The 56490-nt window shown below is 67.2% G+C and carries 50 protein-coding genes, 1 pseudogene and 4 riboswitches (2 of these 55 only partly in view); of the genes and pseudogenes, 35 read left to right on the top strand and 16 right to left on the bottom strand.

The window, feature by feature from the left end; genetic code table 11:
• The 9 genes from AC2JAJ_RS03845 to AC2JAJ_RS03805 all read left to right on the top strand — a co-directional run.
• On the top strand, positions 1-1852 hold the 3' portion of the coding sequence (locus AC2JAJ_RS03845) for an elongation factor G-like protein EF-G2 (RefSeq protein WP_486414208.1). 320 nt of this gene lie to the left of the window's left edge; the window shows 1852 of its 2172 coding nt (coding positions 321-2172); its start codon lies beyond the left edge, outside the window; its stop codon occupies positions 1850-1852.
• Between the two features lie 40 nt (positions 1853-1892).
• Positions 1893-3146, top strand: coding sequence for an MFS transporter (locus AC2JAJ_RS03840; RefSeq protein WP_486414209.1), 1254 nt, complete (start codon positions 1893-1895; stop codon positions 3144-3146).
• A 161-nt stretch (positions 3147-3307) separates the two neighbouring features.
• Positions 3308-5047: a ribulokinase gene (gene araB / locus AC2JAJ_RS03835; protein WP_486414210.1), complete on the top strand. Its 1740-nt coding sequence runs from the start codon at positions 3308-3310 to the stop codon at positions 5045-5047.
• Entirely contained in the window at positions 5044-5736 is a 693-nt protein-coding gene (locus tag AC2JAJ_RS03830; protein WP_486414211.1) for an L-ribulose-5-phosphate 4-epimerase, read from the top strand. The genes araB and AC2JAJ_RS03830 overlap by 4 nt, the downstream gene beginning before the upstream one ends.
• 38 nt (positions 5737-5774) lie before the next feature.
• Positions 5775-7295, top strand: coding sequence for an L-arabinose isomerase (gene araA / locus AC2JAJ_RS03825; RefSeq protein ID WP_486414212.1), 1521 nt, complete (start codon positions 5775-5777; stop codon positions 7293-7295).
• 60 nt (positions 7296-7355) lie between these two features.
• Positions 7356-8369, top strand: a complete 1014-nt coding sequence (locus AC2JAJ_RS03820) for a LacI family DNA-binding transcriptional regulator (RefSeq protein WP_473693906.1) — start codon at positions 7356-7358, stop codon at positions 8367-8369.
• 73 nt (positions 8370-8442) lie between these two features.
• Complete coding sequence (locus AC2JAJ_RS03815) at positions 8443-8646, top strand: hypothetical protein (protein WP_473693904.1); 204 nt, start codon at positions 8443-8445, stop codon at positions 8644-8646.
• 88 nt (positions 8647-8734) lie between these two features.
• Positions 8735-9037 carry a DUF4193 domain-containing protein gene (locus tag AC2JAJ_RS03810; RefSeq protein WP_221387165.1) on the top strand — a complete coding sequence of 101 codons (303 nt, stop codon included), beginning with the start codon at positions 8735-8737 and terminating at the stop codon, positions 9035-9037.
• Between the two features lie 175 nt (positions 9038-9212).
• Complete coding sequence (locus AC2JAJ_RS03805; RefSeq protein WP_486414213.1) at positions 9213-9761, top strand: AMIN-like domain-containing (lipo)protein; 549 nt, start codon at positions 9213-9215, stop codon at positions 9759-9761.
• Positions 9762-9832: 71 nt separating this feature from the next.
• On the opposite strand, the gene AC2JAJ_RS03800 is transcribed toward AC2JAJ_RS03805, so the two are convergent.
• Positions 9833-11389, bottom strand: a complete 1557-nt coding sequence (locus tag AC2JAJ_RS03800) for an APC family permease (RefSeq protein ID WP_221387163.1) — start codon at positions 11387-11389, stop codon at positions 9833-9835.
• Positions 11390-11598: 209 nt separating this feature from the next.
• Here AC2JAJ_RS03800 and AC2JAJ_RS03795 point away from each other — a divergent pair, with 209 nt between their 5' ends.
• Positions 11599-12078, top strand: a complete 480-nt coding sequence (locus tag AC2JAJ_RS03795; RefSeq protein WP_221387162.1) for a Dps family protein — start codon at positions 11599-11601, stop codon at positions 12076-12078.
• A gap of 70 nt (positions 12079-12148) precedes the next feature.
• On the opposite strand, the gene AC2JAJ_RS03790 is transcribed toward AC2JAJ_RS03795, so the two are convergent.
• On the bottom strand, positions 12149-13708 hold the full coding sequence (locus tag AC2JAJ_RS03790; RefSeq protein WP_486414214.1) for an MFS transporter: 1560 nt from the start codon (positions 13706-13708) through the stop codon (positions 12149-12151).
• Positions 13709-13784: 76 nt separating this feature from the next.
• On the opposite strand from AC2JAJ_RS03790, the gene AC2JAJ_RS03785 reads away from it, so the two are divergent.
• From AC2JAJ_RS03785 to AC2JAJ_RS03770, 4 genes are all read left to right on the top strand, one after another.
• Complete coding sequence (locus tag AC2JAJ_RS03785; RefSeq protein WP_221387161.1) at positions 13785-14321, top strand: TetR/AcrR family transcriptional regulator; 537 nt, start codon at positions 13785-13787, stop codon at positions 14319-14321.
• Between the two features lie 93 nt (positions 14322-14414).
• Positions 14415-14512, top strand: a riboswitch (glycine riboswitch).
• Positions 14513-14542: 30 nt separating this feature from the next.
• A riboswitch (glycine riboswitch) is annotated at positions 14543-14650 on the top strand.
• Positions 14651-14703: 53 nt separating this feature from the next.
• Positions 14704-17553 carry an aminomethyl-transferring glycine dehydrogenase gene (gcvP, locus tag AC2JAJ_RS03780; protein ID WP_486414215.1) on the top strand — a complete coding sequence of 950 codons (2850 nt, stop codon included), beginning with the start codon at positions 14704-14706 and terminating at the stop codon, positions 17551-17553.
• A gap of 11 nt (positions 17554-17564) precedes the next feature.
• Positions 17565-18713, top strand: a complete 1149-nt coding sequence (gene gcvT, locus AC2JAJ_RS03775) for a glycine cleavage system aminomethyltransferase GcvT (protein ID WP_221387159.1) — start codon at positions 17565-17567, stop codon at positions 18711-18713.
• A 93-nt stretch (positions 18714-18806) separates the two neighbouring features.
• Positions 18807-20258, top strand: coding sequence for an L-serine ammonia-lyase (locus tag AC2JAJ_RS03770; protein WP_486414216.1), 1452 nt, complete (start codon positions 18807-18809; stop codon positions 20256-20258).
• A 43-nt stretch (positions 20259-20301) separates the two neighbouring features.
• Here AC2JAJ_RS03770 and AC2JAJ_RS03765 read toward each other — a convergent pair whose 3' ends face one another.
• The gene (locus AC2JAJ_RS03765) at positions 20302-20844 is read right to left on the bottom strand and encodes a TspO/MBR family protein (RefSeq protein ID WP_486414217.1); all 543 of its coding nucleotides are present in this window, start codon (positions 20842-20844) and stop codon (positions 20302-20304) included.
• A gap of 122 nt (positions 20845-20966) precedes the next feature.
• Between AC2JAJ_RS03765 and AC2JAJ_RS03760 the strand changes: the two genes are divergently transcribed.
• The 3 genes from AC2JAJ_RS03760 to AC2JAJ_RS03750 all read left to right on the top strand — a co-directional run bounded on the left by AC2JAJ_RS03760 (position 20967) and on the right by AC2JAJ_RS03750 (position 25069).
• Positions 20967-22100: a lipid II:glycine glycyltransferase FemX gene (locus tag AC2JAJ_RS03760; protein ID WP_486414218.1), complete on the top strand. Its 1134-nt coding sequence runs from the start codon at positions 20967-20969 to the stop codon at positions 22098-22100.
• A 130-nt stretch (positions 22101-22230) separates the two neighbouring features.
• Positions 22231-23547: a peptidoglycan bridge formation glycyltransferase FemA/FemB family protein gene (locus AC2JAJ_RS03755; protein WP_486414219.1), complete on the top strand. Its 1317-nt coding sequence runs from the start codon at positions 22231-22233 to the stop codon at positions 23545-23547.
• Between the two features lie 34 nt (positions 23548-23581).
• Positions 23582-25069, top strand: a complete 1488-nt coding sequence (locus AC2JAJ_RS03750) for a threonine/serine exporter family protein (RefSeq protein ID WP_221387154.1) — start codon at positions 23582-23584, stop codon at positions 25067-25069.
• 21 nt (positions 25070-25090) lie between these two features.
• Here AC2JAJ_RS03750 and AC2JAJ_RS03745 read toward each other — a convergent pair whose 3' ends face one another.
• The gene (locus tag AC2JAJ_RS03745; protein ID WP_486414220.1) at positions 25091-25930 is read right to left on the bottom strand and encodes a siderophore-interacting protein; all 840 of its coding nucleotides are present in this window, start codon (positions 25928-25930) and stop codon (positions 25091-25093) included.
• 14 nt (positions 25931-25944) lie between these two features.
• Complete coding sequence (locus AC2JAJ_RS03740; protein WP_473693882.1) at positions 25945-26715, bottom strand: uracil-DNA glycosylase; 771 nt, start codon at positions 26713-26715, stop codon at positions 25945-25947.
• Positions 26716-26843: 128 nt separating this feature from the next.
• Between AC2JAJ_RS03740 and AC2JAJ_RS03735 the strand changes: the two genes are divergently transcribed.
• From AC2JAJ_RS03735 to groL, 5 genes are all read left to right on the top strand, one after another.
• Positions 26844-27173 (top strand): DUF3263 domain-containing protein, encoded by a 330-nt coding sequence (locus AC2JAJ_RS03735; RefSeq protein ID WP_486414221.1) that lies wholly within the window; start codon positions 26844-26846, stop codon positions 27171-27173.
• A gap of 44 nt (positions 27174-27217) precedes the next feature.
• Positions 27218-27853: a LytR C-terminal domain-containing protein gene (locus AC2JAJ_RS03730; protein WP_486414222.1), complete on the top strand. Its 636-nt coding sequence runs from the start codon at positions 27218-27220 to the stop codon at positions 27851-27853.
• 157 nt (positions 27854-28010) lie between these two features.
• Positions 28011-28217, top strand: a complete 207-nt coding sequence (locus AC2JAJ_RS03725; protein WP_221387149.1) for a cold-shock protein — start codon at positions 28011-28013, stop codon at positions 28215-28217.
• Positions 28214-29518, top strand: coding sequence for an ABC transporter substrate-binding protein (locus AC2JAJ_RS03720; RefSeq protein WP_486414223.1), 1305 nt, complete (start codon positions 28214-28216; stop codon positions 29516-29518). The genes AC2JAJ_RS03725 and AC2JAJ_RS03720 overlap by 4 nt, the downstream gene beginning before the upstream one ends.
• Positions 29519-29805: 287 nt before the next feature.
• The gene (gene groL, locus AC2JAJ_RS03715) at positions 29806-31440 is read left to right on the top strand and encodes a chaperonin GroEL (protein WP_221387147.1); all 1635 of its coding nucleotides are present in this window, start codon (positions 29806-29808) and stop codon (positions 31438-31440) included.
• 100 nt (positions 31441-31540) lie between these two features.
• Here groL and AC2JAJ_RS03710 read toward each other — a convergent pair whose 3' ends face one another.
• Positions 31541-32851, bottom strand: coding sequence for an ABC transporter substrate-binding protein (locus AC2JAJ_RS03710; RefSeq protein WP_221387146.1), 1311 nt, complete (start codon positions 32849-32851; stop codon positions 31541-31543).
• A gap of 226 nt (positions 32852-33077) precedes the next feature.
• Here AC2JAJ_RS03710 and AC2JAJ_RS03705 point away from each other — a divergent pair, with 226 nt between their 5' ends.
• Positions 33078-34076 carry an RNase H family protein gene (locus tag AC2JAJ_RS03705; RefSeq protein ID WP_486414224.1) on the top strand — a complete coding sequence of 333 codons (999 nt, stop codon included), beginning with the start codon at positions 33078-33080 and terminating at the stop codon, positions 34074-34076.
• A gap of 8 nt (positions 34077-34084) precedes the next feature.
• Here the strand turns inward: AC2JAJ_RS03705 and AC2JAJ_RS03700 are convergent, their stop codons facing one another.
• The 7 genes from AC2JAJ_RS03700 to AC2JAJ_RS03670 all read right to left on the bottom strand — a co-directional run bounded on the left by AC2JAJ_RS03700 (position 34085) and on the right by AC2JAJ_RS03670 (position 41663).
• Positions 34085-34372 carry a WXG100 family type VII secretion target gene (locus AC2JAJ_RS03700; protein ID WP_221387144.1) on the bottom strand — a complete coding sequence of 96 codons (288 nt, stop codon included), beginning with the start codon at positions 34370-34372 and terminating at the stop codon, positions 34085-34087.
• Positions 34373-34475: 103 nt separating this feature from the next.
• Positions 34476-35990, bottom strand: coding sequence for a sensor histidine kinase (locus AC2JAJ_RS03695; protein ID WP_486414225.1), 1515 nt, complete (start codon positions 35988-35990; stop codon positions 34476-34478).
• Between the two features lie 2 nt (positions 35991-35992).
• Complete coding sequence (locus AC2JAJ_RS03690; RefSeq protein ID WP_221387142.1) at positions 35993-36706, bottom strand: response regulator transcription factor; 714 nt, start codon at positions 36704-36706, stop codon at positions 35993-35995.
• Between the two features lie 62 nt (positions 36707-36768).
• Positions 36769-37269, bottom strand: coding sequence for a DUF427 domain-containing protein (locus AC2JAJ_RS03685; RefSeq protein ID WP_486414226.1), 501 nt, complete (start codon positions 37267-37269; stop codon positions 36769-36771).
• A gap of 21 nt (positions 37270-37290) precedes the next feature.
• Positions 37291-38934, bottom strand: a complete 1644-nt coding sequence (locus AC2JAJ_RS03680; protein WP_486414227.1) for a DNA repair helicase XPB — start codon at positions 38932-38934, stop codon at positions 37291-37293.
• Positions 38935-38947: 13 nt separating this feature from the next.
• Positions 38948-41419 carry a helicase-associated domain-containing protein gene (locus AC2JAJ_RS03675; RefSeq protein ID WP_501053364.1) on the bottom strand — a complete coding sequence of 824 codons (2472 nt, stop codon included), beginning with the start codon at positions 41417-41419 and terminating at the stop codon, positions 38948-38950.
• A 10-nt stretch (positions 41420-41429) separates the two neighbouring features.
• The gene (locus AC2JAJ_RS03670; RefSeq protein ID WP_221387138.1) at positions 41430-41663 is read right to left on the bottom strand and encodes a hypothetical protein; all 234 of its coding nucleotides are present in this window, start codon (positions 41661-41663) and stop codon (positions 41430-41432) included.
• Between the two features lie 248 nt (positions 41664-41911).
• Between AC2JAJ_RS03670 and AC2JAJ_RS03665 the strand changes: the two genes are divergently transcribed.
• Both AC2JAJ_RS03665 and AC2JAJ_RS03660 read left to right on the top strand, forming a co-directional pair.
• The gene (locus AC2JAJ_RS03665) at positions 41912-42295 is read left to right on the top strand and encodes a cold-shock protein (RefSeq protein ID WP_018762148.1); all 384 of its coding nucleotides are present in this window, start codon (positions 41912-41914) and stop codon (positions 42293-42295) included.
• 6 nt (positions 42296-42301) lie between these two features.
• The gene (locus AC2JAJ_RS03660; RefSeq protein ID WP_486414229.1) at positions 42302-42868 is read left to right on the top strand and encodes a DUF3027 domain-containing protein; all 567 of its coding nucleotides are present in this window, start codon (positions 42302-42304) and stop codon (positions 42866-42868) included.
• A 77-nt stretch (positions 42869-42945) separates the two neighbouring features.
• Here AC2JAJ_RS03660 and serC read toward each other — a convergent pair whose 3' ends face one another.
• Complete coding sequence (serC, locus tag AC2JAJ_RS03655; protein WP_486414230.1) at positions 42946-44076, bottom strand: phosphoserine transaminase; 1131 nt, start codon at positions 44074-44076, stop codon at positions 42946-42948.
• A gap of 275 nt (positions 44077-44351) precedes the next feature.
• On the opposite strand from serC, the gene AC2JAJ_RS03650 reads away from it, so the two are divergent.
• The 10 genes from AC2JAJ_RS03650 (at position 44352) to AC2JAJ_RS03605 (ending at position 55521) form a co-directional block, all read left to right on the top strand.
• The gene (locus AC2JAJ_RS03650) at positions 44352-45047 is read left to right on the top strand and encodes an iron-dependent transcriptional repressor DtxR (protein WP_221387135.1); all 696 of its coding nucleotides are present in this window, start codon (positions 44352-44354) and stop codon (positions 45045-45047) included.
• A gap of 149 nt (positions 45048-45196) precedes the next feature.
• A riboswitch (cyclic di-AMP (ydaO/yuaA leader) is annotated at positions 45197-45407 on the top strand.
• A 10-nt stretch (positions 45408-45417) separates the two neighbouring features.
• Entirely contained in the window at positions 45418-46239 is an 822-nt protein-coding gene (locus AC2JAJ_RS03645; RefSeq protein WP_221387200.1) for a M23 family metallopeptidase, read from the top strand.
• A 128-nt stretch (positions 46240-46367) separates the two neighbouring features.
• A riboswitch (cyclic di-AMP (ydaO/yuaA leader) is annotated at positions 46368-46546 on the top strand.
• A gap of 70 nt (positions 46547-46616) precedes the next feature.
• Positions 46617-47282 carry a C40 family peptidase gene (locus AC2JAJ_RS03640; RefSeq protein WP_221387199.1) on the top strand — a complete coding sequence of 222 codons (666 nt, stop codon included), beginning with the start codon at positions 46617-46619 and terminating at the stop codon, positions 47280-47282.
• A gap of 162 nt (positions 47283-47444) precedes the next feature.
• Positions 47445-48203 carry an NlpC/P60 family protein gene (locus AC2JAJ_RS03635; RefSeq protein WP_473693856.1) on the top strand — a complete coding sequence of 253 codons (759 nt, stop codon included), beginning with the start codon at positions 47445-47447 and terminating at the stop codon, positions 48201-48203.
• A gap of 270 nt (positions 48204-48473) precedes the next feature.
• Positions 48474-48974: an HNH endonuclease gene (locus tag AC2JAJ_RS03630; protein WP_221387133.1), complete on the top strand. Its 501-nt coding sequence runs from the start codon at positions 48474-48476 to the stop codon at positions 48972-48974.
• A 121-nt stretch (positions 48975-49095) separates the two neighbouring features.
• Complete coding sequence (mobA, locus tag AC2JAJ_RS03625; protein ID WP_486414231.1) at positions 49096-49770, top strand: molybdenum cofactor guanylyltransferase; 675 nt, start codon at positions 49096-49098, stop codon at positions 49768-49770.
• Positions 49767-50060 (top strand): DUF6457 domain-containing protein, encoded by a 294-nt coding sequence (locus AC2JAJ_RS03620; RefSeq protein ID WP_221387131.1) that lies wholly within the window; start codon positions 49767-49769, stop codon positions 50058-50060. The genes mobA and AC2JAJ_RS03620 overlap by 4 nt, the downstream gene beginning before the upstream one ends.
• Complete coding sequence (locus AC2JAJ_RS03615) at positions 50057-51445, top strand: molybdopterin molybdotransferase MoeA (protein WP_473693850.1); 1389 nt, start codon at positions 50057-50059, stop codon at positions 51443-51445. The genes AC2JAJ_RS03620 and AC2JAJ_RS03615 overlap by 4 nt, the downstream gene beginning before the upstream one ends.
• A gap of 49 nt (positions 51446-51494) precedes the next feature.
• Positions 51495-52373, top strand: a complete 879-nt coding sequence (gene fdhD, locus AC2JAJ_RS03610; protein WP_486414232.1) for a formate dehydrogenase accessory sulfurtransferase FdhD — start codon at positions 51495-51497, stop codon at positions 52371-52373.
• 115 nt (positions 52374-52488) lie between these two features.
• Positions 52489-55521, top strand: a complete 3033-nt coding sequence (locus AC2JAJ_RS03605) for a glycoside hydrolase family 38 N-terminal domain-containing protein (RefSeq protein WP_501053363.1) — start codon at positions 52489-52491, stop codon at positions 55519-55521.
• 198 nt (positions 55522-55719) lie between these two features.
• Here the strand turns inward: AC2JAJ_RS03605 and AC2JAJ_RS03600 are convergent, their stop codons facing one another.
• Positions 55720-56457, bottom strand: coding sequence for a hypothetical protein (locus tag AC2JAJ_RS03600; RefSeq protein WP_473693844.1), 738 nt, complete (start codon positions 56455-56457; stop codon positions 55720-55722).
• A pseudogene (locus tag AC2JAJ_RS03595) lies at positions 56454-56490 on the bottom strand (hypothetical protein) (it continues 702 nt past the right edge of the window). The gene AC2JAJ_RS03600 and the pseudogene AC2JAJ_RS03595 overlap by 4 nt, the downstream one beginning before the upstream one ends.

The following is a 56490-nucleotide window of genomic DNA, read 5'->3' as shown; positions in this document are numbered from 1 at the left end:
CCTGGACACACCCGGCTACCCCGACTTCATCGGCGAGCTCCGCGCAGGGCTGCGTGCCTCGGACGCGGCCCTCTTCGTTGTCTCGGCCGTCGACGGAATCGACGCCACCACCACCGCGCTGTGGGGCGAGTGCGAGCACATGAGGCTGCCGCGCGCCGTCGTGATCACGCGGATGGACCACCCGCGGGCAGATTACGACGGCGCCCTTGCCGCCTGCCAGAGGGCGTTCGGCGACGGCGTGCTGCCGCTGTGTGTTCCGGTGCGGACAGGCGGGGAAGCCACCGGCCTGCATGCCCTGCTGTCCGGGGAAGTGACCGACTACGCCCAGGGGGACGCGACGCCCGGCGTCCGCCCAGCCGGTTCCGCCGAACTGGCGGACGCCGCGGCTTCCCGGGGCGCGCTCATCGAGGGGATCATCGCCGAAAGCGAAGACGAAACACTGATGGACCGCTATCTCGAAGGCGAGGACCTCGACACCGGCGCCCTGGGCACTGACCTGGAGACCGCCGTCGCCCGCGGGTCCTTCTTCCCCGTGCTACCGACCTCTGCGGTGACCGGCCTGGGAACGGCCGAACTGCTGGACCTGCTGGTGCGGGCATTCCCGGCGCCCGGGGAACGGAACCTGCCCGACACCACGGACCTTTCCGGTGCCCCCGCTGGAGCCCTGGCCGGAGACCCGGCAGGCCCGCTCGCAGCCGAGGTGGTGCGAACCTCCAACGATCCCTTCCTGGGCCGCATTTGCTTGGTGCGGGTCTTCTCCGGAACCCTCCGCGAGGATACGCCGGTCCATGTAGGCGGCCACGGACTTGCCGACCGCGGGCACCAGGACCACGACACCGACGAACGGGTGACCCATATCTATTCCCCGCTGGGCGCCAACCTGCGCCCGGTGCCCTACTGCGTGGCGGGAGACATGTGCGCGCTCGCGAAGCTCGGCAGCGCCGAGACTGGGGACACCATCTCGGACCGGGACCGGCCGCTGCTGCTGGCCACCTGGGAGATGCCCGAGCCGCTGCTTCCGGTTGCTGTCGAGGCGGACTCACGCACCGACGAGGACGCCCTGGCCCGCAGCCTGGGAAGGATCGCGGCCGGGGACCCCACCCTGCGCGTGGAGCGGAACGCCGAAACGCACCAGCTGGTGCTGTGGTGCATGGGGGAAGCGCATGCGGAAGTGGTGCTGGACCGGCTGCGCGAACAGGGCGTGAAACTGCACACGGTGGATGTAGTGACGCCGCTGCGGGAAACCTTCGCCGCCCCCGCCACCGGCCACGGCCGCCACATCAAGCAGTCCGGTGGCCACGGTCAGTACGCCGTGTGCGACATCGAAGTGGAACCGCTGGAACGCGGAGGCGGCTTCGAGTTCGTGGACAAGACCGTTGGCGGCGTCATTCCCGGTACCTACATCCCGTCCATCGAGAAGGGCGTCCGGGCGCAGATGGAAAAGGGGGTCGCCGCGGGCTTCCCCGTGGTTGACCTGCGGGTGACGGTGGTGGGCGGCAAGGCCCACAGCGTGGATTCCTCGGACGCGGCCTTCCAGGCGGCCGGGGCGCTGGCCCTCCGCGAGGCGGCGGCCGCCGGCCGGATCCAGCTCCTGGAACCGGTATCCACCGTCAGCATCACCGTCGCCGACGAGCACGTGGGACCCGTGATGAGTGACTTGTCCGGTCGCCGCGGCCGCCTCACCGGCACCACGTCCTCAGGTGAAGGCCTCACCGAGATCAGCGCGGAGGTCCCGGACCAGGAGCTCCTGCGGTACCCCGTGGAGCTGCGTGCGATCACCGCCGGAACGGGCAGGTTCCGCCGGCGGTACCTGCGCCACGACCCGGTTCCGCCGAACTTCAGCCCCTCCTGACCGGCCAGTGCCGGAAGGGAACAACTGAACGCCTGCTTCCATGAACGCCGCAGCACGCAAGATCCAGAACATCTACCTGACGCTGACGCTGGGAAACACCCTCGCAACGTCCTTCATTTGGGGCATCAACACGCTCTTCCTGCTGGACGCCGGGCTCAGCAACCTCGAAGCCTTCGCGGCCAACGCCTTCTTCACGGCCGGGATGGTGCTTTTCGAGGTGCCCACCGGCGTGGTGGCGGACGGATGGGGGCGCCGGGTTTCCTTCCTGCTGGGAACCGTGACACTGGCCGTTTCCACGTACCTCTATTACCTGCTCTGGCAGTTGTCCGCGCCGTTCTGGTGGTGGGCCGTTGTGTCAGTATTGCTGGGCCTTGGCTTCACGTTCTTCTCGGGGGCGGTGGAAGCCTGGCTCGTGGACGCCCTGCACTTCTCCGGTTACGAGGGGGCGCTCGAGGCGGTGCTGGGCCGCGGCCAGATGGTCTCCGGCATCGCCATGCTGGCCGGCTCGGTGGCGGGCGGGGTGATTGCCCAGGCCACCAACCTGGGGGTGCCGTTCCTCCTGCGGGTGGGTGTGCTGGTGGCCATGTTCGCCGTCGCCTTCCTGCTCATGCACGACGTCGGCTTCACGCCTGAGCGGTCGGCACACCCGCTGCAGGCCACCCGGGAAGTCCTGCGGGCGTCGATGGAGGGCGGGCTGAAGAACCCGCCGGTGAGGTTCATGATGCTGGCCGCCCCGTTCACCGAAGGCGTGGGTTTCTATGTCTTTTACGCCCTGCAGCCCTACCTGCTGCAGCTTTTCGGCGATCCGAGGGCTTACGCCATCGCAGGCCTGGCAGCTGCGATCGTCGCGGGTGCGGACATCCTGGGCGGCCTGCTGGCGCCGGTGGTGCGGAACCTGGTCCGGCGGCGGACCACAGTGCTGATCGCCTCCAACGTAATCAGTTCACTGGTGCTGGTGGGCCTGCTGGTCACCAATGTCTTCTGGCTGGCACTGGTGCTGCTGGTGGTGTGGGCAGTGGTGGCCTCCGCCGGGACACCCGTGCGCCAGGCCTACCTGAACGACATGATCGCGTCCAAGCAACGGGCAACCGTCCTCAGCTTTGCCTCGCTCATGGGCTCCAGCGGGGGAGTGGTGGTCCAGCCCCTTCTTGGCCGCGCAGCGGACCTTTACGGGTACCCGGCCTCGCTGGCCATGAGCGGAGTGGTGCAACTGCTGGCGGCCCCCTTCATCCTGCTCAGCCGGCGGCGGCGTTCGCCGGCGGATGCCGCAAGCGGCGTGGCTGCCGCGCCCTGACAAGCGCTCAGTCCTTCTGCGGTGCCCTCATCCCCGGGGGGCTGTTGACATTCCGCTTTGTTAGCGTTCACAATAAGTGCAGCACCTGCTCAGCGTGCGGAGAAGAACTGATCCTACGAAAACCGGTAATGAGGCCTGTGCCTCCCGGATGGAGGCAACCCATGCCAGCTGCACCCCTCGATACAATCCTTGACCCGCAAAAGGACGCCTATGTCATCGGAGTGGACTACGGGACCCTTTCGGGGCGCGCCGTCGTAGTGCGGGTGCGCGACGGCCAGGAGCTCGGCAGCGCCGTCCACGAATACCCGCACGCCGTGGTCACGGACCGGCTTCCGGAGGACACTGCAGGCGCGGGATCCAACGGACAAGCCGTGCGGCTTCCCGGTGAGTGGGCGCTTCAGGTGCCCAACGACTACCGTGAAGTGCTGCGCAATGCCGTACCTGCCGCGGTGGCGGACGCCGGGATCGACCCGGCCGCCGTCGTCGGGATTGCCACGGACTTCACCGCCTGCACCATGGTGCCGGTCAAGGCCGATGGCACGCCACTGAACGAACTGCCCGGCTACGGGAACCGGCCACACGCCTATGTGAAACTCTGGCGGCACCACGCGGCGCAGGGGCAGGCCGACCGGATTAACCGGCTGGCCGCTGAGCGCGGCGAGGACTGGCTTCCGCGCTACGGGGGCCTGATCTCCTCGGAATGGGAATTCGCCAAAGGGCTGCAGCTGCTGGAAGAGGATCCGGAGGCCTACGCCGAGATGGACCACTGGGTGGAGGCGGCGGACTGGATCGTCTGGCAGCTGTGCGGCCGGTATGTCCGCAACGCCTGCACTGCCGGCTACAAAGGCATTTACCAGGACGGCCGGTATCCGTCGGAGGATTTCCTGGCCGCCCTGAACCCGGATTTCAAGGACTTTGTCAGCAGCAAGCTGGAGCACACCATCGGGCGGCTCGGCGATGCCGCGGGCACCCTGACGGCGGAAGCTGCCGCCTGGACGGGGCTGCCGGAGGGCATTGCCGTGGCCGTGGGAAACGTTGACGCGCATGTCACGGCCCCGGCTGCCAAGGCTGTGGACCCCGGCCAGCTGGTGGCGATCATGGGAACCTCCACCTGCCACGTGATGAACGGCACGGATCTGCGTGAGGTACCGGGGATGTGCGGGGTGGTGGATGGCGGGATCGTGCCCGGGCTGTGGGGCTACGAGGCCGGGCAGTCCGGAGTGGGCGACATTTTCGGCTGGTTCACCAAGCACGGCGTCCCGCCCGAGTACCACCAGGCTGCCAAGGATGCGGGCCTGGGGATCCACGAACACCTCACCGATCTGGCGTCGCGGCAGGCCATCGGAGAGCACGGCCTGATCGCGCTGGACTGGCACTCGGGCAACCGTTCGGTCCTGGTGGACCACGAGCTGTCCGGGATCGTAGTGGGCCAGACCCTGGCCACACGGCCGGAGGACACGTACCGGGCGCTGTTGGAAGCCACCGCATTCGGGACCCGCACCATCGTGGAGGCCTTCCGGGCCGCGGGGGTGCCGGTCAAGGAATTCATCGTTGCCGGCGGCCTGCTGAAGAACAGGCTGCTGATGCAGATTTATGCGGATGCCACGGGCCTGCAGTTGTCCACCATCGGTTCAGAGCAGGGCCCGGCGCTGGGATCGGCCATCCACGCCGCGGTGGCTGCGGGTGAATATGCTGACATCCGCGAGGCCGCCGCCGCGATGGGCGCCGAACCCGGCGAGGTGTACACACCGATCCCGGAAAACGTGGCCGCATACGACGAGTTGTTCCAGGAGTACACGGTGCTGCACGACTACTTCGGCCGGGGCGGCAACGACGTGATGCACCGGCTCAAGGCCATCCAGCGCAACGCCGCCAGAACAACCGTGGAGGTGTCCGCATGAGCGCAATCCTCGAAACCATCGCCCGTGTCCGGGAGGAAGTGTGCGCGCTGCACGCAGAACTGACGCGGTACGAACTGGTGGTGTGGACAGCCGGCAACGTCTCCTCACGGGTTCCCGGCACGGACCTCATGGTCATCAAGCCCTCCGGCGTGTCCTACCGGGACCTGACGCCGGAGCAGATGATCGTCACCGATCTGTACGGCGTTCCGGTGCCGGGCAATGGCGACGGCGAGTGGGGCAACCCTGCGCTGTCGCCGTCCTCGGACACCGCAGCCCACGCCTACGTCTACCGGCACATGCCGGAGGTCGGCGGGGTGGTGCATACACACTCCACCTATGCCACCGCGTGGGCGGCCCGCGGCGAGGCGATTCCGTGCGTGCTCACCATGATGGGGGATGAATTCGGCGGGGAGATACCGGTGGGCCCGTTCGCGCTGATCGGCGACGACTCGATCGGCCACGGCATCGTGGAGACCCTGAAGAACTCGAACTCACCGGCGGTCCTGATGCAGAACCACGGTCCTTTCACTATCGGCAAGGATGCCCGGGCCGCCGTGAAGGCCGCCGTCATGTGCGAGGAAGTGGCCCGCACCGTCCACATCGCCCGGCAGCTCGGTGACCCGCTGCCCATCGACCAGGGCCATATCGATTCCCTTTACGCCCGCTACCAGAACGTCTACGGCCAGTAATTCAACGCCGTCACCTTACGACTTCTCAGGAGAACCCCATGAGCACTGCAGCAAACACTTCCCTTGACGGCTACGAGGTCTGGTTCCTCACCGGCAGCCAGCACCTCTACGGGGAAGACGTCCTCAAGCAGGTGGCCGCCCAGTCCCGGGAGATCGCCAACCAGCTCAACGCGTCCTCGGCCGTGCCGGTCCGGATCGTCTGGAAACCCGTCCTGACCGACTCCGATGCGATCCGCCGGACCGCGCTGGAGGCCAACGCGGACGATTCCGTCATCGGCGTGACGGCCTGGATGCACACCTTCAGCCCGGCCAAGATGTGGATCTCCGGCCTGGACCTGCTCCGCAAGCCGCTGCTGCACCTGCACACGCAGGCCAACCGCGACCTGCCCTGGGCAGACATCGACTTCGACTTCATGAACCTGAACCAGGCCGCGCACGGCGACCGCGAGTTCGGGTACATCCAGTCCCGCCTCGGGATTGCCCGCAAGACCGTCGTCGGCCACGTCTCCAATCCCGAGGTGGCGCGCCAGGTGGGTTCCTGGCAGCGCGCCGCCGCCGGCTGGGCCGCCGTCCGCACCCTGAAGCTGACCCGTTTCGGCGACAACATGCGCAACGTCGCTGTCACCGAAGGCGACAAGACCGAGGCGGAGCTGCGCTTCGGCGTCGCCGTGAACACCTGGTCCGTCAACGAGCTCGCCGACGCCGTGTACGGCGCTGCGGAGTCCGACGTCGACGCTCTCGTTGCCGAGTACGAGGACCTGTACGACGTGGTGCCGGAACTCCGCGCAGGCGCGGCCCGGCACGAATCGCTGCGGTACGGCGCCCGGATCGAACTGGGGCTGCGCAGCTTCCTCGAAGGCAACGGCTCCGCAGCCTTCACCACCTCCTTCGAGGACCTGGGCGCGCTCCGCCAGCTGCCCGGCCTGGCCGTGCAGCGGCTCATGGCCGCCGGCTACGGCTTTGGCGCCGAGGGCGACTGGAAGACCGCCATCCTGGTCCGCGCCGCGAAAGTGATGGGCGCCGGCCTGCCCGGCGGCGCGTCCCTGATGGAGGACTACACCTACCACCTGGAACCAGGCTCCGAAAAGATCCTGGGTGCCCACATGCTGGAGGTCTGCCCCTCCCTGACGGCGGGCAAGCCGCGGCTGGAGATCCACCCGCTGGGCATCGGCGGCAAGGAAGACCCCGTCCGGCTGGTGTTCGACGCCGATGCCTCCCCGGGGGTCGTCGTCGCCCTCTCCGACATGCGGGACCGTTTCCGCCTGGTGGCCAACGCCGTCGACGTGGTCCCGCTGGACCAGCCGCTGCCCAACCTGCCGGTGGCACGCGCGCTCTGGCAGCCCAAGCCGGACTTCGCCACGTCCGCCGCCGCCTGGCTCACCGCCGGCGCAGCACACCACACCGTGCTCTCCACCCAGGTGGGCATGGACGTTTTCGAGGACTTCGCGGAAATCGCCAAGACCGAGCTGCTCACCATCGACGAGGGCACCACCATCCGCCAGTTCAAGAAGGACCTGAACTGGAACGCCGCGTACTACCGGCTTGCCGGCGGACTGTGAATCCGCCGCCCGGCCGCCGTCGTTGCCCCTGCGGCGGCCGCTCTCACGGACAATAGCCTCATGACACAAAGTAAGCTGCCCCGCCTGCCACGGCTCGAGGACGTGGCGGAGCTGGCGGGAGTCTCACACCAGACCGTCTCACGGGTGGTCAACAACCACCCCAACGTGAGCAAGGCGACGCGCGAGAAGGTGGAGGCGGCCATTGCCCAGCTCGGGTACCGCCGCAACACCGCAGCCCGGAGCCTGGTGACCCGGCGCTCGCAGACCATCGGCGTGCTGGGTAACGAGCTCTCCCAGTACGGCCCGGCCAACACCTTGCTGGGAGTGGAACAGGCGGCGCGCGACGCCGGATACTTCGTGAGCATTGCCGCGCTGCGGGAGGTCAGCCGGGAAGCCATCCTGGACGCCGTCCGGCACTTCCTGGACCAGTCGGTGGACGGGATCGTGGTGATCGTTCCGCATGTGGGAACGCTGGCCGCCCTGGCGGAGCTGCCCATCGGGGTGCCGGTGGTGGCCGTGGGCTCGGACGGGAACGAGGCCGTGGGCGGTGTGCGCGTGGACCAGCGCCGCGGAGCCGAACTGGCCGTCCGGCACCTGATCGAGCAGGGGCACCGCAGGATCGGTCATGTTGCCGGGCCGCAGGACTGGATCGACGCCGTGGCCCGTGCCGACGGCTGGAAGGCCACGCTTGACGCCGCAGGACTCGACTCCGACCTCATGGTCGAAGGGGACTGGAGCGCCGGCAGCGGCTATGAGATCGGCCGGCAGTTGGCGGCCGGCCACCGCGCCACGGCCCTCTTCGTGGCCAACGACCAGATGGCCATGGGCGTGCTGCGCGCCTTCAACGAGGCGGGCATCAAGGTGCCGCAGGAGGTGTCGGTGGTGGGCTTCGACGACCAGGCAGAGGCCGCCTATTTCAGCCCGCCGCTGACCACCGTCCGGCAGGACTTCGAAGAGCTCGGCCGGCGGTGCATGGACATCATGCTGACGGCGCTCAACGGCACGGAAGGACCGCGGACGCTGGTGGTGGAGCCCGAGCTCGTCCTGCGCAGCAGCACCGCCGCACCCGCCTGACAGGTCCACAGTGTTAATGGCCGCGAGACCGGCATGAAACGAAGCCACAACAATAGCTGCGTAGGTTTCAGGCATGACGGCAACCCTTCGCGCGCGGCTCCGCGCCTGGTTCATGCAGACCTTCACTTTCGATTCCGAGGCCCTGGCGGCCGACCCCATGGCGGACGCTGCACGCTGGGGCTGGCTGCCGGCCCTGAGCGGCGTCGCCGTGGGGGCCGATCTGGCCCGCGCCAAGTACGCCGAAACCCTTCCCGACGGCAGCGGGTTGTCTGGTTGAGCACACTATTGCCTTAGTACCGGGATGATGCCCTAGACTTCCTGAAGCGCCTGAAATGGCGCTGTGCGGCAACGAAAGTGAACAGGCTATGGCTACCGATTACGATGCTCCACGCAAGCAGGAAGAAGAGTCTCCCGCGGACTCCCTCGAAGCCCTCCAAGCGTCCAGGAGCGGTAACGCACAGACCGCGGTCATCGACCTCGACGAGAACGACACCGCGGAAGGTATTGACCTGCCCGGCGCCGATCTTTCCAACGAGGAACTGACGGTCATCGTGGTCCCCGAACAGTCGGATGAGTTCACCTGTTCGTCGTGTTTCCTGGTCCGCCACCGTTCCCAGGTTGCCCGCGAAAAGGACGGCTTGAAGTACTGCCGCGAGTGCGAAGGCTAAAGACGGTTTCGCTTCGCCCGGCGCCGCCCACCCCCGAGGTGGGCGGCGCTTTTTGGTTCCCCGCCGCCGTCGTTATCGGGCACCGGCCGCCCGTTACCAAAACAGGCCTCGTTTCAGCCTGTGCAGGCTCCTACGCTTAATCCATCCGATTGCCTCATTCCTGGATGGCACCACCATGAAGAAATTCCTTACCTGGCTTACCGCCATCATGTTGGCCGCGGGGCTGGGACTGCTGCTGCCGGGGCCAGCCTCGGCAAGCACATCGTATTGCGGGCTCACGTGGGGATCGCTGGCCAAGAGCGGCGAGGGCATGAGTTCGGCATCCGTCACCGGCGTCCGGGCCGGGCAGCACTACTGCTTTGACCGTATGGTGGTGGACCTCAACGGGCCCGCCGCCGGATACACCGTGAAGTATGTGCCCCAGGTGGTCCAGGACGGGTCCGGGCTTCCTGTCCCGCTCCGGGGCGGAGCGCGCCTGCAGGTCACGGTCAACGCCCCTGCCTACGACGCCGGCGGCAACCCTACCTACAGCCCGGCTGACAAGTCTGAGCTCTCCAACGTGGCCGGTTACCAGACGTTCCGACAGGTTGCCTACGCCGGAAGCTTCGAGGGGTATACAAGCCTGGGCCTGGGAGTGCGCGCCCGCCTGCCGTTCCGCGTCTTCACCCTGGCCGGGCCGGACTCCGGCTCCCGCCTGGTGATCGACGTTGCCCACTATTGGTGACCGCTCCGCCGTCGTCAACCAAAAGGTGCCGTGCCCCGGAAACGGGACACGGCACCTTTTCAGTGTGGGGCCTATTCGGGAACCACCAGTGCGGGGGTGTCCCGCTTGAGGGTTTGGCCGCGGAAGAAGCCGGGATGGGTCCGGGCCATGACCAGCATGACGACGGCGCCCAGTGCCAGGATGCCGACGCCCAGGATGAACACCAGGCCCACTCCGAACACCTCCGAACCGCTGCCGAATTCCGGTGCCAGGCTGTCCACGGCGGTCTGGACGAACACCACGAACAGGCCTACGCCGCCCACCACCGGGCAGACCAGCCGGAACAGGAAGTGGCGTGCGCTGTTGAAGAGGCTGTGGCGGAAGTACCATGTGCACGCCAGTGCGGTCAGCCCGTAGTAGAAGCAGATCATCAGGCCCAGGGCCAGGATGGTGTCGTTCAGGACGTTCTCGCTGACCACATGCATGATCGCGTAGAACCCTGCGGACAGCACGCCGGCGGCGATGGTGGCGAAGCCCGGTGTCGCGAACTTCCGGCTGATCCGGCTGAACGGTTCGGGCAGGGCGCCGTAGTGGGCCATGGCCAGCAGGCTGCGCGACGGCGACATGAAGGTCGACTGCAGGGAGGCGGCGGAGCTGGAGAGCACGGCGAGGGACATCAGGATGGCGAACGGGCCCATGATGGGGGAGGCCAGGGCCGTGAAGATGTTCTCGTGGTTGTCGGCGTTGTTCAGGCCGTTGCCGGTATCGCCCACGCCGGCGAACATCATGGTGGCGATGCTGACCAGGAGGTAGATGGCCAGGACGATGACGGCGGTCAGGGTGCCTGCGAACCCCGCGGTCTTCTTGCCGTTGGCGGTTTCCTCATTCACCGTCAGGCACACGTCCCAGCCCCAGTAGACGAAGATCGACAGGGAGATGCCCGCGGCCACCTGGCCGAACGTCTCGATCCTGGTCACATCGAACCAGTCCCAGCTGAACGGGATGGCCGTTTCAGAGGTGGACCAGTTGGCGAAGGCCATGCCCACGAACAGGCCCAGTACCAGCAGCTGGAATCCCACCAGGCTGTACTGCACCAGCTTGGTGGTGTGCAGGCCGCGGTAGCTGACCCAGACGGCCAGCGCCACGAAGACAAAGCACGTGAGCACGTTCAGCGCCTTGTTGTCCGCCAGGTCCGCCAGTTCGGGGGAGCCGGTGAGCTGGGACAGGAAGAGGTAGAAGAAGTCGACGGCGACACCGGCCAGGTTGGAAAGCACGATGATGTTGGCGGCCAGCAGGCCCCAGCCGCCCATCCAGCCGACCCAGGGGCCGAAGGCCTTGGTGACCCAGGTGAAGGTGGTGCCGCTGTCCGGGGAATCGGCGTTGAGCTCCCGGTAGGCAAGCGAGACCAGGATCATGGGGATGAACCCGATCAGGAAGATGACCGGCAGCTGGAGTCCGGCCTCGTTGACGGTGGGTCCAAGTGCGCTGGTGAGGGTGTAGGCGGGAGCAATGGTGGAGATGCCCAGGACGACGACGGCGAGGAGGCCGAGCTGCCCGCCCTTGAGTCCCTTGTCGCTGACGCCGCCCGCGGAGGGCGCGTGGGCATGGGGGCCTGATTTGGATGTACTGGTGCGGATTGTCTCTGTCATGGCACCACTTTCTGGAAGGCTGTGAGACGGAAGTCACTATATGAATGGCGTTCATTTAGTATGGGGGCGCCGGCCCTGTGATGCAAGACGCAATATGAACAACATTCTTTTATGACCGCCGCGCATTAGTAAGCTCACTGAGAAACTGCCTCCCGCGGCCCCTGCCCGGCTGGTAGCCTCGGCAGCACTGGACCAATCGAGGAGGATGCATGAAAGCTTCACCGACACTGACCAACAACCTGCAGGCCGTGCTCGCGGACCTGATCGAACTCCACGTTCAGGGCAAGCAGGCGCACTGGAACATCGTGGGCACGAATTTCCGCGACCTCCACCTGCAGCTGGATGAGATCGTTGATGCCGCCCGCCAGTTCGCCGATGACACCGCCGAGCGCATGCGCGCCCTGCACGCCCTTCCGGACGGCCGCAGCTCCACCGTTGCCGATACCACCAGCCTGGCCCAGTTCCCCGAAGGGCTGATCAGCACCAAGGACGCGATCGAGCGGATCGTTGCCGCCCTTGAGGCCGCAGTCGGGACCATGCGGAAGGTCCATGACGAAGTGGATGAGGAGGACCCCACCTCCGCCGATCTCCTGCACGAGTTCATCGCCCGGCTCGAGCAGTTCGCCTGGATGGTGCAGGCCGAAAACCTCAAGCCCACTGCGAGCGTCACCACCGCCGACTCCAAGTAGTCCGGCAGGGGCGTCCGGCTCCGGGGCAATCCTCCGTAGCCGGGCGCCTTTTTGCTGCCCGCACGTCCCGTCAGCCGGCTTTCGGGACCTTTCGAAGCACGACGGCGGCAAGGACCGCCGCCGTGGCCATCAGTACCAGCCCGATGGCCGCGGTGATGTGGACACCCGAGTCAAAGGCGGCCGCTGACGCCTCCCGCAGTGCTGCTGCCAGGGGAGCGGGCAGGGCTGCTGCAGCGTCGATGGCGCCCGCCAGCGTTTCGCCCGCGTTATGGAGGGTGTGCGCGGGCAGCGCGCCCTCCACACCTGCCGGCAGCCGCAGGTTTTGCTGGTAGGAGGCGGTCAGGATCGACCCCAGCACCGCTGTGCCCAACAGTGCGCCCACCTCATAGCCTGTTTCCGAAATGGCGGCCGCCGCCCCCGATTTTTCCTGCGGCGCGGAGCCCAGGATGAGGTCGTTCGAGATGGTTTCCGCCGTCCCCACGCCGAGCGCCAGGATGAGCAGCGCCGCCAGCAGGACGGAAGGTCCGCCGTCGTGGTTTCCGAATGCCACCAGGCTGTATCCGGCCGCGCTGAAGGCCAGCCCCGCAGCCACCACGAAGCCCGGCCGGACCTTCCGGACCAGCGGCACCACCACCAGTCCCGCCACCACGGTGGCGGCCAGGGCCGGGATCATCGCGATGCCCGCGGCGGACGGGGTCATGCCTTCGAGCAGCTGGAGATGCTGGGCCAGGAACAGGATGAATCCGTTGAAGGAAAACAGCGCCAGGATGTTGGCGCCGATCGCCATGCTGAAGACCCTGTTCCGGAACAGGGACATATCCAGCAGCGGGTGCTTGAGGCTGTGCTGCCGGCGCACGAACACCGCGCCCATCGCCACGCCGAAGGCAATGCCGGCAAAACCCGCCGGGCCGGAGGCCTGGGTGGCAACCTCCTTGATCCCGTATACCGCGGGAACCATGGCAAGCATCGAGAGCAGGACGCTGGGGATGTCCACCGCCCCGGGTGCCGGATCCCTTGATTCCGGAATGAACGCGGGCGCGAACACCAGCAGGGGAAGCATGAGGGGCAGTGCGACCAGGAAAACCGCTCCCCACCAGAACTGCTCCACCAGCCAGCCGCCGAAAATCGGCCCCAGGGCCGCGCCGCCGGAGAAGCCTGCTGCCCAGATGGCGACGGCGAGCCGCCGGCGGCCGGGCTCGGGGAAGATGTTGCGGATCAGCGACAGGGTGGACGGCATCAGCATGGCGCCGAAAAATCCCAGGGCTCCCCGGCCGGCAATCAGCCATTCCGGGCTGGGGGCAAAGGCCGTGGCGGCAGAGATCGCTGCGAATCCGGTGCTGCCGATGGTCAGCAGCCGCCGCCGCCCAATCCGGTCGCCCAGGCTCCCCATCGATACGAGCAGCCCGGCCAGCACCAGGGGGTAGGCGTCCACGATCCACAGCAGCTGCACGCCGGAAGGCTCGAGGGCATGCGTTATGGCTGGGAGGGCGAACGTCAGGGCCGTGTTGTCCACGGCCACGAGCAGTACCGGGAACATCAGCAGCGCCAAGGCCAGCCAGTCGCGCCCCGGTGAAGGCGTCCCGGGGCTTCCCGTCTGGCCTGGTGCAAAGGAGCTGGTCGAGGTGGTCATGAAATAACTATACCGTCCAGACGGTATAGTTTCGGAATTTCCGGGTTTCACCATGCTCGGGGGCATGATGGGAGGCATGCCCCGGAAGCCTGTAGCCCGCGACGCCGTCCTCGACGCCTTTGAATCCCTCCTCATTGAGGTGGGGGAGAGGGCGGCCACCCTCGACGCCGTCGCCCGGAAGGCAGGCGTGTCCAAGGGCGGCCTGCTCTATCACTTCCCCAACAAGGAAGCGCTCATTGAGGTGCTGCTGGAACGGCTGGATGTGCTGGCCGGCGCCGATGCCGACGCCATGGCCGAAGCTCCGGAAGGAGCCGCGGCCTACTTCATCCGGTCCTCGGTCTGGGCGGACACGCCCCTGGACCGGGCCGTCGTCGCGGCCACCCGGCTTGCCGAGGTGGCGCACGAAGAAACGAGGCGGCGGTTTGCCGCGATCCAGCGGCGCTGGCTCGACGAGATCGCCGCGGATGTGGGACCCGCCCTGGCCAAGGCCGTGCTGTACATGGGCGACGGCCTGTACTTCAACGCCATGCTCTCCGTGGGCCCGGTTCCCGAAGGTGGAGCGGCGGCGGACGTGGACGAGTTGCTGGCCGCGCTGGAGCGGCTCCGGCGGTAGGAACCATTTGCCCCGCGGGCTCCGGCGTAGGAGAATTAAGCGCTGTGGGAGCCGTCGTGGGCTGCTCCCCGGCAAATCCAAATGAATAGCCTTTGATCTGCGGCGGGAGAGTCCTGCCGGAAGTACAAGCAGGCGCCGTAGGAGCAAATCCTCCCCAGGAATCTCGCAGGCCCATGTACCGCCGCGGCGAGGCACCTCTGGAAAGTAGCAGGCAGCGTTCCCTGCCTCCCTGTGGGGAGTGCAAAGCTGCTGTGCTCACCGACGGTGCAAGCGGGTCCTGTCCAGGCAGGCAACGCGGAAACTCTCAGGTCCAATACAGAGCGGGGAGGAACCCGAATCGCTGTGGCGTACCCTGCGCCGCCTGAGTAAATGGAGTTCCTTCGTGTCGGTTAATTCAGCCTCCACCACCTTCGTAGACCGCCATATCGGCGCGCGCCGCCAGGCCGACGTCGAGACCATGCTCAAGGCCGTCGGGTATGACAGCGTCGACTCCTTGGTGGACACGGCCGTTCCCAAGGTCATTCGCCAGGAAACCGCCCTCCGACTCCAGGACGCCCTCAGCGAGGTTGAGGTCCTGGCCGAACTGCGGAAGCTCGCCGGGAAGAACAAGACCGCCGTGCAGTTGATCGGCCAGGGTTACTACGACACCGTGACGCCGCCGGTGATCCGCCGCAACATCCTTGAGTCCCCTGCCTGGTACACCGCCTATACGCCTTACCAGCCGGAGATCTCCCAGGGCCGGCTCGAGGCGCTGCTGAACTTCCAGACCATGGTGCAGGACCTGGTGGGCCTGCCCATCGCCAACGCGTCGCTGCTCGATGAAGCCACGGCAGTGGCAGAGGCCGTGCTGCTGATGCGCCGGTCCAACAAGACCAAGCCCGCCGCCGACGGCAAGACCGTCCTGGACATCGACGTGCTGCCGCAGACCATTGCGATCGTCAAGGGCCGGGCCGAGGCGCTCGGCTTTGAGGTGGAGGTCGCGGACCTGTCCCAGGGCCTGCCCGACGGCGACATCAACGGCATCGTGCTGCAGCAGCCGGGCGCCTCCGGCCGGGTGTGGGACCAGTCCGCCGTGATCGCCGCCGCCAAGGAACGGGGCGCGCTGGTGACGGTGGCCGCGGACTTGCTGGCCCTGACCCTGATCACCCCTCCCGGAGAGCAGGGGGCCGACATCGCCGTCGGCTCGGCCCAGCGCTTCGGCGTCCCGCTGTTCTTCGGTGGCCCGCATGCTGCCTACATGGCTGTCCGCAAGGGCCTGGAACGCTCGCTGCCCGGCCGCCTGGTGGGTGTGTCCAAGGACGACGCCGGTGTCCCGGCCTACCGGCTGGCGCTGCAGACCCGTGAGCAGCACATCCGCCGCGAGAAGGCCACGTCCAACATCTGCACCGCGCAGGCGCTCCTGGCCATCGTTGCCTCCATGTACGCCGTCTACCACGGCCCGGACGGGCTGAAGGCGATCGCCGAGACCGCCCACAGCCACGCGCGCGCCCTCGCGGCCTCCCTCGCAGCTGCCGGAATCGACGTGGCCCACCGGAGCTTCTTCGATACCCTGACTGTCCGGGTCCCGGGCCGTGCAGCTGCGGTTGTTGCCGATGCCGAGGCGCGCGGCATCAACCTGCGCCGCGTCGACGCCGACACCGTGGGCATCTCCCTGGACGAAACGACGACGGCGGCCATCGTCGCCGAGGTCGCGGACGTCTTTGGCGCCACCGTGGCCGGGAGCGAAGGCTTTGCACTGGAAGCCGGCGTCGAGCGTTCCTCCGACTACCTGCAGCACCCGGTCTTCAACACGCACCGGTCCGAGACGCAGCTGCTGCGCTACATCCGGAAGCTGTCCGACCGTGACCTGGCGCTGGACCGGACCATGATTCCGCTGGGTTCGTGCACCATGAAGCTGAACGCCACGGCCGAGATGGAAGCCATTTCCTGGCCGGAGTTCGCCTCCATCCACCCCTTCGCCCCGGACTCCCAGACCGAGGGCTGGCGCGAACTCATCGCCGGCCTGGAGGCGGACCTGACCGCGATCACCGGGTACGACCAGGTCTCGATCCAGCCCAACGCCGGCTCCCAGGGAGAGCTGGCCGGCCTGCTCGCGATCCGCGGCTACCACCACTCCCGCGGTGAGTCGCAGCGCAATGTCTGCCTGATCCCCGCGTCGGCCCACGGCACTAACGCCGCCTCCGCGGTGCTCGCGGGCATGAAGGTCGTCGTCGTCGCCACCGCAGCGGACGGCACCATCGACCACGCCGACCTCGAGGCCAAAATCGAGGCCAACCGGGACGTGCTGTCCTGCATCATGATCACCTACCCGTCCACCCACGGCGTCTATGACGCGGACGTGACTGAGATCTGCGAGGCTGTCCACGCCGCCGGCGGCCAGGTCTACGTTGACGGTGCCAACCTGAACGCGCTGGTGGGCCTGGCCCAGCCGGGCAAGTTCGGCGGAGATGTGTCGCACCTGAACCTGCACAAGACCTTCTGCATCCCGCACGGCGGCGGCGGACCCGGCGTCGGACCGGTCGCGGCCAAGGCGCACCTGGCACCGTTCATGCCCGGCGACGCGAATACTTGGAACGCCGGTTCCGGTGCCACCGACGTGCCGATCTCCGCGTCCCGCTTCGGGTCCGCCGGCGTGCTGCCCATCTCCTGGGCCTACGTGAAGCTCATGGGTGGTGAGGGCCTGACCGAGGCCACCAAATCCGCGCTGCTCGCCGCCAACTATGTCGCCTCGCGCCTCAACGAGTACTTCCCCGTCCTCTACACGGGAGAGGGCGGCCTGGTGGCGCACGAGTGCATCCTGGACCTGCGCGCCCTGACCGCCAAGACCGGGGTCACCGCCGAAGATGTTGCCAAGCGCCTCATCGACTTCGGCTTCCACGCCCCCACGCTCGCGTTCCCCGTCGCCGGAACCCTGATGGTGGAGCCCACCGAATCCGAGGACCTCGCCGAGATCGACCGCTTCATCGAGGCCATGATCACCATCCGCAAGGAAATCGACCAGGTGGCCAACGGTGACTTTGCCGTGGCGGACTCGCCGCTGCGCCGCGCACCCCACACGGCAGCCGCCGTCGTCAGCTCCGACTGGGACCGCGCCTACCCGCGTGAACAGGCCGCGTTCCCCGCCCACCACAAGCAGGACAAGTACTTCCCGCCCGTGGGACGCATCGACGGTGCAGCAGGGGACCGCAACCTGATCTGCTCCTGCCCGCCCCTCGAAGAGTTCGAAAACTAAGGACCGGCACCATGACCGAGAAGTACACCGCGCTGTACGACGAACACAAGAAGCTGGGCGCCTCCTTCACCGACTTCGGTGGCTGGCAGATGCCCCTGAAATACAGCTCCGAACTGGCCGAACACCATGCCGTCCGCAAGACGGCCGGCCTGTTCGACCTCTCCCACATGGGGGAGGTCTGGGTCACCGGGCCCCAGGCTGCCGCCTTCCTCGACTACGCCCTGGTGGGAAAGATGTCCGCCATGGCCGTGGGCAAGGCCAAGTACTCCCTGATCTGCAACGCCGACGGCGGCATCATCGATGACCTGATCACGTACCGCCGCCCGGCCGCGCAGGACGGTACCGACGTGTTCCTGGTGGTTCCCAACGCCGGGAACGCCGCCGTCGTCGCCGCTGCCCTGCAGGAACGGGCCGCCGGGTTCGATGTCACGGTGGACGATGCCTCCGCCGCCACGTCCCTGATCGCCGTCCAAGGCCCCAAAGCCCAGGAACTGCTGCTCCGGCTGGTCCCTGCAGCCCGGCACGCAGACGTCACCGGCCTCAAGTACTACGCCGCAGTGGAGGTTCCCTTCCTGGTTAACGGCGCCGGCCTCGAACTCCTGCTGGCGCGCACCGGCTACACGGGCGAGGACGGGTTCGAAATCTTCGTAGCCAACCAGGATGCCGCGGCGCTGTGGCAGGCGTTCATCGCAATCGCCGACGAGGGGGAGTTGACCCCCGCAGGCCTGGCGGCGCGCGACTCCCTGCGCCTTGAGGCCGGCATGCCGCTGTACGGCAACGAACTGTCACTGCAGGGCGACCCGTTCGCCGCCGGACTGGGGCCCGTCGTCGCGCTTTCCAAGGAAGGCGACTTCGTGGGGAAGGCCGCGCTGGCCGCCAAAAAGGAAGCCGGCGCCGGAAGCACGTCCGGCCGCCGCCTCGTAGGGCTCAAAGGCCAGGGCCGACGCGCGGGCCGGGCCCACTACCCGGTCCTCAAGGACGGCGTGACGGTCGGTGAAGTCACCTCCGGCCAGCCCTCGCCCACCCTCGGGTATCCCATCGCCATGGCCTACGTCGACGTCGAACACGCAGCCCCGGGCACCGCCCTGGACATCGACCTCCGCGGCAAGGCCGAACCGTTCGAAGTCGTCGAACTCCCGTTCTACAAGCGCCTCAAGTAGTCCTTCGTGCCCCGTGGCTGGCTTCGCCGGCCCCTCGTGCGCCCGTCGCCTGGGTGATCGCTCCCTCTGAACCTGTAGTTAGGAAACCCCGTCATGGCCGTTGGCGTCTTCGACCTGTTTTCGATCGGGATTGGCCCGTCGTCTTCCCATACTGTGGGGCCGATGCGGGCTGCTGCCGTGTTCGCGGAGGAGCTGAAGGCTTCCGGGTTGCTGGCGCAGGTGGCGTCGCTGCGGGTGGATCTTTATGGGTCCCTCGCTGCGACTGGTCACGGGCATGGGACGATGACCGCAATCCTGTTGGGGTTGGAGGGGTTCCATCCTGAGCTGATCCTGCCCGAGGAGGTGGAGGAGCGGCTGGCCGCGATTGCGGAGACCGGGACCCTGAACCTGGCGGGCGCGGTGCCGCTGCCGTACGGCGTGCAGGACATGGTGCTTCGGCCGCTGACGGTACTGCCGCGGCACACGAACGGCATGACGTTTACGGTTTCCGACGTCGAAGGGAACGTGCTGCACACCGCCACGTTCTTTTCCGTGGGCGGCGGGTTCATCGTCCGTGAAGGCGAAGAGGACGCGGCCCTGCAGGAGCTGGAGGAGTCGAAGAAGGAGCTGCCGCTGCCGTTCCGGACCGCCGCCGAACTGCTGGAGCACTGCCGGGACACCGGACTGGGGATCAGCGACATCATGCTCCTCAACGAGAAGTCCTCGCGGGATGAGGAGGAGATCCGCGCCGGCCTGCTGCACATCTGGTCCGTCATGGAGGCCTGCGTGCAGACCAGCCTGCAGCGCGAGGGCGTACTGCCCGGTGGGTTGAAGGTCCGCCGCCGCGCCCCCGACTGGTTCGACCGGATCCAGAAGGAAAGCGCCAACGGCGAGGACCCGGACCAGGACGGGGACCAGGGAAGGGAGCTGGGCCGCGCTTCCTATGATCTGCGGTACTGGCAGGAGTGGGTGAACCTGGTGGCCCTGGCGGTGAACGAGGAGAACGCCTCCGGCGGCCGGGTGGTCACCGCCCCGACCAACGGCGCCGCCGGGATCATCCCCGCCGTGCTGTTCTACGCCCTGCATTTCGCGCCCGGGATGGAGTCCGCCACGCAGGAGGACCGCGACGGTGTGGTGGTGAAGTTCCTGCTCGCCGCCGGCGCCGTCGGGGTGCTCTACAAGGAGCAGGCCTCGATCTCCGGGGCCGAGGTGGGTTGCCAGGGCGAGGTGGGGTCCGCGTCGTCCATGGCCGCCGCGGGCCTGGCCGAGGTGATGGGCGGGACCCCGGCGCAGGTGGAGAACGCCGCGGAGATCGCGATGGAGCACAACCTGGGCCTGACTTGCGACCCGATCGGCGGGTTGGTCCAGGTTCCGTGCATCGAGCGGAACGCGATCGCCGCGGCCAAGGCGATCAACGCCGCCAAGATGGCGCTCTGGGGCGACGGCACGCACCGCGTCTCGCTGGACGAGGTCATCATCACGATGCGCGAAACCGGCAAAGACATGAGCGACAAATACAAGGAAACAGCGATGGGCGGCCTCGCCGTCAACGTCGTGGAATGCTGAAAGCCCTGGGCGGGGCCGGTCCCCGGGGGCCGGTGCAGGCCACTTAGTTGTGGGCGGCTGCCCACCAGTTCAGGGAGGCGGCGAACACCAGCCACGAGATATACGGCAGGAGGAGCAGCCCGGCGGTGCGGCTGATGGGGCCGAAGTAAAGGACAGTCACGGCGACTGCTGCAATGAGGGCAATGATGATGGCAAGGCCCAGCCACAGTGCAGCGGTTCCCAACGCGGGGTAGAGGGCGAAGAACACCGGGGTCCAGGCGAGGTTGAGGACCAGCTGGATCCCGTAAGCAGCCAGCGCCGGCCGGGTCTTCTCCGACCGCTTGCGCCAGACGAGCCACGCGGCAACGGCCATTGCCGCATAGAGGATTGTCCAGACCGGACCGAACACGGTGTTGGGCGGGGACCAGGGCGCCTTGTCCGCCGTCGCGTACCAGCCATTGACGTTGCTGGCCGATGCCAGCCCGCCCAGCCCTGCCACCAGCAGGGACGCCACCAGGAACGCGGCAAGCGCGGCAGCCTGGGCCCCGGCACTGTACGGCCGCCCGCTCTTCACGGAAGTAGTGCTCTGTTCCCCGTCCGGCCTCATGCTCCAACCCTTGCCGAACCCCGTCAGCCCCGTCAAGGTGCAGCTCCGCGGACAGCCGGCGCCATGCCAAGGGCGCCCGGGGGAGAAGGCTGGAGTGGCTGAGGCTTTAGACTTGAGGCTGCATGTCCGCACGCATCCAGAACCACCGAAACCGCGCACAAACCCGATTGGACACGGCCCCCTTGCGAGAATTCACCGCACGTTTTGCCACAGCCGAGGAAATTGAGAACTGGGACAAGCACGTCACGGCCAACCCGAACGGCGGCAACATGCTGCAGTCCGCGGCCTACGCATCGGTCAAGAACGGCAGCGGCTGGAAAGTCCGCTTCCTGGTGCTGGAGAGCGAGGGAAGCACCAGCTACAACCTGGTGCTGGAGAAGAAGTTCCCGGTCCTCGGCCGCCTTTGGTACCTCATTAAAGGCCCGGACCTGCAGTCCGCGGCGGACCTGAAACCCGCCCTTGAAGCCTGCGCGGCCTTCGTCCGCAGCCAGAAGCTGAACGTCTTCACCATCAAGATCGAGCCCGACGTCGTGGACTCCGAGGACGCGCGGGCCCGGCTGGCGGCCGCCCACCTGGTGAAGGCCCCCAACATCCAGTCCAACGATTCCACCGCGCTGCTGGACATCTCCGGCAGCGGGGAGGAAGTCTTCAAAGCGATTTCCTCGCGGGCCCGCAACGCCATCCGCCGCGCCGAGCGCGAGGGCTGCCAGGTGGTCCGGCAGGAACAGGGACCGGAAACGTACCGCGCCCTGTACGACCTCATGGCTGACACAGTCAAGGCCAAAGGCTCCATGCCCCTGCGCAGCTACGACTACTACGCCCGCTTCTGGGACGAATTCTGCAACCGCGGCCAGGGAAACTTCTTCTTCGCCTACGAGGACGGTAAGCCCAGCGTGGGAGCCTTCGTGATCAACTACGGCGCGAAAGCAACCTACAAGGACGGCGGCTCCACCCAGAACCGCAAGCAGTACGGCGATTCCCACCTGGTGCAGTGGGCGGCCATCAGCCGGATGCAGGAGCTCGGCTGCACCGAGTACGACTTCTGCGGCACCCCGCCCTCCTCCCGCATCAAGGACAAGAGCCACAACCTGTACGGCATGGGCATGTTCAAAACCAGTTTCACCAAGACTGTGACCGACTTTGTCGGCTGCTACGACTACGTCCTTGCCCCGCTCAAGCACCGGCTCTGGGTCAACGGCGGAGAAAAGGTCTTCCGCCGGATTGAAACCGCCCGCACGGGCCAGCAGTTCTACTGACCGGTCCGGCCCGGCGTCCGGCGCTGCCGCGCCACCGCCGTCTGCCGCCAGCCCGGCTCCCGCCACCGCACAACGTCCCGCCCAGCGCGTGCCCCGCCAGGCCGCGAAGAGTTCAGAAGAAGGTCATTCCTTGAATACAGTTTCCGCCGCTACCGAACTCGAGTACGCCATCCTCAGCGACGCTGACTTCGAGGCCTTCGTCCTGAAGCACCCGCAGAACAGCTTCCTGCAGTCCATCGACTTCGCCCGCTTCCAGCGCGCACGGGGGCAACAGGTGGATCTGTTCGGAGTCCGGCGCGACGGCGAGCTTGTGGCTGCCGGAAAGCTGAACTACACCACCACCCGGCTTGGCTACACCGTCTGCGAATGCGCCAAGGGCCCCCTGATGGACTACACGGACCGCGAACTGGTGGGCGCCGTCGTCGAACTTCTCCGCAAGCACGCTGCCGGGCGCAAGGCTGCCGAGCTGCGCATCTCGCCGAATCTGCACTACATTGCCCGTGATGCCGAGGGAGCCGAGCACCCCGAAATCGAGGACAACCGGCCGCTGGTGGCGGAACTGGAACGCCTCGGGTTCCGGCACCAGGGACTGGACATGAACTTCGTCAACGTGAACTGGATGTTCATCAAGGACCTCACAGGCATCCAGGATGCCGAGGAACTGATCATGAGCACCAGCTACCGGACCCGCAAAGCGATCCGCAAAGCGGAGAAGAACGGCGTCTTCCTGGAACAGGCCACCCTGGAAACCCTGGACGACTTCTACGGGGCACTGAGCCGGGCCGGTGACGAAAAGGGGTTCGTCTACCGCGAACGCGCCTACTACGAGCACCTGCTCCGCACCACCTCGCCCGAGTTCACCAAGCTCATGATGGCCAAGATCGACATCCCGGCCTACCGCAAATCCATCACCGAACGCCTGGCCGCGGAGTCGGCCACCGCCGCCGACCTCCGCCGTGAGGTGGAGGAAACCGGCAGCAAGAAGAAAGCCAACCGGCTTAAGGTGGTCCAGGACCTCGTAGACAGCTACGAGCGCAGCCTGAAGGACATCGAACGGTTCCCCGACTCAGTAGGCACGGCCACCGTCGCAGCCATCCACTTCGTCTGCTACGGCGACGAGGTGGTGTGCGTCATCGGCGGCACCGTCCAGGACTACATCTACTTCAACGGCGCCACCTCCCTCTACTGGGGGATGATGCTGCACGCGCTGGAGAAGGGGTACCCGCGGTATAACTTCTACGGCACGTTCGGCATCTCCGGACAGGATGAGGAGGGCCACGGCGGGTACGAATTCAAGAAGGGCTTCGGCGGGGAAGTGGTCCAGCTGGTGGGCGACTTCGTGCTGCCCGTCCGGCCTGCCGCCTTCCACGCCAACCGGATCGCCAGGAACGCCGCAGCGGCAGCCCGCACCATCCTGGGCAAGCTGCCACTGAAGCGGAAAGCCTGACCGAACGTAGATCGCGCACTGGGAGGAGGCGACCTTGACTGACCGGCCAGAACGCCCCGGCCGCCGGCCGAAGACTGACGGCCTGCCCAAAACCGAGCCGCTGACCCCCGCGCAACTTCGCCAGGATGCTGCGGCCAAGAGGATGCTGCGCCGCCTGGTGCAGGGTGAAAACCCGCCCACAGCACCGTTGAGCATCGTGGACAGGCTGGCCGGCAGCCCCTATGCGAACCCCACCATCCAGGTGGGCGGGGTGGACACGTCCGCCCGGAAGACCCTTGACTTCGCCCTGCACCTGGCCGAAACCATGTTCCGCTACGGTGCGGGCGCCCTGGAGGTGGAGACCAGCATTATTGCCGTCACCGCGGCCCTGGGGCTGAAGAACATCGAAGTGGACATCACCAACCAGTCCGTCGGCATCAACTATGCGCCCAAGGACCAGACACCCATCGCCCTGCTGCGCGTGGTGCGCTCCTGGACGAACAACTACGCGGGCCTGGCCAAGGTGCACCAGCTTGTCACGGACATCGTGGCCGGGGGAGTGGGCCGTGAGGAGGCCATCCGCCGGCTCAACGAGGCCATCACCAGCCCCAAACCGTTCCCGCGCTGGATGGTCACGGTGGCCTTCGGCATCTTCGCCGCCGTGTTCGTCGGCGTCCTGGGTGGGGGACCGGTCTCCTCCGCCATAGCCTTCGTGGCCAACATTGCTGTCAGCCTGCTCGCCCGCCGACTGGGGCGCTGGCGGGTGCCCGACTTCTTCATCACGGCCAGCTGTTCGTTCGTGGTCACCATGCTCGCCCTGCTGCTGTGGCAGTTCGGCCTCACCAACTCCCCCTCCATCGTGGTGGTGGGTGGCATCCTGCTGCTCCTGCCCACGGGGAGGCTGGTTTCCTCGGTGCAGGACGCCATTAACGGCTTCCCGGTGACGGCGGCCGGCCGGTTCCTGTCGACCCTGCTGACCTTCGGCGCCATTGTGGCAGGCATCGCGGTGGCCTTCGTGGTGGGGGAGTTGACCGGCCTGCAGCGCATCGACGTCACGCAGACCTTCCCGCCCGCCTACGACCTGTGGGTCCTCATCCTCTTCGTTGCCGCGGCCGTGATGGCCATCGGCATTACCGAACAAACCACATGGAAGCTCCTGCTGCCCACGGCAGCCGTAGGCGTCGCGGGATACCTGGTGCTGCTCGGCGCCGGACTGCTGGGGATCGGGGACCGCTTCTCACCCGCCCTGGCCGCCGTTGTCATCGGCCTGCTGGCGCGGGTGGTGGCCCTGCGGATGGGTGCCCCGCAGCTGGTGGTGGCCGTCCCGGCGGCTTTGATCCTCCTGCCGGGCCTCACGATCTTCCGTTCCATGTACGTACTGACCGTTGAGGAGGCTGAGATCCTGGCCGGTGCCGGGGGTATGCTCAGCGCCGGCGCCATTGTGCTGGGCACGGCCGGCGGCATCGTCCTGGGCGACGTCCTGGCCCGCCCATTGACACGGAGCCTGGCCAGCAATGAGCGGCGCCGCGCCCGGCGCCGCTAGGCAGCACAGGGGCAGCGGCCGCTAGATCTGGCCTACCGGCAGTTTCTTCTCCGCCTGGAAGACGTCCTCCACGCGGCCCTGTGCCCAGTATCCGGAGAGCGACACCTGCCGCCGGTCCAGGCCGCGCTGTTTGAAGAAGACCTCCCGCAGCGCCTTCATGTAGCCGCGTTCACCGTGCGCAAAGACGTCCACCGTGCCCTCCGGCCACACGGCGTCGGCCACGGCGTTGACCAGGACGTCGCTGGCGCCGGCAGGGGTTCCATTGCGGGCAAGCCAGGTGACGGCCACGCCGGCGGGGGCGGAAATCGGCTGGATGTCCGCGTCGGATGCGACCTCCAGGAAGGCCAGCCCCTTGGCCTCGGGGGGCAACGATTCAATGCACGCTGCGATGGCCGGCAAAGCGGCCTCGTCCCCTGCGAACAGATACCAGTCCGCCTCAGGATTGGGGTTGTAGGCGCCGCCGGGGCCGGTGAACGTCAGCGCGTCACCCGGCTGCGCCCTTGCCGCCCACGGCCCCGCCAGGCCATCGTCTCCATGGACCACGAAGTCGATGGCCAGCTCCCTGGCCTCGGGATCCACCCACCGCAGGGTGTAGGTGCGGGTGAACGGCCACTGCTCACGCGGCATTGTCTCCCGGATGGCCCAAAGATCCAGCGGAGAGGGGTACTCGACGCCGGGCTGCGGAAAGACGATCTTCACGTACCGGTCCACGAAGCCGTTGTTGACGAAGTCGGCGAAGCCGTCCCCGCCGGCCACGATACGGACCATATGGGGCGAGAGCTGCTCCGTGCGCAGTACCGCCAGGTTGACCTGGGGCCGGTTCTTCTTGGTGGCGCTGGTGGCGGCGGGAACAATGCTCATAAGGCCAGCCTAAGCTAGGCCACCGCCGGGAGCTCCCAGGTTACGTCCAGCGCACCCTGCTCCCGGAGCAGCTGGTTCACGCGGCTGAAGGGCTTGGAGCCGAAGAATCCGCGGGAGGCGGACAACGGGCTCGGATGGGCGCTCGCCACCACCGGGGTGCCGGCCAGGTATTGCCGGACGCCCTCCGCCTCCTTCCCCCACAGGACGGCCACCAGCGGCACCCTGGAGCCGTCCGCCGCCCGCCGGTTGGCGACGGCGGTGACGGCCGCCGTCGTGATCTCCTCCCAGCCTTTGCCGCGGTGCGAGCCCGCCGCCCCCGCCCGCACGGTGAGCACGCGGTTCAGAAGCAGCACCCCTTGGTCGGCCCACGCCGAAAGGTCCCCGTGGACGCGCGGCGGGAAGCCGAGATCCGATTCGAGTTCCCGGTAGATGTTGACCAGGCTGCGGGGAAGGGGCCGCGTGCGCGGGTCCACGGAGAAGGACAGCCCCACTGCATGGCCGGGCGTGGGGTAGGGGTCCTGCCCCACGATGAGGACCTTCACGCCGTTGAGCGGCTGGCGGAAGGCGCGCAGGACGTTCGACGGCGGCGGCAGCAGTGCGTGCCCCGCGGCCTCTTCGGCGGCAAGGAAGTCCAGGACCGCGCGCAGCTTTCCCTCAACGCCCGCCAGCGCAGCGGCCCAGTCAGGGGCCATGAGCTCAACCAGCGGCAGCTGAGCCAGGTCCGCGAAGCCCAGGGCATCGGTGGGGTCCTGCCGCAGTTCGAACAGCGCATCGGATTCAAACATCGTTCCATTCTGGCAGGAGCCGTGGCAGTGCTGGAGCGATGCCGGGTTTTGGCCCCCAAATGACATGGCTGTTATTCGCCCGTAGCATAGGGGTGAGACATTGACCGTAACCAGCGAAGGAGTGTGCCGTGGCGGAACCGGCCCGGGAACACCTGCCGGAGCAGGAACCGCGGAAGTCCCTCCTGGCAGGCTTTTCCCTCCGTGAGTCTTCCCTCAGCGAGCGTGAGCAGCAGATGCTGGCTCTGGAACGGCAGTGGTGGAAGTACGCCGGAGCCAAGGAACAGGCCATCCGCGAGCTGTTCGACCTCTCCGCAACCCACTATTACCAGCTGCTCAACGCCCTGATTGACCGCGAGGATGCGCTGGCCCACGATCCCATGCTGGTCAAGAGATTGCGTAGACTACGTACGTCGCGCCACCGTGCACGTACCGCGCGGCGCCTGGGGTCCGACGCCTAGGACCCCCGCCAAGGCCTCCCGCAGCAATTCCCAAGGATGCATCCATGACCAAATACGCCCGCGATGAATTCGACAAGGTTCCGGAAACCGGGTCTCGACAAGGTGTCCACCGGACGGCGTCAGCCCCGGCACGGGTACGGCTGTGGCCCATCCTGGCGGTTGGCGTGGCCGCGCTGGCCATCGGGCTGGTGTCCTTCCTCATCCTCCCGAAGCTTGGCTTCGGCGGAATCGGGAGCCAGGCATCGGCAAGCATGGAAGCCAGCCCCCTCGCGGTGACCGGAGCAACCCCTTCGGCCCAGGCCATCGGCTCCGCGCCCCCTGCCACGGCCGCGCCGTCGGTGTCCCCGGAGTCCTCCGCCGCCAGCGGGCCGGAGCCCACAGCTTCGGCCACCCGGCAGGCCGTCGTCAACAAGGCGCAGGCAGTCGCGGTCTACAACGCCACGGGCGTTGGCGGCCTGGCGAGCCGGGTGGGCGGAACGGTCCAGGCCGACGGCTGGAAGCTGGGGCCGGTAGGCAACTGGGCGGGTGCCCCGCAGAAGACCTCCGTGGTGTTCTACGCCGGCGAAGAGCAACTGGCAAGCGCACAGGAGCTGGCCGCATTGCTGAACGTTTCCACGGTGGTGAACAGCTCGGAATTCCAGTCACCCCTGGTGGTGGTGCTCGGCCCCGGATACCGGTAGCCGCAGCTCCAGTCACGCCTGGATAACGTTCGCGGACCGATGACGCTGCCGGCCCGTGGCGGCCACCGGTATTGGCTAGAGTGGCTTTCAACCGGCCCGGCCGGACTGCACCCAACAGCACGGACCCGCCCGGTCCCAACGGAAAGAGTTGTTCACTATGGCACTGGGAACCGTCAAATGGTTCAACGCCGAAAAGGGCTACGGCTTCATCACCGTTGACGGCTCGGGGGATGACATTTTTGTCCATTGGTCAGCCATCCTGGGCGAGGGCTACCGGGCACTCGACGAGGGCCAGCGCGTGGAACTGGAAGTGGGCGAAGGCGAAAAGGGCCCGCAGGCGGAAAACGTCCGGCCGGCAGAGTGAAGCAGGCCATCCGCTCCGCTGCCTTTTCCCGGGCGGCCGCCACCCTGTCGCTGGCCGCTCTGCTCGCAGTCACAGGCTGCGCCGGCACCACCGGCAATGCCCGGGTGGAACCGGTGGAGGCCTCCGGCGACGGAGTCCTCCGCGTGGGCCTGATCCTGGACAACACCGGGGGCAACGCCTTCCTCAACGCGCCCCAGCTTGCCGCCGCCAAACTGGCCGTCCAGGAAATCAATGCGGCAGGCGGCCACAAAGGCCGGCCGGTGGAACTGCTGCCCGTCCACCAGGACCAGGACACCTCCGGGCAGGCCCACGCCCTGGTGGCGGCCAAGGCGGATGTGGTCATCGGACCCACCGACTCCAGCCATGCCGCCGCCGCCGTCGAGGTCCTTTCCCGGGCCCGAACGCCGCTGATCTCGCCCGCCAACACTGCCGCCGCCCTGACGGGAATCGACAGCGGAGGGTTCTACTTCCGCACCGTGGCGGCCGACGTCGCCCAGGGACCGGTGCTGGCCAAACTGGCCAAGGACGCCGGCGCCGCCTCCATCAGCGTGGTGTCCCAGGACGGTGCCTACGGAAAGGACGTCGCGGCCGCCGTGACCGAAGCGGCCCGGCAAGCCGGGCTCACAGTCCTGCCGGGCGGCGTCTTTAAGCCAGGCAACGCCGCACCTGCCGCAACTGCCGCGGGCAAGGCCAAGCCCGACGCCGTCGTCCTGGTGGCGCGGGAGGGGGCGCAGGGTGCCCTGGCGGAACTGAACAACGCCGGCCTGAGCGGGTCCAGGATCCTCCTCAGCGACGGCGCCTTCGGGCGTTACGGGTCCCGGCTCGGCTCCCGCGCACTCGACGGGGCGCGGGCCGTGGTCCCGGGCCAGCTTCCCACTGCCGCTTTCCAAGGGAGGCTGCTCGGCGTCGACAGTGCCCTGAAGGACGTGTCCTACGCCGCGGAAACGTATGACGCCGTAACCCTCGCGGCCCTGGCCGCGGCCCGCGCCCAGGATGACGCCGGGCGGTCCATCGCCGCCAACCTGGTCGCGGTCTCGGGCGGCAGTGCTGCAGGTGCAGCCGCCACCCCGGCCGGGCCTGCGGCGGCAGGCGCGGCGCAGCCATCCGCCCCGTGCCGCACCTACAAAGAGTGTCTCTCCGGCCTTGCCGGCGGCGGGCCGGTAAATTACGACGGCGAATCCGGCCCGGTTGCCTTCGACGCCCACGGGGACATCACCACGGCCACCTTCACCGTGTTCACCTACGGCGCGGACAACAACCCCGCCCCCACCGGCCACGAGACGGCAGGACATACGGGCTGATCGCCGATAGCGAAGTGTCCCGTCCAGAGGCCGCAGCGGCGCCTTATCGCTTGCACTCTCACCTGGGGAGTGCTAATTATTGACTTAGCACTCTGACGCACCGACTGCTAAGCAAAGCCTGGTTCCGGCCGGCGGAGCGGGCACCGGTCAAGGAGCGAAGGAAACACCTCACTTCAGTGAGATCCCTGCCCGGAGGCATACAGAGGCCGCCGTCAAAGGATCGTCCGTCGCGGGCACTGCAGCGAAGGTTCATTCTTAACGACTGTCCCGAAAGGACTACTGCCGTTATGGCCAAGATCATTGCATTTGATGAAGAGGCACGCCGCGGCCTTGAGCGTGGCCTGAACACCCTCGCCGACGCCGTTAAGGTCACCCTCGGCCCGCGTGGACGCAATGTCGTCCTCGAAAAGAAGTGGGGCGCCCCCACGATCACCAACGATGGTGTGTCCATCGCCAAGGAGATCGAGCTGGACGATCCTTACGAGAAGATCGGCGCTGAGCTGGTCAAGGAAGTTGCCAAGAAGACCGACGACGTCGCAGGCGACGGCACCACCACGGCAACCGTGCTGGCCCAGGCCCTGGTCAAGGAAGGCCTGCGCAACGTTGCCGCCGGCGCCGACCCGCTGTCCCTCAAGCGCGGCATCGAGAAGGCTGTTGAGGCCGTCACCGCCGAACTGCTGAACTCCGCCAAGGAAATCGAAACCAAGGAAGAGATCGCCGCAACGGCATCCATCTCCGCCGGTGACGACGAAATCGGTGCCCTCATCGCCGAAGCCCTCGACAAGGTGGGCAAGGAAGGCGTCATCACGGTCGAGGAGTCCAACACCTTCGGCCTGGAGCTCGAGCTCACCGAAGGCATGCGCTTTGACAAGGGCTACATCTCCGCTTACTTCGTCACGGACGCAGAGCGCCAGGAAACGGTCCTTGAGGACCCGTACATCCTGATCGTCAACTCCAAGATCTCCAACGTCAAGGAACTGGTTGCTGTCCTGGAAAAGGTCATGCAGTCCAACAAGCCGCTGCTGATCATCGCCGAGGACATCGAGGGCGAGGCCCTGGCCACCCTGATCGTCAACAAGATCCGCGGCACCTTCAAGTCCGTCGCCGTCAAGGCTCCGGGCTTCGGTGACCGCCGCAAGGCCCAGCTGGCCGACATCGCCGTGCTCACCGGCGGCCAGGTCATCTCCGAAGAGGTTGGCCTCAAGCTGGAGAACGCCGGCCTGGAACTCCTGGGCCAGGCACGCAAGGTGGTTGTCACCAAGGACGAGACCACCATCGTCGAGGGTGCAGGCGACGCCGACCAGATCGCCGGCCGCGTGTCCCAGATCCGCGCCGAGATCGAGAACTCGGACTCCGACTACGACCGCGAGAAGCTGCAGGAGCGCCTGGCCAAGCTGGCCGGCGGCGTTGCAGTCATCAAGGCCGGTGCCGCCACCGAGGTTGAGCTCAAGGAGCGCAAGCACCGCATCGAGGACGCAGTCCGCAACGCCAAGGCTGCTGTGGAAGAAGGCATCGTCGCCGGTGGCGGCGTGGCACTGATCCAGGCCGGCGCCAAGGCGTTCGCCAACCTGCAGCTGTCCGGTGACGAAGCAACCGGCGCGAACATTGTCCGCGTTGCCATCGACGCTCCGCTGAAGCAGATTGCCTTCAACGCAGGCATGGAGCCGGGCGTAGTCGTCGACAAGGTCCGCGGCCTGCCCGCAGGCCACGGCCTGAACGCAGCCACCGGTGAATACACCGACCTGCTGGCCGCCGGCGTCAACGACCCCGTCAAGGTGACCCGCTCTGCCCTGCAGAACGCGGCCTCCATCGCCGGCCTGTTCCTCACCACCGAAGCAGTGGTGGCAGACAAGCCCGAGAAGGCTTCTGCCCCCGCCGGTGGAGACGACATGGGCGGCATGGGCGGCATGGGCGGCTTCTAAGCCTTCCTGCCGGGACCTGTCCCGCTGACATGAAATGCGGCCCCCTCGTGGAGGGGGCCGCATTTTTGTTCCAGGATGCATTTTGTTCCAGGGCGGGAGGCTACTTCCGTGCCGAATCCAGCATTCCCTGGACTTCCTTCTTGAACGCTTCGGCGGCTGCCTGCGGCGTCAGCCGGTCGTACAGAACCTCGTCGGTGTACCGCTTGATCACGTTCTGGACGCTGCCGGCGCCAACCGGCGGCACCGGCGGCGCATCCTTGATGTCAGGGGCAATGTCCTTGAGGAAGCCAACCACGGTGGTGTCGGCCGGCTTCAACGAGGCGGTGATGCTGCTGACGATGTCGGCATTCGTGGGAACGCCCCTGTCCGTCATCAGGATGTTGCCCGCTTCCGGGCTGTTGGTGAGGTAGTTGATGAACTCAGCGGCCTGTGCAGGGTGCTTGGAACGTGAGGACGCGGACCAGAACATGGTGGGTTTGTAGTACATTCCGTTGCTGGCCGATGCGCCTTCGGTGCTTGGAGCCCGCAGCATCTTGATGCTGCTTCCCGTGGTGGACTGGAGCGAGCCGAGCTGGTTGGTCCACCACCAGGCCATGCCGACGCGGTTGGTGCCGAACAGGCTCTGTTCGAGGCTCGCCCCCGAGTCTTCCGTGGCCACATTCGCCGGCGGGCTGGCCTTGGAGTCACGCTGCTCCTTGAGCCGTTCCCAGAACGACGCGGCCGTTGCGGTGTCAAAGTCGAGCTTGCCGTCCTGGGAGTAGAGGTTCTCGCCGTGCTGGCGCAGCCAGATGATGAGGTCTGCCTCGTTGCTGCCATAGGCGGCTCCGTAGTTCTTCCCGTCGCCGGCGGCGCTGATCTTCGCCGCCGTGTCGACGAAGTCCTTCCAGGTCCAGGTCTTGTCGTTTGGCAGTGGAACGCCTGCTGCCTCGAAGACCTTGGTGTTGGCCATGATCACGTAGGCGTTCTGGCCGGTGCTGAGGCCATACTGGGCGCCGTCGTACTGGCCTGAGGCCAGGGCTTCCTTGTCCAGCTTGGCGGTATCGATGCCGCTTTGCTTGGAGAGGTCCATCAGGGCTCCGCGGCCGCCGTATTCGGCGATGTACTTCTGGTCCATCTGGATGACGTCCGGAGCATCGTTGGCCGCAGTCTTGGTGGCCAGCTTGTCCCAGTAGCTGGACCACTCGCCCGGCTCCGTCTTGATCTTGATGTTGGGGTGGGATGCCTCGAACGCGGCGATGACCTTTTCGGTCTGCGCGTTCAGGTATTCGTTGCCCCACCATGCGAACCGCAGGGTGACCTGGCCGTTATCGCCCGAGCCGCCGGGCGCGCCGCAGCCCGTGGCCAGGATGGAGAGGGCCAGGGCGGCCGCGCCCAGCTGGAATTTCCGCCGGCTTACGACTGGAATCGTCATTGATGTTCCTTCCGGGAGGGTTGCCCTCGTCCTGGGAGTGGTGAGCTTCCGCGACGAGAAAGCGTTTTCTGACTTGTTCAGCGATTGTTTCGCGAACCGCCCAGCGGCGTCAAGAGATTTCGGTAAACGTTTTCCCGCGAAGGCTCAGCGTGCCATTTCGTCCTTCCCGGCGGAGCCCGGGGCGCTGCAACCTTCCATTGCCGTCCCGGTCTGGCAGGATGGACCGGTGACGATTACTGCAGCGGCTGACGGCTCGGCCTTGGGCAATCCCGGGCCTGCCGGATGGGCCTGGTATGTGAATGACGACTGCTGGCGGGCCGGCGGCTGGCCGCACGGGACCAACAACCAGGGCGAGCTGATGGCGGTCCTGGATCTCCTGCGCGCCACCGCGCACCTCCCCGGTGAGGACTTGCGGATCCTTTGCGACAGCCAGTACGTGATCAACTCCATCACCAAGTGGATGCCGGGCTGGAAACGCAAGGGCTGGCGCAAGGCCGACGGAAAGCCCGTCCTCAACGTGGAACTCCTGAAGGAACTCGACCGGGCACTGGCAGGTCGGACCTATACGTTCGAATGGGTCAAGGGCCATGCCGGGCACGACCTGAACGAGGCCGCAGACGAGCGCGCCAGGGCCGCGGCCACGGCATACCAGCAGGGCGTGGCGGCCCGGTCCGGTCCGGGGTTCCCCGGCGCCCACCACGCTCCCGCCACCGGAGCCGGCGCGGGGGAGCACGCCCCCTCAGGCGTCGGGCTGCCCCCGGCAACCGGCAGCACACCACGTGCCGTTCCGGCACAGGTCTCCGCCTTCGATGAGCTTGACCTGTTCAGCGAATTGAACGATGAAGCACTTGAGGTCGCTGAAGCCACCCGGCAGGGCAGCGCCGTGCCGCCGGAGGCCCTCGTGGAGGAACTCGAACGCGAGCTGCTGGGCCCGCTGGTGCGCGGGGACATCGGCCGGACGGCCGTCCTGCTGCACCCGGATTTCATGGAAATCGGCAGCTCCGGGCGGATGTGGACCCGCGATGCGATGATGATGGCCCTCGAAGAGGACCCGGGGGAACGCACGGAGATCGAGATCCTGGGCGCCGACCCTATAGGCACCGACGCTGTCCTGCTGACCTACCGCAGCTTCGCACGGTCCGGCACCACGCTGAGAAGTTCCCTGTGGGTGCTGGACGGCGGACGCTGGCGCCTGCGGTTCCACCAGGGCACCCCCGAGGCCTAGTCCGGCTATCAGCTGAAGCGCTGCGTGTTGCCCTGCTCGGCCTGGGCATACGTGGCGGCCGCAGAGGCAAGGGCCGCGTTGATCGATGCCAGGGACGCCTCCACCCGGCCCTGCGTGATGGTCCACTCGGTCATGAGCGCCTGGAAGTTGGTGGCGGCAGATCCCCGCCAGGAACCCTGCAGCTCATCCAGGCCGTACTTCATGGCCTGCACGTCTGCGCTGATCCTGTCCACGGTCGCCTGGACATTGGCGGACTTGAGCTGCAGCAGTTCGGTGTCGACGGAAATGATGCTCATGGCGTGCCTTTCGATTCGCGGGCGGAGCCGCTTCCCGGCCCGGCGGTTCCGGGCTGCTGCCACGAGCCTAGGGAGCCGCAGGGCAGCGTGCCATGGCGGGCTGCTATATGTGGAAAACCCTGCCGCCGCCTTCGGCGTCCTGCCCGTCGTCCACGGCCGCCGCAGCAGCGGAATCCCGGCCGGGCGCCGGCAGTGCCTCCTCCCGCCGGGGAAGGCTTACCACCAAAGTCGCGCCGCCGCCGTCGGTCTTCTCCACCCGCACCGATCCGCCGTGGGATCCCACGATCGCCGCGACGATGGCGAGCCCGAGGCCGCTGCCGCCCGTCTCGCGCGTGCGGGAGGTGTCGGCCCGGTAGAAACGTTCGAAGACCTTGGACGCGTCCTCCTGCGAAATTCCGGGCCCGTGGTCCCGGACCTCGATCACGGAGCGCGCCGCATCGTCAGCCTGCCGGACGCCGACCGCCAACTCGATCGGGCTGCCTTCGGGGGTGTAGCGCAAGGCATTGCCGACGAGGTTGCCCACCACCTGGCGCAGTTTGGCTTCGTCACCCAGCACCGGGGCGGGCGCGGCCGGTCCGCCGTCGAGTCCGGTCAGCGAGATCACCCGGGAACGGTCGCTGGCCTGGGTGTCCACCACCGCGTCATGGGCAATCAGCTGGAGGTCCACCGGTTTTTGCTGCAGCGGCCGCTGTTCATCGAGCCGGGCGAGCAGGAGCAGGTCCTCAACCATCGAACCCATGCGCTTGGCTTCGCTTTCGATCCGGCCCATGGCAGTGGCCACGTCCTCGTCCGTGGTCAGCGCGCCGTGGCGGTAGAGTTCCGAGAATCCGCGGATGGTCACCAAGGGAGTCCGCAGCTCGTGGGACGCGTCGGCGGCGAAGCGCCGCATCCTCGATTCCGAAGCGGTGCGGGCGGCGAAGGCCGTCTCGATGTGGGCCAGCATGGCATTCAGCGAGCTGCTGAGCCGGCCGAGTTCGGTCGCCGGATTCTCCAATTCCACGCGGCGTGACAGGTCCCCGGCGGCGATGGCGGCGGCAGTCTTTTCCACCCGGGCCAACGGTCGGAAGGCGCGGGAAACGGTCCAGCTCGCAATGAGCGACGCCAGCAACAGCGTCAGCAGCCCCACCCCGGTGACCACCAGGGTGGCATGCTGGAGGACGTCGTCAACGCTCTCCAGGGACAAGCCGATGACCACGACGGCGGTACTCTGGCCGTTCTGGACCGTCACCGCCACCACCCGCCAGTTTTCGCCGTCAGTTCCGCGGACCTGGTAGGGGACCGCGCCGCGTGCCTGGGCCTGGTCCACGCTGATGGAGCTGATATCGGGATGGATGTCCGGGTCCCCGCCGAACGGATACGGTTCCTCGCCGGGGGCGAAGAGGATCAGGGAATAGTCGGTGGGTACGGTCGGGTTGGGTGCCTGCAGCTGCGTGAATGAGCGCTGCTTCTTGGCCGATTCCACCGCGGCATTGAGCTTGTCATCCACCTGGGCCTGCAGGTAGCTGTGCAGCAGCGTCAGCGTCCCGGCGCCGGTGACCGTCAGGGCCACAATCAGCAGCGCCATGATCATGGCCACCAGCTGCGACCGGAGCGAGGCCGCCTTCCACCGCTTGAGCAAGGTCAGCGCTTTTCTGCCGTCCGGAGCACGTAGCCGACGCCCCGCTTGGTCTGGATCAGGGCAGGGGCGGCCGGATCGATGTCCACCTTCCGCCGCAGGTAGGAAATGTAGGACTCCACGATGGAAGCGTCGCCGTTGAAGTTGTACTCCCAGACGTGGTCCAGGATCTGGGACTTGGACAGGACGCGGTTGGGGTTGAGCATGAGGTAGCGCAGGAGCTTGAACTCAGTGGGGGACAGCTCGATGACGGTGCCGCCGCGGCGCACCTCGTGGGCGTCGTCGTCGAGCTCCAGGTCATCCACCCGGATGATGGCGTCATCGTCATCCAGCAGGGGCTGCGTCCTCCGCAGCACGGCGCGGATCCGCGCCACCACTTCATCGAGGCTGAACGGCTTGGTGACGTAGTCGTCGCCGCCAACGGTGAGGCCGGTGACCTTGTCCTCGGTGTCGTCCTTGGCAGTCAGGAAGAGGACGGGGAAGTGCTTGCCGGCGGCCCGGAGCCGCCGCGTGACCGTAAAGCCGTCCATGTCAGGAAGCATGACGTCCAGCACGGCCAGGTCCGGAGTATGCGTATCGGCGGCAGCCAGGGCGTCGCGGCCGTTGGCGGCGGAGACGACTTCAAAGCCGGCGAACCGCAGGGAGGTGGAGAGCAGCTCACGGATATTGGGTTCGTCGTCCACGACGAGGAGCTTTGCTTCGGGGCCGTTCTTCTTCATGTTCCCATCATGCTCCCAGACACTGGGAGTTGTCTGGATGTCGGTTGGGAGCTTGGTGGGGGTTACCAGCCGGTGGTACCCGCTTCACCCTTGAAGGGCCCCGTAATCCTGTCGGTGATCCAGCCGCCGTAGAATCCCCCGGCCTGGGCCCGGACCCGTTCGCCGTCCACCTCGCAGTAGTCCATCCTGCCGGGGTAGACAGCCACCCGGTCCACCAGGGCTTCGAACCCGGCTGCCGGCTCGGGGTAGCGCCAGGCGGCCCCCTCCGCAGCCACGCCACCGCCCCGGACCGTCAGGTACCGTGCAGCGCCCTTGTACTCGCAGAAGCTGCTGCCCGGTGCCGGTTCCAGGGCACCGGGGCTGAATGCCTCCAGGGGAAGGTAGTACACCGGGGGATGGCTGGTCTCCAGCACGCGCACGGAGTCGGTGGTGTCCACGATGACTTCGCCGCCCAGGACAATGCGGATCCGCTCGGTGGAGGGTTCCACCCGGGGTGGGCGGGGGTAGTCCCACACCGATTCCTGGCCGGGACCTGGGGTGACGGGGATGATTCGTGCCCTCATGGCGTACGCGTGCCGGCAGCCCTACGCCGCCGGCACGTCCTTGGCGTCCATGATCCGGTAGGCGTAGCCCTGCTCGGCCAGGAAGCGCTGGCGCTTGGCCGCGAAGTCCTGGTCCAGCGTGTCGCGCGCCACCAGCGAGTAGAAGCGGGCCGCCCTGCCGTCCTTCTTGGGGCGCAGCAAGCGGCCCAGCCGCTGCGCCTCCTCCTGCCGCGACCCGAAGGATCCGGACACCTGGATGGCCACCGATGCCTCGGGCAGGTCGATGGAGAAGTTTGCCACCTTGGACACCACCAGGGTCTGGATGTCGCCGGCCCGGAAGGCGTCGAAGAGCTTTTGGCGCTCCTTGACGGATGTCTCGCCCTTGATCACCGGCGCCTGCAGGCGTTCGCCGAGCTCGTCCAGCTGGTCGATGTACTGGCCAATCACCAGCAGCTGTTCGCCGGCATGCTGGGCCACGAGCTGTTCGACCACCAGTGTCTTGGACTCGGAGGAGGCGCACAGCCGGTATTTGTCCGCATCCTCGGCCATGGCATAGGCCACCCGTTCGTCCTTGGGGAGGTCCACGCGCACTTCGACGCAGTCGGCCGGGGCGATGTAGCCCTGGGCTTCGATGTCCTTCCATGGGGCGTCGTAGCGCTTGGGCCCGATCAGGCTGAACACTTCGCCTTCCCGGCCGTCCTCCCGGACCAGGGTGGCGGTCAGGCCGAGCCGGCGGCGGGCCTGCAGGTCCGCGGTCATGCGGAAGATCGGAGCGGGAAGCAGGTGGACCTCGTCGTAGATGATCAGCCCCCAGTCGTGGCCGTCCACCAGTTCCAGGTGCGGGTAGATGCCGCCGCGCCTGGTGGTGAGGACCTGGTAGGTGGCGATGGTGACGGGGCGGACCTCCTTGAGCGCACCGGAGTACTCACCCACCTCGTCCGCGGTGAGGGAGGTCCGCCGGAGCAGTTCGTCCTTCCACTGCCGGGCGGCCACGGTGTTGGTGACCAGGATCAGCGTGGTGGTGGAACCGGTGGCCATGGCCGCGGCCCCCACGAGGGTCTTGCCGGCCCCGCAGGGCAGCACCACCACTCCGCTGCCGCCCGCCCAGAAGTTTTCGCTGGCCAGGCGCTGGTATGGGCGCAGTTCCCAGCCGTCCTCGTTGAGGGAAATCAGGTGCGGGGTGCCGTCCACATAGCCCGCCAGGTCCTCCGCCGGCCAGCCGAGCTTGAGCAGCAACTGCTTGAGCTGGCCCCGTTGGGACGCGTGCACCACCACGGTCTCGCCGTCGATCCGCGGCCCGAGCAGCGGGGCGATCTTCTTGGCGCGGATGACTTCCTCCAGCACGGGGTAGTCGTCCGTCCGCATGACCAGGCCGTGGCGCGGGTCCTTTTCAAGGCGCAGCCGGCCATAGCGGGACATGGTCTCCTCGACGTCGATCAGCAGGGAGTGCGGAACGGGGAAGCGGGAGTACTTCAGCAGGGCGTCCAGGACCTTCTCGGCGTCCAGGCCGGCGGCGCGTGCGTTCCACAGGCCCAGCGGGGTCAGCCGGTAACTGTGCACATGTTCAGGCGCCCGTTCCAGCTCGGCAAACGGCGCGATGGCGTGCCGCGCCTCCGTGGCCAGTTCATGGTCCACTTCGAGGAGGATGGTTTTATCGCTTTGGACGATCAGGGGTCCGTCGTTCACGCGGGGGAATCCTTTACTGGCGCAGTTCCTCTGCGGCCTCGATATCGATGATGCGGTGGACGGACAGGACGCGCTCGGTCTCCCTGGCGGGGTCGAACACGCGGACCCGGCCACCGCTGACAGATAGCGGAACAACGACTTCCAGGGTGGCATTCCCCTGGCTGTCCACCACGTTCATGCTGATGCGCTGTTTCAGCCGGATCGCGCGCTGCAGCGCCTCCAGTCCCAGCTGGGTGGCCGCCTCACCACCGGGTGCTGCCGGGTGGTGTCCGACGGCGTCGGCTGCCCTGCGCAGGACGTCCAGCTGGGCGTCCACCTCCTCAGCTCCGGGCGCCATCCGCGGCGCCGTATAGACCGGGCGGAGCGTGTCCTGGGGAGCGGAAGGCCGCCGGCCGTGGACGGCCGGTTCCGCGCCGTCCACGGCCGGCGAGAGTCCCAGCTTCCGCAGGGCAGCGGCTGTTTCCCGCGGCGCCGCCGACGACGCCAACACCGTGGGCGCAAGCCGGACCAGGCCGAGTTCTGCGGCCTTCGGGCCGCTCAGCAACTCCTGCAGCGCCGCCTCGTCCTCACTCTGGATAAAGCTGGCCATCTGCCCCACACGCAGCCTGCCGTGCCGGGAGGCGGTGTCCTCCACGAGGTATTCGAGTGGCTGGGGCACGGCCGTGGCTGAGTGCCCGCGCAGGAACTCCAGCAGGGCTGCGGCATCGTCGCCGGCGTCAAGCGCCCGCTTGATCGATGCGCTGGAGAACCGGTAGATGGTGGCCGGGCCCTGCCCTTCGGCGTCCGCCATCACCAGGAGCTTCCCGGTCAGTTCCGGCGCCAGGTAGCCGGGCGCCACGGCGGTGAGGTCCGCCTGCAGCAGCACATGGTTCAAGGCAGCCGGCAGGTGCTCGCCAAGGATGGCCAGCGCGTCGTCCGGACGGTCCTCGGCGAGGGCGGTGCCCAGCTGGCTCAGCGCCCCCGAGCCCACAAGCCCCAGCATCCCGGCCTCGACGAGGACGCCGCGGATCAGGGAGCTGAACCGCCTGGCCATGCGCGGCTGGGACCACTCGGCACGCTGCAGGACCGCTGCCGCGTCGAGCACCGGCGCTGCGCCGTCGGCGGCGGAGGCCTCGGTGGTGAGCTCATGCAGGATCTCAAGGATGCGCTTGCGGACCACAGGGGCGTCCGGACGTTGCGCGCCCGCTGACAAGGCCGGAATGGTGCTGCCGGAAGCGGAACGTGCGGCCTGGGCGCCGGGGGAGGCATTCACCGGCTGCCCCACCAGCGACGGGACGCGCTCGCTGGCAAGCCAGGCGTTGACCAGCCACAGCCATTGTTCCTGGCGAGGGAGGTGGAGCCACTCCAGCTCCGGAGGCTGGACCCAGGATGAGGAATCGACGTCCAGCCGGATCAGCCCGGCGAGGCCCGCGAGTTCCAGCAGCAGCCCGGCCATTCCCTGGTCGATCCGGAGCAGCTCCGACAGGCGGCGCAGCTCCCGTACTCCCACCCCGCCGCTGCGCAACGTTGCCAGCGGCTGCTCCCGGACGGCATGCAGCAGTTCGGCTATGAGCCGGAGGGTTTCGGAGATCGCGCTCAGGGCGGCGTTCCTGCGCAGCGCCGCCGTGGTCCAGCCGAGCTCCGGGACCGGGGGAGCGAGGGTGAAATCGTTAATGATGGCGCCGCCGCGCAGGGCAAGCCCAACGCTGTGCGGAAGTTCAACATGCGCGGCGTCCAGCGGGACGAGCAGTCCGCGGGCAAGGAGCCAGTCAATGGGCCCGACGTCGGACCCCTCCGCGGTGACGGACGCCTTGCGTTGCGCCTGGGGGACGGCACCCATGGCCCAGTTCCGGAACCGGGCGAGCAACGCCGTCGTCCGTTCCGGGGCGTTGGCGAGGATGGACTGCAGGGCCTCCGGCGAGGAAGTCCAGTGCTGCAGAGCCAGGGCTGCCTCCATGGGCGTGGTGGCGTCATGAATGGACATGCCGCCCGCGTGCAGCTCCGAGACGATCTGCACGGCCCGCTGGGCGAACGCCGGCTGCAGGCGGACCAGCTCCGTGTAGCTGCGGCCGAGGCCGGCAGGGTAGATCCCCACAACGTCCTTCAGGCACCCAACCGGCAGGTAATAGCTGCCTTCTCCCGCCGAAGGCGTGCCATTCGGGGGAGCGGCGGGGTGTACCAGCGCCAGCTCCTGCAGGGACCCGAGGAGCTGTTCAATGGTGGCCAGGGACGAGCCCTTGATCAGCCTGCACAGCCCTTCCGCTGACGCGCTGTGCCCGGTGTCCGTGTTCGTGCACAGGTGAAGGGTTTCCAGGACCTGCATCTGTGGCCGGTTGAGCCGCTCCAGCGCCCGCTGCACGCTGACCCGGGAACTGGCCCGGGCAGCCAGTGCCGGGAAGTCCGGGACGGCGGGGGAGATCAGGTCCGGCCGCGCGTCGAAGAGCGCCCGCAACGAATCGTCGCTGCGTGCCTCCAGGTCCTTGCCAAGCGCGCGTATAAGGGACATCAGTCCAACGTTACCGCCGCTGTGGCTTTCCCGCCCGGCGCCGGGCGGCAACGCCGTCCAGGACCAACAGGAGCATCAGGACGAAGGCCGCGGGCAGGCCGTAAAGCGCGCCGTAGGTGACCCAGGTGGGGGCCACTGCCCCGGCGAAGGCATAAGCCATGACCGCTCCCACGGCTGCCAGGGAAAGCACGGCAATAACGGCGGCGAGGATGGTCAGGGGCCGCCGGTATCGTGAGAGAGTCATGGACGTAACGGTACCGCGCAAGGCGAGCGAAGGCTGAACTGCTGGGTTGACGTTGAGCTGTGCAGACAACACTGTGCCGATAACGCTGAACGGGGCGGCTGGAAGCGTGATTGGCCCGCCCGGCAGGTAACCTTGAAAGATACAGACCAACACGGTTTGAAGTTGCCATACCTTGAACCCGCACAACAGGGCGGACGCGGTGGCAGCCGGCCGTGCCTCATGACAGCAGAACGAAGAAGGTTGATTACGTGCCTACCGGCAAGGTCAAGTGGTATGACAAGGACAAGGGCTTTGGGTTCCTCGCGGGCGAGGACGGCCAGGAGGTATTCCTGCCCAAGTCGTCGCTGCCCGAGGGCGTAACGGAGCTCAAGGCCGGCACCCGCGTCGAGTTCGGCGTGGCCGACGGCCGCAAGGGCGCCCAGGCCCTGGGGCTGCGGGTCCTGGACAAGACGCCGTCCATCGCCAAGGCCAAGCGTCCCAGCGCCAAGGACCTCGCACCGCTGGTCCAGGACCTGGTGACCGTCCTGGACAACCTGTCCGGGACCCTGTCCAAGGGCAAGTACCCGGACGGGAACAAAGGCAAGGCAATCGCGGCCGCCCTTCGCAAGGTTGCCGACGAGCTGGACGTTTAGCCGCCCATGGACCCCGAAGCTGAACAGCCGGGCACACCCGTGCAGGAGCAGGCTGCCAAGACTCCGGCGAAGGCTCCGGCCAAGCGCAAGGCCGGCGTGCCCGTTTGGCGGACCGGAAAGCCTGATGCCTTCCTGGCCGCCGCCGTCGACGCCGCCCGCAGCGCGATCGAAGGCATCACGCCGCCGGCCACGATTGGTCCGCACCTCGCCGCGAAAAGCGAAGGCGACCGCCTGGTGACGCACCTGTTCGAGTCGCGGCTGCCCGGATACGTGGGCTGGCAGTGGTACGCGGTGCTGACCCGCAACTCCCGCTCCAAGGCGGTGACGGTGAGCGAGCTGGGGCTGCTGCCGTCCGAGGATTCGATCCTGGCCCCGGAATGGGTGCCGTGGGCGGAACGTGTCCGGCCCGAGGATGCGCAGGAACCGGAGCAGGAACAGGGATCAGACGTCCGCGGCGCAGGGGAAGCCGCAGCACCACCTGCGGGCGAGGCTGCCCCCGCTGCGGAAGATGCCCCGGCTGTTGACGGTAGCGGTGAGCTGACGGGCGACGACGGCCCGCAGCCGGAAGCCTAGGTGCCCCTGACCCAGGGCGATACAAAACGGCGCCGTCCGGGAGGACCCGGGCGGCGCCGTCGTGCGTCAATGCTGGACTACTTGCGCAGTTCGCCCACCACGAAGTCGATGCTGGACAGCAGCGCTGAAACGTCGTCGGGGTCGATGGCAACGAAGGTGGCAATGCGCAGCTGGTTGCGGCCCAGCTTGCGGTAGGGCTCCGTGTCCACGATGCCGTTGGCGCGCAGTACCTTGGCCACCGCGGCGGCGTCCACGGACTCGTCGAAGTCGATGGTGGCGATGACGTTGGAGCGCTCGTCCGGGTTGGAGACGAACGGCGTCGCGAACTCCGAGGCCTCTGCCCAGGTGTAGATCCGGCCCGCGGAGTCGGCCGTGCGGGCAGCAGCGAAGTCCAGGCCGCCATTGGAGTTCAGCCACTGCACCTGGGCGTCCAAGGTGACCAGGGTGGACAGCGACGGGGTGTTGTAGGTCTGGTTCAGCCGGGAATTGTCGATGGCGGTCTGCAGGTCCAGGAAATCCGGGATCCAGCGGCCACTCTCCTTGATCCGCGCGGCACGCTCAATGGCGGCGGGGGAGAAGAGTCCCAGCCAGAGGCCGCCGTCGGACGCGAAGTTCTTCTGCGGAGCGAAGTAATAGACGTCACTCTCGCTGACGTCCACATCCAGGCCGCCGGCTGCCGACGTGGCGTCGACGAGCACCAGCGAGCCTTCGTCCGCACCGGCAACGCGTTTGACCGGGGCGGAAACACCGGTGGACGTTTCGTTCTGCGGCCAGGCGTAGACGTCCACCCCGGCTTCGGCCTGCGCAGCGGGCCGGGTGCCGGGATCCGACGTGATGATGGAGGACGCATCCAGGAACGGCGCCTTGTTCGTGGCAGAGGCGAACTTCGATCCGAACTCGCCAAAGGAGAGGTGCTGGGCCTTCTTCCCTACCAGGCCAAAGCTTGCGACATCCCAGAACGCTGTGGACCCACCGACGCCGAGGACTACTTCATACCCCTCGGGCGCGCGGAAGAACTGGCTCAGGCCCTCGCGGACGGAGCCGACCAGGTTCTTGACCGGGGCCTGCCGGTGCGAGGTGCCGAGGATGGTCTTGGATATTGCGGCCAGGGCATCGATCTGTTCCTGCCGGACCTTTGACGGGCCGGCCCCGAAACGCCCATCCTTGGGCAGGAGGTCGGCGGGAATCGTGATGCTGGTTTCGCTCACAGGTGCTCCAATTCGGCGGTGACATAGCTTCAGTCCGGATATCGGACCGGACAGGTGGTGGCAGCCGGCCACCGGGTGGCAGCACAGGCCCTTCCCATTCTGCCTGAACAGCCGTAGGGGCGGGAGCCGGGGCTGTCATAGTCCAGCCAATGAGACGTACCGGAACGGCTATTCGGACAAAGTCAAAATAGGCTAAGCTTTCCTCCGGACCACGCCGCGGGAAGAGGCGATACGGTGGGACAACGCAAGGTACTGTGCTCGAGGAGCTGAACTGGATGACGGATCTGATTGACACTACGGAGATGTACCTCCGGACCATCCTGGAACTCGAGGAAGAAAACATCGTCGCCCTCCGGGCCCGCATTGCCGAGCGGCTGCGCCACTCCGGGCCCACCGTCTCCCAGACCATTGGCCGGATGGAACGCGACGGCCTCGTGGTGGTGTCCGGCGACCGGCACCTGGAACTCACCGAGACGGGGCGCAAGCGCGCCACCGAGGTCATGCGCAAGCACCGGCTGGCTGAGCGGTTGCTGGCCGACGTCATCGGCCTGGACTGGGCCTACGTCCACGATGAAGCGTGCCGGTGGGAGCACGTGATGAGCGAGCGGGTGGAGCGCCGCATCTACGAAATGCTGGACCACCCCACGGAATCGCCCTATGGGAATCCCATCCCCGGACTTGCTGAACTGGGCGGACCGCCGGCTCCCGGTTTTGCGGACGGCGCCATCAGCCTGCTCGAGGCCATGAAGAGCTACGGCCCCTCCTCCGGAGTGACCATCAGCCGGCTGGCAGAACCCATCCAGGTGGAACCGGAACTGCTGGCGCAGCTCGACGAAGGCGGAATCCGGCCCGGCGCCGTTGTGGCCCTGGAGCGCGTGGGCGACTACATCTCTGTGCGTGTGCCGGGGATCGACGGTGCACTGGAACTGCCGCCGGAAGTGGCAGCACACGTCTTTGTTGCCCTCCAGTAGGGGTGCTGCGGGAAGGCTGCGCTTACCCCACCGGGCTGCGCCCATGCAAAGATAACGGAATTGTTACTTAGGGACTTAAGGCCCTATAGTTGAACCGAGCGTTGATACTTAAGCGTTACCTGATCCGGAGCCGAGCTCTGCCAGCGGATCAGGAGCACGAGTCGTAACTGGCAGAGGCGGGGGAACCACAACCGGCAGCGGGGGACTGCCTTGGGGTGAAGTCCGTCAGCAGCAAGCCTCTCCAGTGAAGGATCCTCCGGGGATACCTCTGTGCGGAAGCTTGCTTACGGCGGACCGGGTCTTTGAACTCTCTGACCCGAATCCGACAGCTAACTCCGCAGGCTTACCCAGAGAGGAACCCCACTTGACCATGCAGACCTCCCGGGGCCGCCGCCGTGCGTCCGGCCCCGCTTCGACACCCCGGGTCGTCGAGGTTGCCGCCGCGGAGCGCCCCCGCGATCCGCACCGCGACGCGCGCCGCCGCCGTGGACCCTTCCGGCAGGTTACGGAGTTTGCGGCCGCCAGTGGAATAGGCCAGAAGGCGGGCATCGCCCTTGCTGCCAGCGGTATCGCGCTGACAGTCGCCATGCCTGCCACCAGTCCCGTCATGGCCACCGACGGCGCGGGGGGCAAGCCTGTGGCAGCTTCCGCCGTCAGCCCGCAGCCCCAGATTTCCGCCGATATCGGCGCCCAGGTCGACTTCAGCCGCTCCGCCGTCGTCACCCAGGCCGATCCCGACGGGAAGCTCAAGCAGCTGCTCAGTGCCCAATCCGCCGGCTCGGTCAGCCGCGCCGCCTCGGCGGGCACACTTGCCGCCCCCCTGGCCTCCCTGGCCACCGCCTCGCCGTTTGGATACCGGGTGAGCCCCATCACGGGTGGCTCCGGAGATTTCCACCGTGGACAGGACTTCGTGGCGCAGTGCGGGACCTCCGTCCTTGCAGCTGCCACGGGCACCGTAACCTTCGCCGGCTGGCACGAGTTCGGGGGTGGAAACCGGGTGGTCATTGACCATGGCAACGGCCTGGAGACCACCTACAACCACCTCTCGTCCTTCAACGTGAAGGTGGGGCAGACCGTCTCCCGCGGCGAGGTTGTCGCCTTGAGCGGAACCACGGGCGCTTCGACTGGTTGCCATTTGCATTTTGAGGTGCAGGTCAACGGCGAAGTGGTCGATCCGATGGGCTGGCTCTAGGAAAATGACCGTCTGCTCTCAGTTTCAGGTAACGGGTCGTGACCTGAATGTGACATTCAGTCAAAACTGCTGTACCGTCTAACTCGCGTCAACTTTTCCGAAGTTGACGCTCTTGAGTGGATTGCCTAACTCTGCCACCGCTCAAGGTCCGTTCGCATTTCATCGTCTGGCAGGGGCGGGGGAACCAATTTTGGCCTTCATTTTCGAAGGCCTTGGGGTTAAGTCACGAGCTTCGCAGGAAGCAGTGTGACCGGGTGACTCCCATCCGAATCCGACAGCTCACCTCGCAGGCATTGGGAGAGGCTACCTTCGTGTCTTCACGCCACACTTCTGCGCGCCACCGTGCGCAAACGGTTCGCAATAACCCCCTGGACGCCGTGTCCAAGGCCGTTAGTGCCAACGCCGGGACCGTAGGCCGCCAGGCTGCCGTTGTGGCAGCTGCCTCCGGCCTCATCCTGAGCATGGGACTGCCGGCCACCGCAGCGGACACCACCGCTGGTGTCTCCGCCTCCACTGAGTCCGGCTCTGCGCAGACCGCCCTGGCTGTCACCGCTGCGCCCACTGCCACGGTTTCCTTCGAGCGTCCCGTGGTCAAGACCACCGCCGCTCCCAAGGTGGAAACCATCCGGACCCAGTCCACCGCGGCAGACCGCACCGCCGGCCAGGATGGCTCCGTAGCCGGGAAGGCAGCGGAGGCCGTTTCGTCGGCAGCAACCTCCGGCATCGCAGCCATTGCCTACACCGGCATCGGCCACTCGTACGTCTGGGGCGGCACCAGCCCCGTGACCGGCTGGGACTGCTCCGGCTTCACCCAGTGGGTCTATGCACAGGCCGGCATCAGCATCCCCCGCACGAACGCGTGGACCGCGATGAAGCCGACGTCCACCCCGAAGCCTGGTGACCTTGTCATGCAGAACGGTGGTGCGCACGTAGGCATCTACGTCGGCAACGGCATGATGATCAGCGCCCTGAACCCCTCGCAGGGAACTTTGCTGCACGCCGTAGCGGCTACCGGCTCCTCTTCCTTCTTCACCCTGAACTAGTTCTTCGACCCCCGGGTCCTAGGGCTTTTTCTTTGCCCCCAAGCTTTTCGCTCAACAACATATCCCCGTTCGGGATGCGCCGGCGTACCCCCAAGATGCCGGCGCGTCCACACCCCTCGGACAAGCCACCGCGGTCCTGAGGAAAAACGAAAGAGAGAACTGATGACGACTCGTGCTACCGCACGGCACCGCGCCGAGGTCACCAAAACCAATTCGATCGCTGTCATTGCCAAGGCTGTCAGCGACAACGCCGGCGGCATGGGCCGCCAGGCTGCGGTCATCGCCGCCGCATCCGGCCTGGTCCTGACCAGCGGCATCGCGGCAAACGCTGCCGACGCCAACGTCAAGCGCGATTCGGCCCCCGCATCTGCACTGGAAGTTGAATCCGTCGTCGACGCGCCGATCTCGGCCGCCTCCACGATCGCCATCAGCTACGAAAAGCCTGCCGTGACCACCACGCCTGCTCCCGTGGCCGAACCCGAACCCGAGCCCCAGGTGAAGGTCCAGGAAGCAGCGCCTGCCCCGGCCGCCCCGAAGGTCACTGCCAAGACGGCTTCCACTGCTGTTGCCCCCGCTTCCCAGGCGTCCGCCAGCGGCAAGGGCGCGGCCATCCTGTCCGCCGCCTACGCCCAGCTCGGCGTCACGCAGGACTGCACCATGCTGGTCACCAACTCCCTGGCCGCCGTCGGCATCCACTTCCACGACTGGCCTGCCGGCTACCTGTCCCTGGGCCGCACCGTGAGTGCATCCGAAGCCCAGCCCGGCGACCTCATCTACTACGCCGACGGCGGCGCAGGCATGGCGCACATCGCCGTGTACGCCGGCAACGGCATGGCAGTCCACGGCGGCTACAACGGCAACCAGACCGTCGTCTTCAGTGCGAACGTTGGATCCGGCCCGGTCTTCATCCGCGTCAGCTAGGCTTTCCGTTCGTCCGGCCACCACCGGACGCCGCGTGCCCAAGGACCTCCGCCGCAAGGCGGGGGTCCTTGGAGTTTAAGTGGAGTTTAAGTACTGCCGTTCCGCCGGGCACCGGTGCAGGACGCAGCCCTTCCCGCGCCTGGATGTGGCGCCGATTACCTGATATTGCATTTCTCTGTTTACTCTTGTGGTGTCGATCCATAGCCCGGACATGCCGAGGGCAGCCGGCCCTCGTGCCCCTGACGGGTGCGGCCGTGAAGAGGTACGTGCATGCGCACTCTCGTTCTGAATGCTGGATATGAACCGCTGGCGGTTGTTACGTTCCGCCGGGCACTGGTGCTTGTGCTTACGGGCAAGGCGAGCGTGGTAGCCGAAGGGGACGACCCCGTCGTGGGCCCCACAGACGTCCTGGGCCGCCCGTCCGTGATCCTCCTCAACCGCTACATCCGGCCCCGGTACAACCACTCCACGGCCGTGAGCCGCCGGGGGGTGCTGCGCCGGGACGGACACAAATGCGCCTACTGCGGAAAAGCGGCGCACACCATCGACCATGTCCACCCAAAGTCCCGCGGCGGCGCAGATTCCTGGGAAAACCTGGTGGCGGCGTGCCTGCGATGCAACAACGTCAAGGGCGACCACACCCCCTCCGAGATGGGCTGGACGCTCCGGTTTGTCCCGGAACCGCCGCATGGAACCATCTGGCAGATCAAGGAGCTGGAGAAGCCGACGCCGGCCTGGGATCCCTTCCTGCTGCCTGAACGTGCTGCCTGATCGCGCTGCTTGAACGTGCTGCCTGAACGTGCTGCCTGATCGCGCTGCTTGAACGCCCCGCCTGAACGCGCTGCCTCCCTCTCCCTTCTGCCGAGTCCGTGGCGGTGGCTACAGTGGGGGAGTGGAAGAAAGCCGCTGTGACTTTGATGCCGTAATCCTGGCCGGCGGCCGGTCCTCGCGCTTGGGCGGAGTGCCCAAGCAGGCGCTCGTCTTCCAGGGCTCGTCCCTCTTGGAGCGGTCCCTCGCCGCGGCGGCCGGCGCGGGCCGCATCGTCGTGGTGGGTGACACTGCGGCCGTTCCGGCCGGAACCTTGCCGGCCGGCCTGCTGAGGTGCCGTGAAGAACCCGCCTTTGCCGGCCCTGCCGCTGCGATTGCCGCCGGCCTGGACGCCTTGTCTGAAGCCGGAGCCACTGCCCCCTACACCTTGGTCCTCGCCTGCGACATGCCGCTGGTGTCCGAAGCCGTCACAGTGCTGCACGCCGCCCTGCTGGCAGCCCCCGGCACGCCAGGAGTCATGGCGTCCGGCCCGGATGGAAGGGCCCAGCCACTTGCGGGTTTTTATAGTACGCATGGGTTAAGAAAGGCCGCCGAAGAGATGGGCGCCCGCGGCAGGCTGGTCAACGGTTCCGTGCGGGCGCTTCTTGCTAGTCTGGACGTGCAGCTTGTCACAGTCCGCGCCGGTGCCACCGCCGACATCGATACCTGGCAAGATGCTGCCGCACTGGGGATCGCTGCCGGGACCGGGGCGGAGGCCACAACCGGCGCGGGCGGAGCTAACGTGGGAGGCAATTCGTGAAAAGCCAGGACGAAACACTGGAAGAGTGGTGCAGGGCCCTGCTCCAGGCGTACAAGCTGGAGGACGTCCAAGTGGATATCAACGCCGTCCTTGCCCTCGCCGGCGTTGCCGCCCATTCCGTGGTCCGGCCCGCCGCGCCCCTTACCACTTATATCGCCGGTTTTGCCGCCGGGCAGGCGGCGGCCTCCAAGGGCGAAGCGGACACCGCCTCCACGGAGGCGATCCTGGCCGTGGCCCGTTCCCTCGCCGCCGACTATGATGCTGAATCCGCCGGGACTCCCGGCGGATGACGGAGGTACCCCACAGCGAAGCGGGGACGACGCAGGGCACAACCGAACCACAGCACGCCCCCCACCATCTTGCCCACACCTGGGCAGAGGCCCGGCAGGCAGCCTTTGATGCAGCCACGCCCATTCCACCCGGGCCGGTTCCCCTGCGGCTTGCCCTCGGACGAAGGCTGGCACGGGACATCGTGGCCCTGCAGGACATGCCGCACTACGCCTCCTCCGCCATGGACGGCTGGGCCGTCAACGGAAGCGGCCCCTGGATTCCCGTGGACCCCGGAACGCGCCTTGCGCCGCACCAGGCAAGTCCCATCGCGACCGGGGGGCTTATTCCTTCCGGAGCCAAAGCTGTGCTCCGCACGGAGAGTGCCCTGATGGGTGAGGACGATGAAGGACTGCCCCTCCTGATGACCGGAGGCAGCGCCCGGCCCGGGGAGCCGCGCGCGGGGGAGCACATCCGCAAGGCAGGGGAGGAAGCCCTGGAGGGCGACGTCCTGGTCAAGGCTGGTGTTGACCTCAACCCTGCCCACCTGGCACTGGCAGCCGTGGCGGGATACGACGACCTGTACGTCGAGGGCAAGCCGGTGGTGCGACTGGTGTTCACAGGCTCGGAAGTCGTGGAAGAGGGGACCCCGGCCCCCGGACAGGTCCGGGACACGTTCGGCCCGCAGCTTCCGGACGTCGTGGGGATGCTGGGCGGAATCCCCGGCGGCATGCAGAGGATCGGCGATTCCTACCCCGAGTGGCTCGCCGCCCTCGAAGACGTGGTGCCCGAGGCGCCGGATGCACCCGGCCAGCCAGCCGACGTCGTCATCACTACGGGCGGAACCGGGCGCTCCGGAACGGACCATCTCAGGCGCGCCGTGGCTGAGTTGGGCGGGCGGCTGCTCATCGACGGCGTGGCGATGCGGCCCGGCCACCCGGCGGTTCTGGCCGAGCTGCCGGATGGCCGCTTCGTGCTGGGCCTGCCCGGCAATCCGCTGGCTGCCATGATGGCGCTGTCCACGGTCGGGGCTCCGCTGCTCGCCGCGCTGGGACACGCCGCCATGCCGGCGGTGCAGGAGGTGCCCTGCGGAACGATGATCGAGCCCGACCCCGGACGCACGCGGCTGATGCCGTTCCGGCTGCTGTTCGGGATGGCATCTCCGGCCCAGCACACCGGACCCGGCATGATGCGCGGACTGGCGTCTGCCGACGGCGTCCTGGTGGTGCCTCCGCACGGAGTGCAGCTGGGTGAGCCCGTCCCGGCCTTCGCGCTCCCCTGGGGGCCGCCAATTCCGCCGCCGGAGGCTCCAGGCAAGCAGAAACCCCGAAGCGGGGGCAGGGCCGCCCAGCCCAAGACCAAGCCGGCGCCCGCCGGGCCCGTGGACTGGAGCGCGCTCCTCGGATGAGGTGCCCCTGTTGGTGCCATGATGGAGTTATGAACAGGCAGGGTGGAACATGGGACGCGTAACCCAGCGCCGGAAGGTGCACAAGTATGTCCTGGACGGTTCGCCCAGCGCCCTGGAGTACCCGGTCCGGCACCGGGAGGACGTCCTGGCGGTCGAGGAGCCGCTCGAAATCCGGCTGGGCAGGCTCTCCTATTCAGTGACCATGCGGACCCCTGGGGACGACTTCGACCTGGTGGCGGGGTTCCTGGTGTCCGAGGGCGTCATCTGGGCGCCCGAACAGCTGGTGTCACTGCGGTTCTGCGCGGGCGAGGATGAGAACGGCGTCCAGACGTTCAACGTGGTGGAGGCCCAACTGCGGCCGGACGTCCCGCTCCCCGACACCGGGCGCAACGTCTACACGTCCAGTTCCTGCGGAATCTGCGGAACCGACTCCATTGAAGCGGTCCGGAAGTCCTCCCACTACAGTCCACGGGCGGACCCCCTGGCGGTCGACGCCGGGGTCCTTGCATCCCTGCCGGAACTGCTGCGCGAATCCCAGCGGCTCTTTGACGACACGGGAGGAGTGCACGCAGCCGGCCTGTTCAGGATCGAGGACGACGGCGGAGCGAGCCTCCTGTGCCTGCGCGAGGACGTGGGGCGGCACAACGCCGTGGACAAGGTAGTGGGGTGGGCCTTGCGCGAGGGGCTGCTCCCGCTGGCCGGGACTGTCCTCCAGGTTTCCGGCAGGGCGTCCTTCGAACTGGTCCAGAAAGCCTCCCTGGCGGGAATCCCCGTGCTGTCAGCCGTCAGCGCCCCATCCAGCCTCGCCGTGGAACTTGCCGAGGCGAACGGGCTGACCCTGGCAGGCTTCAGCCGGGGAACCAGCTTCAATGTCTATGCAGGCGTGGACCGGGTGCTCCGGCCTGTGGCAGCTGCCCGCGGCGCCTGAAAACGGCTGCAGCCTCTTTCGGCTGCGGGGGTGGTTTATCAAACTACTAACGGGTAGATTTTTGTCCATCGAATGGACACGATGATCCAGTCTCAAGCGTTGAAGAGGACCCACATTGCACGACGACCGCCGGATCACGGAAGTCCGCCTGCAGAGGTTTGTGCGCGAGCGCCTTACCCCTGCCATCTACAGCAGGACCATGCCCCTTGCCCTGAGCAGCTGGGATGCGCCGGACGAACCCGTCCCCGCGCTGGAAGCCATGAGGCAGGAATTCCAGCCGCAGGAGCACGGGGCTGCCTGGGGAAAGCCATGGGGCACCAAGTGGCTGCACCTGCAAGGGGAAGTACCTGAGTCCTGGGGCACCGAGCCGGACACCACCCTTGAGGTGGTGGTGGACCTGGGCTTCACCATTGAAGCCCCCGGCTTCCAGTGCGAGGGCATTGCCTGGCGGCCGGACGGAACCATCATCAAGGCCATCTCGCCCAGGAACCAGTACATCCCCGTGAAGCTGCTAGGTGGCGGCATGGCCGTGGACTTCTACGTCGAGGCGGCTGCCAACCCTGACATGGCGCAGGGCTGGACCTTCGCTGCCACCCCGCTGGGAGACAAATCCACGGCGGGGGATGCGCCGCAGTACCGGCTGGGAACCATCGCCATCGCCGAGCTGAACCAGACCGTCTGGGACCTCCAGCAGGACGTCTGGACGCTGGCGGGACTCATGGAACAGCTCCCCGTGGAGCTTCCCCGCCGCCACGAAATCCTCCGGTCCCTCGAACGCATGATGGACGTGATGGACCCTGACGACGTCGCGGGCACCGCAGCGGCAGGCCGGGAAGCGCTCGCCGAAGTCCTGTCCCGGCCGGCATATGCATCTGCGCACCAGCTGGTGGCCACGGGGCACGCGCACATCGACTCCGCCTGGCTCTGGCCGGTCCGGGAGACGATCCGCAAGTGCGCCAGGACATTCTCGAATGTCGTGTCACTGATGGATGAAAACCCCGGCTTCATCTTCTCCTGCTCCTCTGCGCAGCAGTTCGCCTGGATCAAGGAGTTCTACCCGGAGCTTTTCAGCCGGATCCGGGAAAAGGTCCGGGCCGGCCAGTTCGTTCCCGTGGGCGGCATGTGGGTCGAATCCGATACCAACATGCCCGGTGGCGAGGCCATGGCCCGGCAGTTCGTGGAGGGCAAGGGCTTCTTCCTGTCCGAGTTCGGTGTCGAATGCCGGGAGGCATGGCTGCCGGACTCGTTCGGTTACTCCGCCGCCCTGCCGCAGATCGTCAAGGCCGCGGGCAGCCGCTGGTTCCTGACACAGAAGATCTCCTGGAACCAGACCAACCGGATGCCGCACCACACCTTCAACTGGGAGGGCATCGACGGCACCCGCCTGTTCACGCACTTCCCCCCGGTGGACACCTACAATTCCGACCTCAGCGCCCGGGACCTGGCCCACGCCGAACGGAATTACCGCGACCACGGGCGCGGCAGCGTGTCGCTGGTGCCCTTTGGCTACGGCGACGGTGGCGGCGGTCCCACCCGCGAGATGCTGGCCGCCGCTGCCCGCGCCGCGGACCTGGAAGGATCACCCAAGGTCCGGATCGGCTCCCCGGAGAGCTTCTTCCGCCAGGCCGAGGAAGACTATCGTGCGCTTCCGGTCTGGGTGGGTGAGATGTACCTGGAGCTGCACCGTGGCACCTACACCAGCCAGGCGCGGACCAAGAAGGGCAACCGGCGCAGCGAACACCTGCTGCGCGAAGCGGAGCTGTGGTGCACCACGGCCGCTGTCCGGTGCGGCGAGGCCTATCACTATCCTGCCGCGGAATTGAAGCGGCTCTGGCAGCTGGTGCTGCTGCAGCAGTTCCACGACATCCTTCCAGGCAGTGCCATTGCGTGGGTCCACCAGGACGCCGAACGCAACTACCAGGCCATCGAAACCGCACTCGAAGCCATCATCGGCCAGGCTGCGGCAGCACTGCTTGGCCCTGGTGACAGGCAATTCCTGCTCAACGCCGCGCCGCACGCACGCAACGGGGTTCCAGCCCTGGCGGCGGGGAAGCCCGGGGAACCGGCGAAGCCGGCATCGGGTACAGCGTCCGGCGGCGGCTATATCCTGGACAACGGCATCATCCGCGCCGTCCTGGATGCCGACGGCCTCCTCACCTCCCTGCGCGACCATGCCACCGGCCGGGAAGCCATCGCCCCCGGTCAACGGGGCAACCTGCTGGAGCTGCACCGCGACACGCCCAACGAATGGGACGCCTGGGATATTGACGAGTTCTACCGGCGCAATGTCACGCCCCTGGACCGGGCACAAACGGTCCGGTTGGAGCGCGAGGGCGGCAGCGCCGTCGTCGTGGTGGAACGCCTGGCCGGGACATCACCCCTGACCCAGCGCATCACGCTGGCGCCGGGAAGCCCTTCCCTGCACATCACCACGTCGGTGGACTGGCAGGAGCGCGAGAAGCTGCTCAAGCTCGGCTTCCCGCTGGACGTCAGGGCTGACCGGTCGGCGGCGGAAACCCAGTTCGGGCACGTCTTCCGCCCCACGCACACCAACACCTCCTGGGAGGCGGCGAAGTTCGAAATCTGCGCCCACCGGTGGATCCATGTGGGCGAACCAGGCTACGGCGTTGCCGTGTCCAACGCGTCCACGTACGGGCATGATGTTGCCAGGAGCATCAGGGATTCCGACGGCGGGACCACCACCACGGTGCGCCTGTCGCTGCTGCGGGCCCCCAAGTTCCCCGACCCGGAAGCGGACCGTGGACGCCATGAGCTTGCGGTGACCATCCGCCCGGGGGCGGACATCATGGACGCGGTGCAGGAGGGTTACCGGACCAACCTGGCGCCGCGGCTGGTCCGGGGTGGCTCGCCGGTGGAGGCACTGTTCTCGGTCTCCAGTCCTGCCGTGGTGGTTGAGGCCGTCAAGCTTGCCGAGGATGGTTCCGGTGACGTTGTGGTCCGGCTGTACGAGTCGCTGGGGCAGCGCTCCACAGCGAGGGTCTCGGCCCACTTCCCGGTACGGGGTGTCCTGGCGACGGACCTCCTGGAACGCCCGGTCGAGGCGCCCGGAGTGGCGGCGACGGAAGCAGGGGCGGAGCTGAACCTGCGGCCGTTCCAGCTGGTGACGCTGCGGTTTGCCCGCGGCTAGGCTGCCGTAAAGGGCCTTAAACAGGCTGAGTGGGGGCGGTCCCCAACGGCCGCCACCACTCATCCCCCCAATGAGTGCGAAGGCCCCCGGGGCGGCCAGCGTCCAAGAATTTATCCCCGTTCGAGAACCCTTGGCGGCCCCACCTTCACACTTTTATGATTGTTTCACATTCTAATGATTTTGTGAAAGCCGAAAAGGTTACATTTCGGTAGATGTCTTTCGTGCGGTGGAGGCCCGCCGGCTCTGCACCCTGGCGGCCCAGATCAGGGCCAGGCCCACCACGTAGCAAAGCACTGCCGTGTAGTTGATGACGAACTCAGCTGCTCCCAACTCGGGGGGAATCACAGGGAAGAGCAGCGAAAGGGTGACCGCCACGCCGCCCAGCGCGAGGAGCCCGGCGGCGATCCGCACCAAAACCGGCAGCCGGTCCTGTACGGCGCGCACCATGGCGGGCAGCAGTGCCAGGGCCACGAAGGCGGGGTAGGCCCGGCCGGCGGCGCCATAGTATTCGACGAGGGCGTAGTGTCGGTCATCCTTTCCGGAGACCGCAGACAGTCCCGCTGAAGAGCCCGTGGTGTCCATGGCGAGGAACACGGCGACCAGTACCACGGAGACGGCCAGCAGGACGGCCATCCCCGTCCGTCCCGTGATCAGCCGGTAGGCGGCATCCGCGCCGAACCCTTTGGACACCCTGACGCCCAGGAAAAAGATCGCCCCGAAAATGACGAAGCGCAGCAACAGGTTGGCGATGTTGGTGCCGCCGAGGGCCCGGTCGATGATGAGGTAGGGCTCCTGGATGCTGAGCAGGATGGCCAAGGTCATCAAGGCAAAGATTCCAAAGAGGGAGCGGTTTTCGCCGCGCAGCGCGCTGGGGATGCGGGCAGCCGCGATCAGGCCGCAGACCGCGAGCGTTGTCCATTGCAGGGTCTCGATCATCCCAGGTTCTCCCAAATCTTTTCCGTTTGCGCC

The organism is Arthrobacter sp. MOO21 (assembly GCF_057369995.2).
This window is presented reverse-complemented; position numbering and strand designations above follow the sequence as displayed.

What these genes read in the sequence shown, in the direction of transcription:
- AC2JAJ_RS03645 (WP_221387200.1), top strand. Translation starts at nt 45,418, where the DNA reads ATGCAGACCTCCCGGGGCCGCCGCCGTGCGTCCGGCCCCGCTTCGACA.
- AC2JAJ_RS03830 (WP_486414211.1), top strand. Translation starts at nt 5,044, where the DNA reads ATGAGCGCAATCCTCGAAACCATCGCCCGTGTCCGGGAGGAAGTGTGC.
- AC2JAJ_RS03730 (WP_486414222.1), top strand. Translation starts at nt 27,218, where the DNA reads ATGACCAAATACGCCCGCGATGAATTCGACAAGGTTCCGGAAACCGGG.
- AC2JAJ_RS03710 (WP_221387146.1), bottom strand. Translation starts at nt 32,851, where the DNA reads ATGACGATTCCAGTCGTAAGCCGGCGGAAATTCCAGCTGGGCGCGGCC.
- AC2JAJ_RS03815 (WP_473693904.1), top strand. Translation starts at nt 8,443, where the DNA reads ATGACGGCAACCCTTCGCGCGCGGCTCCGCGCCTGGTTCATGCAGACC.
- AC2JAJ_RS03600 (WP_473693844.1), bottom strand. Translation starts at nt 56,457, where the DNA reads ATGATCGAGACCCTGCAATGGACAACGCTCGCGGTCTGCGGCCTGATC.
- AC2JAJ_RS03760 (WP_486414218.1), top strand. Translation starts at nt 20,967, where the DNA reads ATGTCCGCACGCATCCAGAACCACCGAAACCGCGCACAAACCCGATTG.
- AC2JAJ_RS03670 (WP_221387138.1), bottom strand. Translation starts at nt 41,663, where the DNA reads ATGACTCTCTCACGATACCGGCGGCCCCTGACCATCCTCGCCGCCGTT.
- AC2JAJ_RS03675 (WP_501053364.1), bottom strand. Translation starts at nt 41,419, where the DNA reads ATGTCCCTTATACGCGCGCTTGGCAAGGACCTGGAGGCACGCAGCGAC.
- AC2JAJ_RS03725 (WP_221387149.1), top strand. Translation starts at nt 28,011, where the DNA reads ATGGCACTGGGAACCGTCAAATGGTTCAACGCCGAAAAGGGCTACGGC.
- AC2JAJ_RS03785 (WP_221387161.1), top strand. Translation starts at nt 13,785, where the DNA reads ATGCCCCGGAAGCCTGTAGCCCGCGACGCCGTCCTCGACGCCTTTGAA.
- AC2JAJ_RS03790 (WP_486414214.1), bottom strand. Translation starts at nt 13,708, where the DNA reads ATGACCACCTCGACCAGCTCCTTTGCACCAGGCCAGACGGGAAGCCCC.
- AC2JAJ_RS03690 (WP_221387142.1), bottom strand. Translation starts at nt 36,706, where the DNA reads ATGAAGAAGAACGGCCCCGAAGCAAAGCTCCTCGTCGTGGACGACGAA.
- araA (WP_486414212.1), top strand. Translation starts at nt 5,775, where the DNA reads ATGAGCACTGCAGCAAACACTTCCCTTGACGGCTACGAGGTCTGGTTC.
- AC2JAJ_RS03805 (WP_486414213.1), top strand. Translation starts at nt 9,213, where the DNA reads ATGAAGAAATTCCTTACCTGGCTTACCGCCATCATGTTGGCCGCGGGG.
- AC2JAJ_RS03765 (WP_486414217.1), bottom strand. Translation starts at nt 20,844, where the DNA reads ATGAGGCCGGACGGGGAACAGAGCACTACTTCCGTGAAGAGCGGGCGG.
- AC2JAJ_RS03810 (WP_221387165.1), top strand. Translation starts at nt 8,735, where the DNA reads ATGGCTACCGATTACGATGCTCCACGCAAGCAGGAAGAAGAGTCTCCC.
- AC2JAJ_RS03615 (WP_473693850.1), top strand. Translation starts at nt 50,057, where the DNA reads ATGACGGAGGTACCCCACAGCGAAGCGGGGACGACGCAGGGCACAACC.
- AC2JAJ_RS03800 (WP_221387163.1), bottom strand. Translation starts at nt 11,389, where the DNA reads ATGACAGAGACAATCCGCACCAGTACATCCAAATCAGGCCCCCATGCC.
- AC2JAJ_RS03795 (WP_221387162.1), top strand. Translation starts at nt 11,599, where the DNA reads ATGAAAGCTTCACCGACACTGACCAACAACCTGCAGGCCGTGCTCGCG.
- AC2JAJ_RS03635 (WP_473693856.1), top strand. Translation starts at nt 47,445, where the DNA reads ATGACGACTCGTGCTACCGCACGGCACCGCGCCGAGGTCACCAAAACC.
- AC2JAJ_RS03630 (WP_221387133.1), top strand. Translation starts at nt 48,474, where the DNA reads ATGCGCACTCTCGTTCTGAATGCTGGATATGAACCGCTGGCGGTTGTT.
- AC2JAJ_RS03685 (WP_486414226.1), bottom strand. Translation starts at nt 37,269, where the DNA reads ATGAGGGCACGAATCATCCCCGTCACCCCAGGTCCCGGCCAGGAATCG.
- AC2JAJ_RS03745 (WP_486414220.1), bottom strand. Translation starts at nt 25,930, where the DNA reads ATGAGCATTGTTCCCGCCGCCACCAGCGCCACCAAGAAGAACCGGCCC.
- AC2JAJ_RS03770 (WP_486414216.1), top strand. Translation starts at nt 18,807, where the DNA reads ATGGCCGTTGGCGTCTTCGACCTGTTTTCGATCGGGATTGGCCCGTCG.
- AC2JAJ_RS03820 (WP_473693906.1), top strand. Translation starts at nt 7,356, where the DNA reads ATGACACAAAGTAAGCTGCCCCGCCTGCCACGGCTCGAGGACGTGGCG.
- AC2JAJ_RS03660 (WP_486414229.1), top strand. Translation starts at nt 42,302, where the DNA reads ATGGACCCCGAAGCTGAACAGCCGGGCACACCCGTGCAGGAGCAGGCT.
- fdhD (WP_486414232.1), top strand. Translation starts at nt 51,495, where the DNA reads ATGGGACGCGTAACCCAGCGCCGGAAGGTGCACAAGTATGTCCTGGAC.
- groL (WP_221387147.1), top strand. Translation starts at nt 29,806, where the DNA reads ATGGCCAAGATCATTGCATTTGATGAAGAGGCACGCCGCGGCCTTGAG.
- AC2JAJ_RS03740 (WP_473693882.1), bottom strand. Translation starts at nt 26,715, where the DNA reads ATGTTTGAATCCGATGCGCTGTTCGAACTGCGGCAGGACCCCACCGAT.
- AC2JAJ_RS03700 (WP_221387144.1), bottom strand. Translation starts at nt 34,372, where the DNA reads ATGAGCATCATTTCCGTCGACACCGAACTGCTGCAGCTCAAGTCCGCC.
- AC2JAJ_RS03840 (WP_486414209.1), top strand. Translation starts at nt 1,893, where the DNA reads ATGAACGCCGCAGCACGCAAGATCCAGAACATCTACCTGACGCTGACG.
- araB (WP_486414210.1), top strand. Translation starts at nt 3,308, where the DNA reads ATGCCAGCTGCACCCCTCGATACAATCCTTGACCCGCAAAAGGACGCC.
- AC2JAJ_RS03650 (WP_221387135.1), top strand. Translation starts at nt 44,352, where the DNA reads ATGACGGATCTGATTGACACTACGGAGATGTACCTCCGGACCATCCTG.
- gcvT (WP_221387159.1), top strand. Translation starts at nt 17,565, where the DNA reads ATGACCGAGAAGTACACCGCGCTGTACGACGAACACAAGAAGCTGGGC.